At 68.6% G+C, this 57,551-nt stretch carries 47 protein-coding genes (2 of these 47 only partly in view); 26 read left to right on the top strand and 21 right to left on the bottom strand.

Annotated elements, in window-relative coordinates:
• The 3 genes from CUJ89_RS26290 to CUJ89_RS26280 form a co-directional block, all read left to right on the top strand.
• Nucleotides 1–397, top strand: partial view of a LysR family transcriptional regulator gene (locus CUJ89_RS26290; protein WP_114180279.1) — the 3' portion only. It extends 578 nt beyond the left edge of the window; the window shows 397 of its 975 coding nt (coding positions 579–975); its start codon lies off the left edge, out of view; the stop codon is at nt 395–397.
• The gene (locus CUJ89_RS26285) at nt 394–1,131 is read left to right on the top strand and encodes a DUF7003 family protein (RefSeq protein ID WP_114180278.1); all 738 of its coding nucleotides are present in this window, start codon (nt 394–396) and stop codon (nt 1,129–1,131) included. The genes CUJ89_RS26290 and CUJ89_RS26285 overlap by 4 nt, the downstream gene beginning before the upstream one ends.
• A gap of 62 nt (nt 1,132–1,193) precedes the next feature.
• The gene (locus CUJ89_RS26280; protein ID WP_201752334.1) at nt 1,194–1,727 is read left to right on the top strand and encodes an SRPBCC family protein; all 534 of its coding nucleotides are present in this window, start codon (nt 1,194–1,196) and stop codon (nt 1,725–1,727) included.
• Here CUJ89_RS26280 and CUJ89_RS26275 read toward each other — a convergent pair.
• Together CUJ89_RS26275 and CUJ89_RS26270 are read right to left on the bottom strand one after the other, a co-directional pair.
• A complete protein-coding gene (locus CUJ89_RS26275) occupies nt 1,681–2,403 on the bottom strand; it encodes a haloacid dehalogenase type II (protein WP_114180277.1) in 723 nt (240 codons plus the stop codon). The two genes, CUJ89_RS26280 and CUJ89_RS26275, sit on opposite strands and share 47 nt — an antisense overlap.
• Nucleotides 2,404–2,605: 202 nt before the next feature.
• Nucleotides 2,606–3,244: a hydrolase gene (locus CUJ89_RS26270; protein WP_114180276.1), complete on the bottom strand. Its 639-nt coding sequence runs from the start codon at nt 3,242–3,244 to the stop codon at nt 2,606–2,608.
• Between the two features lie 197 nt (nt 3,245–3,441).
• On the opposite strand from CUJ89_RS26270, the gene CUJ89_RS26265 reads away from it, so the two are divergent.
• Nucleotides 3,442–4,335, top strand: a complete 894-nt coding sequence (locus CUJ89_RS26265) for a LysR substrate-binding domain-containing protein (RefSeq protein ID WP_114180275.1) — start codon at nt 3,442–3,444, stop codon at nt 4,333–4,335.
• 35 nt (nt 4,336–4,370) lie between these two features.
• Here the strand turns inward: CUJ89_RS26265 and CUJ89_RS26260 are convergent, their stop codons facing one another.
• A complete protein-coding gene (locus CUJ89_RS26260; RefSeq protein ID WP_114181567.1) occupies nt 4,371–6,224 on the bottom strand; it encodes a sulfatase-like hydrolase/transferase in 1,854 nt (617 codons plus the stop codon).
• 134 nt (nt 6,225–6,358) lie between these two features.
• Here CUJ89_RS26260 and CUJ89_RS26255 point away from each other — a divergent pair, with 134 nt between their 5' ends.
• Nucleotides 6,359–7,375 carry a LysR substrate-binding domain-containing protein gene (locus CUJ89_RS26255; protein WP_114181566.1) on the top strand — a complete coding sequence of 339 codons (1,017 nt, stop codon included), beginning with the start codon at nt 6,359–6,361 and terminating at the stop codon, nt 7,373–7,375.
• Between the two features lie 327 nt (nt 7,376–7,702).
• The gene (locus CUJ89_RS26250; RefSeq protein WP_114180274.1) at nt 7,703–9,952 is read left to right on the top strand and encodes a putative bifunctional diguanylate cyclase/phosphodiesterase; all 2,250 of its coding nucleotides are present in this window, start codon (nt 7,703–7,705) and stop codon (nt 9,950–9,952) included.
• Between the two features lie 15 nt (nt 9,953–9,967).
• Here CUJ89_RS26250 and CUJ89_RS26245 read toward each other — a convergent pair whose 3' ends face one another.
• The 3 genes from CUJ89_RS26245 to CUJ89_RS26235 all read right to left on the bottom strand — a co-directional run bounded on the left by CUJ89_RS26245 (nt 9,968) and on the right by CUJ89_RS26235 (nt 12,648).
• Entirely contained in the window at nt 9,968–11,029 is a 1,062-nt protein-coding gene (locus tag CUJ89_RS26245; RefSeq protein ID WP_114180273.1) for a diguanylate cyclase domain-containing protein, read from the bottom strand.
• A 55-nt stretch (nt 11,030–11,084) separates the two neighbouring features.
• A complete protein-coding gene (locus tag CUJ89_RS26240) occupies nt 11,085–12,089 on the bottom strand; it encodes a chemotaxis response regulator protein-glutamate methylesterase (protein WP_114180272.1) in 1,005 nt (334 codons plus the stop codon).
• 334 nt (nt 12,090–12,423) lie between these two features.
• A complete protein-coding gene (locus CUJ89_RS26235) occupies nt 12,424–12,648 on the bottom strand; it encodes a hypothetical protein (protein WP_114180271.1) in 225 nt (74 codons plus the stop codon).
• 338 nt (nt 12,649–12,986) lie between these two features.
• Here CUJ89_RS26235 and CUJ89_RS26230 point away from each other — a divergent pair, with 338 nt between their 5' ends.
• The 4 genes from CUJ89_RS26230 (at nt 12,987) to CUJ89_RS26215 (ending at nt 16,104) form a co-directional block, all read left to right on the top strand.
• Complete coding sequence (locus tag CUJ89_RS26230) at nt 12,987–13,676, top strand: DUF969 domain-containing protein (RefSeq protein ID WP_114180270.1); 690 nt, start codon at nt 12,987–12,989, stop codon at nt 13,674–13,676.
• Nucleotides 13,673–14,623, top strand: coding sequence for a DUF979 domain-containing protein (locus tag CUJ89_RS26225; protein ID WP_114180269.1), 951 nt, complete (start codon nt 13,673–13,675; stop codon nt 14,621–14,623). The genes CUJ89_RS26230 and CUJ89_RS26225 overlap by 4 nt, the downstream gene beginning before the upstream one ends.
• Nucleotides 14,624–14,642: 19 nt before the next feature.
• Nucleotides 14,643–15,665, top strand: coding sequence for a DUF2891 domain-containing protein (locus tag CUJ89_RS26220; protein ID WP_114181565.1), 1,023 nt, complete (start codon nt 14,643–14,645; stop codon nt 15,663–15,665).
• A 115-nt stretch (nt 15,666–15,780) separates the two neighbouring features.
• The gene (locus tag CUJ89_RS26215) at nt 15,781–16,104 is read left to right on the top strand and encodes a hypothetical protein (protein ID WP_114180268.1); all 324 of its coding nucleotides are present in this window, start codon (nt 15,781–15,783) and stop codon (nt 16,102–16,104) included.
• Nucleotides 16,105–16,127: 23 nt separating this feature from the next.
• Here the strand turns inward: CUJ89_RS26215 and CUJ89_RS26210 are convergent, their stop codons facing one another.
• Nucleotides 16,128–16,952 (bottom strand): IclR family transcriptional regulator, encoded by an 825-nt coding sequence (locus tag CUJ89_RS26210; protein WP_114180267.1) that lies wholly within the window; start codon nt 16,950–16,952, stop codon nt 16,128–16,130.
• A 184-nt stretch (nt 16,953–17,136) separates the two neighbouring features.
• Here CUJ89_RS26210 and CUJ89_RS26205 point away from each other — a divergent pair, with 184 nt between their 5' ends.
• The 7 genes from CUJ89_RS26205 (at nt 17,137) to CUJ89_RS26165 (ending at nt 28,511) form a co-directional block, all read left to right on the top strand.
• The gene (locus CUJ89_RS26205; RefSeq protein ID WP_114180266.1) at nt 17,137–18,792 is read left to right on the top strand and encodes a GMC family oxidoreductase; all 1,656 of its coding nucleotides are present in this window, start codon (nt 17,137–17,139) and stop codon (nt 18,790–18,792) included.
• A 120-nt stretch (nt 18,793–18,912) separates the two neighbouring features.
• Entirely contained in the window at nt 18,913–20,217 is a 1,305-nt protein-coding gene (locus CUJ89_RS26200) for an MFS transporter (RefSeq protein WP_114180265.1), read from the top strand.
• A gap of 367 nt (nt 20,218–20,584) precedes the next feature.
• Nucleotides 20,585–22,000, top strand: coding sequence for an NAD(P)/FAD-dependent oxidoreductase (locus CUJ89_RS26190; protein WP_114180264.1), 1,416 nt, complete (start codon nt 20,585–20,587; stop codon nt 21,998–22,000).
• A 184-nt stretch (nt 22,001–22,184) separates the two neighbouring features.
• Entirely contained in the window at nt 22,185–23,609 is a 1,425-nt protein-coding gene (locus CUJ89_RS26180; RefSeq protein ID WP_114180263.1) for an amino acid permease, read from the top strand.
• 212 nt (nt 23,610–23,821) lie between these two features.
• Entirely contained in the window at nt 23,822–26,758 is a 2,937-nt protein-coding gene (locus tag CUJ89_RS26175; protein ID WP_114180262.1) for a molybdopterin oxidoreductase family protein, read from the top strand.
• 16 nt (nt 26,759–26,774) lie between these two features.
• Entirely contained in the window at nt 26,775–27,527 is a 753-nt protein-coding gene (locus tag CUJ89_RS26170; protein ID WP_114180261.1) for a 4Fe-4S dicluster domain-containing protein, read from the top strand.
• 36 nt (nt 27,528–27,563) lie between these two features.
• Nucleotides 27,564–28,511, top strand: a complete 948-nt coding sequence (locus CUJ89_RS26165; protein ID WP_114180260.1) for a dimethyl sulfoxide reductase anchor subunit family protein — start codon at nt 27,564–27,566, stop codon at nt 28,509–28,511.
• A 26-nt stretch (nt 28,512–28,537) separates the two neighbouring features.
• On the opposite strand, the gene CUJ89_RS26160 is transcribed toward CUJ89_RS26165, so the two are convergent.
• Nucleotides 28,538–29,290 (bottom strand): IclR family transcriptional regulator, encoded by a 753-nt coding sequence (locus tag CUJ89_RS26160; protein ID WP_114180259.1) that lies wholly within the window; start codon nt 29,288–29,290, stop codon nt 28,538–28,540.
• A gap of 183 nt (nt 29,291–29,473) precedes the next feature.
• Between CUJ89_RS26160 and CUJ89_RS26155 the strand changes: the two genes are divergently transcribed.
• Together CUJ89_RS26155 and CUJ89_RS26150 are read left to right on the top strand one after the other, a co-directional pair.
• Nucleotides 29,474–30,463 carry an AAA family ATPase gene (locus CUJ89_RS26155; protein ID WP_114180258.1) on the top strand — a complete coding sequence of 330 codons (990 nt, stop codon included), beginning with the start codon at nt 29,474–29,476 and terminating at the stop codon, nt 30,461–30,463.
• Nucleotides 30,460–32,181 (top strand): cobaltochelatase CobT-related protein, encoded by a 1,722-nt coding sequence (locus CUJ89_RS26150; protein ID WP_114180257.1) that lies wholly within the window; start codon nt 30,460–30,462, stop codon nt 32,179–32,181. The genes CUJ89_RS26155 and CUJ89_RS26150 overlap by 4 nt, the downstream gene beginning before the upstream one ends.
• 58 nt (nt 32,182–32,239) lie before the next feature.
• Here the strand turns inward: CUJ89_RS26150 and CUJ89_RS26145 are convergent, their stop codons facing one another.
• The 5 genes from CUJ89_RS26145 to CUJ89_RS26125 all read right to left on the bottom strand — a co-directional run bounded on the left by CUJ89_RS26145 (nt 32,240) and on the right by CUJ89_RS26125 (nt 38,228).
• Nucleotides 32,240–33,007: a sulfite exporter TauE/SafE family protein gene (locus CUJ89_RS26145; protein WP_114180256.1), complete on the bottom strand. Its 768-nt coding sequence runs from the start codon at nt 33,005–33,007 to the stop codon at nt 32,240–32,242.
• Nucleotides 33,004–34,038, bottom strand: a complete 1,035-nt coding sequence (gene pta / locus CUJ89_RS26140; RefSeq protein WP_114180255.1) for a phosphate acetyltransferase — start codon at nt 34,036–34,038, stop codon at nt 33,004–33,006. The genes CUJ89_RS26145 and pta overlap by 4 nt, the downstream gene beginning before the upstream one ends.
• Nucleotides 34,039–34,155: 117 nt before the next feature.
• Nucleotides 34,156–35,973, bottom strand: coding sequence for a sulfoacetaldehyde acetyltransferase (gene xsc, locus CUJ89_RS26135; protein WP_114180254.1), 1,818 nt, complete (start codon nt 35,971–35,973; stop codon nt 34,156–34,158).
• A gap of 160 nt (nt 35,974–36,133) precedes the next feature.
• Complete coding sequence (locus CUJ89_RS26130) at nt 36,134–36,538, bottom strand: nuclear transport factor 2 family protein (protein ID WP_114180253.1); 405 nt, start codon at nt 36,536–36,538, stop codon at nt 36,134–36,136.
• A gap of 163 nt (nt 36,539–36,701) precedes the next feature.
• Nucleotides 36,702–38,228 (bottom strand): PLP-dependent aminotransferase family protein, encoded by a 1,527-nt coding sequence (locus tag CUJ89_RS26125; protein ID WP_114180252.1) that lies wholly within the window; start codon nt 38,226–38,228, stop codon nt 36,702–36,704.
• A gap of 266 nt (nt 38,229–38,494) precedes the next feature.
• On the opposite strand from CUJ89_RS26125, the gene CUJ89_RS26120 reads away from it, so the two are divergent.
• A complete protein-coding gene (locus CUJ89_RS26120; RefSeq protein WP_114180251.1) occupies nt 38,495–38,845 on the top strand; it encodes a GNAT family N-acetyltransferase in 351 nt (116 codons plus the stop codon).
• Here CUJ89_RS26120 and CUJ89_RS26115 read toward each other — a convergent pair.
• Complete coding sequence (locus CUJ89_RS26115) at nt 38,829–41,069, bottom strand: TonB-dependent receptor (protein WP_114180250.1); 2,241 nt, start codon at nt 41,067–41,069, stop codon at nt 38,829–38,831. The two genes, CUJ89_RS26120 and CUJ89_RS26115, sit on opposite strands and share 17 nt — an antisense overlap.
• Nucleotides 41,070–41,393: 324 nt before the next feature.
• Between CUJ89_RS26115 and CUJ89_RS26110 the strand changes: the two genes are divergently transcribed.
• Entirely contained in the window at nt 41,394–42,458 is a 1,065-nt protein-coding gene (locus CUJ89_RS26110; RefSeq protein ID WP_114180249.1) for an asparaginase, read from the top strand.
• 101 nt (nt 42,459–42,559) lie between these two features.
• Here the strand turns inward: CUJ89_RS26110 and CUJ89_RS26105 are convergent, their stop codons facing one another.
• A complete protein-coding gene (locus CUJ89_RS26105) occupies nt 42,560–43,534 on the bottom strand; it encodes a LysR family transcriptional regulator (protein ID WP_114180248.1) in 975 nt (324 codons plus the stop codon).
• Between the two features lie 140 nt (nt 43,535–43,674).
• Between CUJ89_RS26105 and aspA the strand changes: the two genes are divergently transcribed.
• Together aspA and CUJ89_RS26095 are read left to right on the top strand one after the other, a co-directional pair.
• A complete protein-coding gene (gene aspA, locus CUJ89_RS26100) occupies nt 43,675–45,081 on the top strand; it encodes an aspartate ammonia-lyase (protein WP_114180247.1) in 1,407 nt (468 codons plus the stop codon).
• Between the two features lie 103 nt (nt 45,082–45,184).
• Nucleotides 45,185–46,690, top strand: coding sequence for an amino acid permease (locus tag CUJ89_RS26095; protein ID WP_114180246.1), 1,506 nt, complete (start codon nt 45,185–45,187; stop codon nt 46,688–46,690).
• Nucleotides 46,691–46,742: 52 nt separating this feature from the next.
• Here the strand turns inward: CUJ89_RS26095 and CUJ89_RS26090 are convergent, their stop codons facing one another.
• The 3 genes from CUJ89_RS26090 to CUJ89_RS26080 form a co-directional block, all read right to left on the bottom strand.
• On the bottom strand, nt 46,743–47,426 hold the full coding sequence (locus tag CUJ89_RS26090; protein WP_114180245.1) for an alpha/beta hydrolase: 684 nt from the start codon (nt 47,424–47,426) through the stop codon (nt 46,743–46,745).
• A 171-nt stretch (nt 47,427–47,597) separates the two neighbouring features.
• A complete protein-coding gene (locus CUJ89_RS26085) occupies nt 47,598–49,085 on the bottom strand; it encodes an aldehyde dehydrogenase (RefSeq protein WP_114180244.1) in 1,488 nt (495 codons plus the stop codon).
• 18 nt (nt 49,086–49,103) lie between these two features.
• Complete coding sequence (locus tag CUJ89_RS26080; RefSeq protein WP_114180243.1) at nt 49,104–49,682, bottom strand: thioesterase family protein; 579 nt, start codon at nt 49,680–49,682, stop codon at nt 49,104–49,106.
• A gap of 261 nt (nt 49,683–49,943) precedes the next feature.
• Between CUJ89_RS26080 and CUJ89_RS26075 the strand changes: the two genes are divergently transcribed.
• Nucleotides 49,944–51,074, top strand: a complete 1,131-nt coding sequence (locus tag CUJ89_RS26075) for a porin (RefSeq protein WP_114180242.1) — start codon at nt 49,944–49,946, stop codon at nt 51,072–51,074.
• 67 nt (nt 51,075–51,141) lie between these two features.
• On the opposite strand, the gene CUJ89_RS26070 is transcribed toward CUJ89_RS26075, so the two are convergent.
• From CUJ89_RS26070 to CUJ89_RS26060, 3 genes are read right to left on the bottom strand one after another with little or no spacing between them, the layout of a single operon-like run.
• On the bottom strand, nt 51,142–53,268 hold the full coding sequence (locus CUJ89_RS26070) for an acetate--CoA ligase family protein (protein WP_114180241.1): 2,127 nt from the start codon (nt 53,266–53,268) through the stop codon (nt 51,142–51,144).
• Nucleotides 53,269–53,318: 50 nt separating this feature from the next.
• The gene (locus tag CUJ89_RS26065) at nt 53,319–54,476 is read right to left on the bottom strand and encodes an acyl-CoA dehydrogenase family protein (RefSeq protein WP_114180240.1); all 1,158 of its coding nucleotides are present in this window, start codon (nt 54,474–54,476) and stop codon (nt 53,319–53,321) included.
• Between the two features lie 3 nt (nt 54,477–54,479).
• Nucleotides 54,480–55,268, bottom strand: coding sequence for an enoyl-CoA hydratase/isomerase family protein (locus CUJ89_RS26060; protein WP_114180239.1), 789 nt, complete (start codon nt 55,266–55,268; stop codon nt 54,480–54,482).
• Nucleotides 55,269–55,411: 143 nt separating this feature from the next.
• Here CUJ89_RS26060 and CUJ89_RS26055 point away from each other — a divergent pair, with 143 nt between their 5' ends.
• Complete coding sequence (locus CUJ89_RS26055; protein WP_114180238.1) at nt 55,412–56,578, top strand: ABC transporter ATP-binding protein; 1,167 nt, start codon at nt 55,412–55,414, stop codon at nt 56,576–56,578.
• A gap of 112 nt (nt 56,579–56,690) precedes the next feature.
• Nucleotides 56,691–57,551: the 5' portion of an ABC transporter substrate-binding protein gene (locus tag CUJ89_RS26050; protein ID WP_114180237.1), read on the top strand. Its footprint extends 249 nt past the window's final position; the window shows 861 of its 1,110 coding nt (coding positions 1–861); it begins with the start codon at nt 56,691–56,693; its stop codon lies off the right edge, out of view.

The following is a 57,551-nucleotide window of genomic DNA, read 5'->3' as shown; positions in this document are numbered from 1 at the left end:
CGATCTCGCGCAGCATGCGTTCATCAGCTACGTCGACGATCTCGCGTTCAGCAGCGAGTTGCTGTACCTCGAGCGCGCGGTGCCGGGCGCGACGGCCGGGCTGCGCACGACGAGCGTGATCGCGCAGGTTTTCGCGGCGCTGCAGGGCGGCGGGCTCGCGATCCTGCCGTGCTTCATGGCGGCCACGCAGCCGGCGCTGGTGCCCGTGCTGCCGGACGACGTGGTCGTCACGCGGTGCTTCTGGCTGACGTGCCGCGAGGATCTGCGCAAGCTGCGGCGCGTGACCGCGCTGTGGGATTACCTGCGTGCGGCGGCGGACGCGAATCGGGAATTGCTGATGGGGGAGTCGGGGGTGTTGCGGTTCGTCACGGATGCAAACGGAGCGGGAAAGGCATGAATTTCGACATCGGAAAAATTTTGTCCGTACTGGACGATTGCTGCGGTCAGTACGTATTTCCCATGCTGGACAACGGTTACGTGTACCTGGCGGCAACCCGGTTGTCGCTTTACCGCTCGCTGGAGGATTGGGCACTCGTGATGGAGGTGTTCGGCTATTCGCCGAGAGCAGGCATGCCCGACACGCACATTTACACATTCGGAAGCCGTCTGAACCGGCAAAGGTCGCGGCAGCAGTTCGTCAACGAAGAGGCGTACCGGACGTGGCTGGCAGCCAATGCGCATAACGAATCCGTGTTCGTTTTTCCCGTCGACGAAGGGGACTGGATGGGCGACTACAAGGAGTATGTGGCGGAAGGCCGGCACTCGGTCAGGGTGCGCGGCGAGCGGATGAATGTGCCTCGACTGGACGAGTACGCCGGCCATGGCATCGTTCTGCTTGAGTCGCCCGCCGTGCGCGTGTTCGAATTCTGTCGTTTCCTCGCGGCCATCGCGCGCGACAGCGTGCTGGCCACGGTGGCCGAGCAGCGCGGATGTGTTCCCGTCGAGTGCGCGAAGATCCTGCAGCTTGACGAATGGCGTCACCCGGACGTGGTGAATGGGGAGACCCCCGGTGGCAATGCAACCTTCCGGTCCCTCGCGGACGTACTGGTAACCGGCGATCCTTCGCGATATCGGCCTTCGGCCGAGCCGAATACGCACTGGAAGCATTGGCCGGATGGCGGGGCGCTTTGACTGGCGCGGCGGCGCCGCGCCTGTGCCATCATGTGCGCACCGGCAGCCGCCAGGAGAGTGTCGTGGAAATTCGATCGCAGTGGACGTTCGATTGCCGTCCCGAGCATGTGTGGCCGCATTTCCTCCATGCCCGGATGGACGACACGCGGCCGTTGCTGTTCCGCCTCGGCGTGCCGAAGCCGGTCAGTTGCCGCGTGCTCGAAGGCACGCCGGCGGTCGGCAACACGCGGCAGTGCACGACCGATCGCGGCACCATCGACCAGCGGATTCTCGTGCTCGACGAGAATCGTCGGCTGCGTTACCGGATGGTGTCGTCGACGGTATGGTGCCGCGACTGGGTCGGCCTGCTCGAGGACGAATTCACGCTGACGCCCGTCGAAGGCGGCAAGACGCGCGTCGAGCGGCGGACTGTGTTCAGCGCGCGCGGCATCTTCAAGCCGGTTCGGCAGATCGGCCTGTGGCTGGCGCTGCAGCAGGCCCACCGGTATGCAGCGCGCAACTGGCGGCGCCTCGCAAGTGCGGCAAAGGGGCATGCCGCGCAGCCGGCGCTCACCCCGGGCAACCGAGCCGATCCGCGAGTTCGTTCAGGTCCTTGACGTCGAAGTCCCACGCATCGTCGGCTTGCAGGTCGGTCGTCTGGCCGGGCCCGTGTTCGGTCGGCCGCAGCACGAACGCGGTCGACAGCCCGAGCCGGCGCGCGGCGGCGAGATCGCCGTTGTGGGCCGCGACCAGGCACAGCTCGGCCGGCGCGACGCCGAGAATCTCGACCGTGTCGCTGTACACCTGCGGCGACGGCTTGTACGCGCGAACGACTTCGGCGCCGAGAATCGCGTCCCACGGCAGCCCGGCGCGTTTCGCGACGTCGACTATCAGCCGGATGTTGCCGTTCGACAGCGGCGCGATGATGAAGCGCCGCTTCAGCCGGTGCAGCGCGGCGACGGCGTCGGGCCACGGGTCGAGGCTGTGCCACGCGAGGTTGAGCGCATCGATGTCGGCGTCGGGCACGTCGACGATCCCGTAGCGGTCGAGCGTGCGGACGAGGTTCTCGCGGTGCAGCACGTCGAGCCGCACGTAGCGGCGGCGCCCGCTGCGGATTTCTTCCATCGACGGCGAATATTCGGCGCGCCACGCATCGGCGAACTCGAACGGATCGAGCGCCGGCGCGTGGCGTTCGAGGAACGCGGCGGCGCCGCGTGCGACGCCGCTTCTCCAGTCGACGATCGTGCCGAAGACATCGAAAACGAGCGCCTTGATTTCGGTGGGGTTCGTCATGGGATTCCGTGAAGGTCGTTCGATGAGGACACCAATCTCCGTGCCGCCGGAATGCGCGACGCCGGTTCGAACGACATTGAATCACGGATACGAAAACGCGGCGTGGCCGGCCGCGATATTGTCCGGGTAGCGCCGGAACGGGAAGAGGGGCAAGGGCGCGCCGCCGGACGGCAAATACCGGCGGCCGCGCGCGCCGGGCCGGTCAGCTCTTGTCGTACGAGAACTGGATGCCGGCCGTGCCGCCGGTTTCGATGAACAGGTTGATGAATGCCGGCACGGTGGCGCTGCGCGCCCAGTCGCGCTGCAATTCGCAGAACAGTTGCACGACGCTGATCATCTGGCCGCCGGCCTGCTCGATGCGGCGCAGCGCGGCTTCGTGCGCGGCGACCGACGTGCCGCCGACCGCATCGACGACCACGTACACCTCGTAGCCGGCCTTCAGCGCGTCGAGCGCCGGGAACGTCAGGCACGCTTCGGTCCACAGCGCGGTCATGATCAGCTTCTTGCGGCCGGTCGCCTCGACGGCTTTGCGGAACTCGACGTCTTCCCACGAGTTGATGCTCGTGCGATCGTAGGTCGGATAACCTTCGAGCGCCGCGCGCAGTTGCGGAATCGGCGGCTTGTTCAGGCCGGTCTTCACGTTGACGGTCGAATGGACGATCGGCAGGTTATACGCAACGGCCGCCTTCGACGCGCCGACGATGTTGTTGATCAGCAGTTGGCGATCCATCGACGCGATGGAGTTCACCTGGACCGGCTGGTAATCGATGACGATGAACGCCGCGTTCTGCGGGGTGAGCAGGTGGTCGTTCGCGGGGTCGCGAATCGGTTCGCTTGCCATGGTTGCCTCCAGAGACAGTGCACGAAGTGAAGGGGAGTTCCAGACTCGATGGATCGGTCGAGCGGCCGGCGGAGCCGACCAAAAAATTCCCGGCCGCCGCGACAACATCGATCCACGTCGAGACGGGATGCTATTCGTGCAACAACCGGCGTTCCAGTCCCTTAAAATGCCGTCAGTGTTCTATGAGTGGAACAATCATGGATGACCTGAACGACCTCTACTATTTCGTGAAGGTGGTCGAGCATGGCGGGTTCACGCAGGCCGGGCGCGCGCTGGATGTCCCGAAATCGACGCTGAGCCGGCGCATCGCGGCGCTGGAAGCGAAGTACGATGTGCGGCTGCTGCAGCGCACGACGCGTCATTTCACGGTCACGGAAACGGGGCGCGAATTCTACGAGCGCTGTCTCGCCGTGCTGGTCGAAGCCGACGCCGCGCGCGAGGTGATCGAGCGCCGGCACGCGGAGCCGCGCGGCATCGTCCGCGTGAGCTGCCCGACCGCGCTGCTCGAATATCGCGTGAGCGAACTGGTCGCGCGTTTCATGGCGATTCATCCGCAGGTGCACGTGCATCTCGAGGCAACGAACCGCCGTGTCGACCTGCTGAGCGAAGGGTTCGACCTCGCGCTGCGCGTGCGCTTTCCACCACTGGAGGACAGCGATCTCGTGATGCGCATCCTCGGCGACAGCCCGCAGCGGCTGGTGGCCGCGCCGCAACGGCTGGACGGGCGTGCCGCGCTGTCAGACCCGGCCGAGCTGGCCGGCGCGCCGAGCCTCGACTGGGGGCCGGCGCGGCATCACGTGTGGCAACTGGTCGGGCCGAACGGCGAGCACGCGCAGTTGCGCCATCATCCGCGCTTCATCACCGACGACATGCACGCGCTGCGCGACGCGGCGATACACGGTGTCGGCATCGTGCAACTGCCGTGCATGGTCGTCGAGGACGACCTGCGCAACGGCACGCTGGTCGACGTGCTGCCCGGATGGGTGCCGAAGGGTGGCGTGATGCACGCGGTGTTTCCGTCGCGGCGCGGGCTGCTGCCGCGCGTGCGCCTGCTGATCGACTTTCTGGCCGAACACATCCGGAAGGATTGACGGGCGGCGCGCCGCAGCCGAATGCGTCCAGGCCGTCAGTGCCGCTTGCGGATCTGCACCTGCACCTTCCCGTCGCGGATCGGCATCACGTCGGGGCTGTCGTCGCCGACTTCGCTCGCGATCAGGTCGTTCAGGCGGCCGTTCATCGCGAGCAGCAGTTCGCCGTGCCGCTTGCGGTCGGTCGCGAGATTGCGCATCTCGTCCGGATCGCCCGCGAGGTCGAACAGCTCGACGTCGTTGCGCGCGAACAGATCCTCGAGCGTGGTCGGCCGGTTGAATTCGAGCGGCGAGAAATAGCGCGTGAACCGGTAGCGGCCGTCGAACACGCTGCGAATCGTGCCGCGCAACCGGAAATCCGGCTGCTGCGCGAGCGCGCGGCGCAGCAGCTCGTCCTCGGGCACGCCTTTCTGCCGCAGCGCGGTGAGCTCCTTCAGCATCCATTCGCTGTCGTAGTACAGCAGCATCGCGTAGTTGAACAGCGTCGCGTCGCGTGCCGCGTGCCGCTTCGCGTCGACCGGCTTCGCGAGCCAGCGCGTGAGGTCGTGCCCCTTCAGCGCGCTGCCGCGGATCGACGCGATGCGCGCATCGTCGAGGCCGGTGAGCCCGAGCAGCGTCGGCGCGATGTCGATGTGCGACGTCAGCGCATCGCACTGCATGCCGCCCGGATATGCAGGATGGCGGATCACGAGCGGCACGTGGTTCTGCGGCTGGTACGCGGTCGCGCCCTTGCCGACGAGCTGGTGTGCGCCGACGTGGTCGCCGTGGTCGGCCGTCATCACGACGATCGTGCGTTCGTCGAGGCCGAGCGACTGCAGCGATTGCAGCAGGCGCACGACGTGCGTGTCGCAGTCGCGGATGCAGTTGAAGTAGTTGTCCTGATAGATGCGCACGCGTTCGTCGGTGAACGGGTAGCGCCCGACCAGATTTGCATGCGCGGCGTCGAACATCCCGTGCGCGGGCGGCCGCCCCGGTTCGTCGTACGGCTGCCGCCGCGACGCCGCGAGCGGCACGTCGCGCCACGACGTGCGGTACAGCGCGTCGCCTGGCGGCGGCGCGTTGCCGAGCATCGGGTGGTTCGCGTCCTGCACCGTCGAGCCGTTCGTGTCGGTGTTCACGAACATCGCGTCGTGCGGGTTCACGAGATTCACCGCGAGGAACCACGGCGTGCCTTCCTTCGCGAGGCGCGGCGCATGGTTGCGCATCCAGCTCACCGCGGCCTCGGTCGTGATCCCGTCGTACTGGTAGCCGCCGCGCACCATCCCGATCAGGTCGCCCACGCCGAAATAGTCGTCGAAGCCGTACGAACGGATCGTGCGGTTGTAGTCGGCCACGGGCGCGGTGTACGGGCTTGCGGTTTCGTGCAGCGACGCGCTCAGGTGCCACTTGCCGAGATACGCGGCGTAGTAGCCGGCGTCGCGCAGCATGTGGCCGACGGTGCGCACGTCCGGCGACATGTCCTTCTGCCAGGGCACGCCCGCGTTGTCGAGCACGCCCGTGTGCTGGATGTGCTGCCCCGTGTAGACCGTCGAGCGGGACGGCGAACACACGCACGCGGCGATCTGGTGGTGCATGAACGTGATGCCGTCGCGGCGCAGCGCTTCGCGGCCTGGCACGGGGAACGGCCAGCGGTCGAAGTGGCGCTCCTGGTCGGTCAGGATGAACAGGATGTTGTAGCCGGCGGGCGGTGCGGCCGGCGCGGTCGCCGCGCCGTGGAACGCGGGCGCCGGATCGACAGTCGCGACGCCGGCGGCGGGTGCGGCCGGCGGCGGGTTCGCGGCCAGCGCATCGGCGCCGAAGCCGGCCGACGCGACCGCCGCGCCGGCCAGCTTGAGGAACTGGCGCCGCGCGGTGGGCTCGGCGGCGGCGGGGGTGTCCTGATCGTCTTTCACGTCGGCTGTCTCCTGGTCATGCCGGCTCGTGCCGGGGGTTTTCATGTCGACGACTATGCGGCAGGATCGCGTATCGATCGATGAAAGATCGGGATCGATCGATAACCTGCTGAACATGAATGACGGAGACGCCCGTGACCCTCGACCCACGCGGTCCGACCGGCCGCACGCGGCCGGAATCGCTCGCGCCGCCCGGCGCGCCGGCCCACGAGCAGCGCATCGCGCAGGCGCTGCGCCGGTTGCGCGTGCGCGACATGGAAACGCTCGACACGCTTGGGCGCACGCGCAGCTTCGCGCGCACGGCCGAGGCCGCGTCGATCACGCAGCCCGCGCTGTCGAAATGGCTGCGCGAGCTCGAGGAATCGCTCGGCCTGCCGCTGTTCGAGCGCACGTCGCGGCGTGTCGCGCCGACGCCCTATGGTGATGCGCTGCTCGAATGCATCGGCCGCGTGCTGACCGACATGCGCGGCGTCGCACCCGCGTTCGACGCATTGCGGACGGGCGCCGGCCGCCCGGTGTCGATCGGCCTGCTGCCGAACATGGCGCCGCAACTGATTCCGGGCGCGCTGGCGTGGCTGCGGGAGGCCGGCCGCCCCGTGCAGCTCAACGTGCGCGAGGACACGCTCGACCGGATGCTCGCGCAGGCGCAGCGCCGCGAGCTCGACCTGCTCGTGTGCCGGCTCGATGCGTCGACGCTGCGCGCGGGGCTCGACGTCGCGCCGCTGTACCGCGACGACATGATCGTCGTGTGCGGGCCGCGCCATCCGTTGCTCCGGCGCGCGCGGATCGGGTGGCGCGACGCGGCGGCGTTTCCGTGGATCGCGCCGCCGCTCGGGTCGCCCGCCCGCACGGCGCTGGACGCCGAGTTCGCGAAGGCGGGCCTGCCGCCGCCGTCCGTGCTGATGGAATCGGTGTCGTGGCAGACCAACCGCGCGGTCGCCGAACAGTCGCCCTGCCTGTTCGTGCAGTCGGCCCGCGCGTTCGACCTGGCCATCCGTGCGGGCGAGCGCGTCGGCCGGTTGCCGCTGAAACTGTCGACGATGCCCGACACGGTCGGCGCGCTGTATGCGGCGCCCGCGAGCGTGTCGGTCGCGGCCGCGATCGATGCGCTGAAGGCCGTGACGCGCGCGCATCCTGGCGCGGACGATTGACGCGGGAACGAAGCAGGGCGCTGTCACAATCCGACGAATCGATTTCGAAGGGTGCGCGCCGATGAGACCGATGCCGTCGCGCGGCATGCGAACCTTTCGATAGGCTGACTGCCGCGTGCAAGCGGCGCGGCGACCGCGCGTAAGCCCTGATGCGCGCGGATGCGCGGGGCGTCACGGATTGGTGTTAAATGTATTTCGGCACGCCTTGGCACGGCGCGCAAACGGGGCGCACCGGGCATCGGCGTAAACCCGGAGCGAAAAACGGCACGAAGGATCGATAACGAATCGGGCGCATCAGACCCGATCGGACGGACGGCAGGATTCATCTTGAATACCGAACCGCAAAGTTCTCGTTACAGCCTCGGCCTCGCGGCCGAAGTACTCGCGTCCGAGCAAAGCGTGCTGAGGCTGATCACGCGCAACACACCGCTGCCGGAACTGCTGATCGAGGTCTGCCGGCGCGCCGAGACTTTGCTCGGCGACGGCGCATCGTGCACGATCCTGCTGCTCGATCCGGACGGCGTGCACGTGCGTGTCGGCGCGGCGCCATCGCTGCCCGCGCAGTACAGCGCCGCGATCGACGGCGCGTCGATCGGGCCCGCGGCGGGCTCGTGCGGCACGGCGATGTACGAGCGCCGGATGGTCGCCGTCGAGGACATCGAAACCGATCCGCTGTGGGCCGACTACCGTGCCATCGCGTTGCCGCTGGGCCTGCGCGCGTGCTGGTCGGTGCCGTTCCTCGACGAATCAGGTGCCGTGCTCGGCGCGTTCGCCGTCTATCACCGTACGCCGCGCCGGCCGAGCGACGAGGAAACCGCACTGTTGCGCGATGTCGGCAACAGCGTCGGCCTCGCGGTGCACCAGGACCGGATCGCGCGGCAGCTCGTGCGCAGCGAGGAACATCACCGGCTCGTCGTCAACAGCCTGAACGAAGGGATTCTCGTCGTGTCGCGCGACGGCGTCGTGGTCGCGAGCAACCCGAGCGCGAACCGGATGATGCGCGTCAAGGGCGACCTCGTCGGCCGCCGGCTGTCGACGGTGATCCTGCGCAAGCTGCACGAGGACGGCACGCCGATCGCGCCCGACGACTGGCCGAGCCGGCGCGCGCTCGAGACGGCCACGCCGCTGCTCGACTACACGGTCGGCTTCGGCCTCGCGGACGGCGACATCATCTGGGTGCGCGGCAACGCAGTGCCGATCGTGAAGCCGGGCGAGACGCAGGCCGATTCGGTGCTCGTGTCGTTCAACGATATCGGCCCCGTGCGCGAAGCGCAGCAGCAGTTGCGCTACATGGCGACGCGCGATGCGCTGACGGGCCTCTACAACCGCCGCTGGCTCGGCGACCGCATGCGCGAGCTGTTCGGCGGGCACGATGCGGCGGCCGGGCCCGCGCGTGTCGCGATTCTGTTCATCGATCTCGTCGGTTTCAAGAAGGTCAACGACACGGCCGGCCACGACGCGGGCGACGGGCTGCTGCGCAGCGTCGCGGCACGGCTGGCGGCTTGCGGGGGCGGCCGGCACGCGCTCACGCGCGTCGGCGGCGACGAGTTCGTGATCCTCGTCGAAGACTGCGACGATCCCGATCGTCTCGCGGTGCTCGCGCGCGAGGTGATCGACGCGATCGCGAAGCCGTTCGCGATCGCGAACAACGAGTACTGGCTCGGCGTGTCGATCGGGATCAGCGTCGCGCCGCGCGACGGCGACGATGCCGTGACGCTGATGCGCAACGCCGATTCGGCGATGTACGACGCGAAGCAGCACGGCCGCAACCACTTCACGTTCTTCACCGCGCAGCTCAACCTGCGGCTGCAGCGCCGCTTCGCGATCGAGCAGTCGCTGCGGCGCGCGCTCGCGTCGGACATGCTGCGGCTCGCGTATCAGCCGGTCGTCGATGCGCGCAGCGGCCGCACGGTCGGCGCCGAAGCGCTGCTGCGCTGGACCAGCCCCGAACTCGGGCCCATGTCGCCGGCGGAATTCATTCCGGTCGCGGAAGATACGGGGCAGATCGTCGCGATCGGCCAGTGGGTGCTCGAAACCGCCTGCCGGCAGGCGGCCGAATGGCGCCGTACGATCGCGCCCGACCTGGTGCTGGCCGTCAACCTGTCGCCGCGGCAGTTCCATGAAGGGCTCGTCGAATCGGTCGGCCGCTGTCTCGCGCAAACGCGGCTCGATCCGTCCGCGCTCGAACTCGAGATCACCGAAGGACTGCTGATGAACGACACGGACACCGTGCTGCCGATGCTCGAAGCGCTCGCGGACATGAAGGTGCGGATCTCGGTCGACGATTTCGGCACCGGCTATTCGTCGCTCGCGTACCTGAAGCGCTTTCCGCTGCACAACCTGAAGGTCGACCGTTCGTTCGTGTCGGGCGTGCCCGATCATCACGACTCGGTCGCGATCACGCAGGCCGTCGTCGCGATGGCGCATTCGCTCGGGATGAAGGTCACGGCCGAAGGCGTCGAGACGCAGGCGCAATCGTGGTTCCTGCAGCAGATCGGCTGCGACATGCAGCAGGGCTATCTGTTCAGCCGGCCGCTGGACCCGAGCGACTACGCGCGCCGGTTCGGCGCCGCGTGAGCGCCGCGCGCTCGCTCAATCGCCGCGCGGCGCGCCGAACCCGCCCGCGCCCGGCGGCGTCGCATCGATCTCGACGCGGTTCTTGCCTGCGTGCTTCGCGCGATAGAGCGCGCGGTCGGCCGCCTCGATCAGCATGGTCGTCGGCAGGCCGGGCGCCGGCACGATGGTCGCGCCGCCGATGCTGATCGTCACGGTGTCGCCCGTCGACGAATGCGCGTGCCGCAGCCGCAGCGCCGCGACCGCGAGACGGATCTTCTCGCCGAGCAGCCGCGCGGCGGCCGGCGACGAGGCCGGCATCACGACCGCGAACTCCTCGCCGCCGAAGCGCGCGGCGAGATCGCCCGACTGGCCGAGACAGCGCTCGATGGTCGACGCGATCTGCTTGAGCACGCTGTCGCCCGACACGTGTCCGTACGTGTCGTTGTACAGCTTGAAATTGTCGACGTCGATCATCAGCAGCGACAGCTCGCTGCGCTCGCGCGTGCCGCGCCGCCATTCGGCGGCCAGGTATTCGTCGAGATAGCGCCGGTTCGACAGCCCGGTCAGGCCGTCCGAGTGCGTGAGGCGTCGCAGTTCGAGATTGGCCTCGAGCAACTGCTGCTGCGATTGCCGCAGCGCGCGATAGGCCTCGTCGCGTTGCAGCAGGTTCATGTACGAGCGCGAGTGGTAGCGGATGCGCGCGACGAGCTCGATGCGGTCGGGCAGCTTCACGAGGTAGTCGTTCGCGCCGGCCGCGAACGCGGCGCTCTTGATCACGGGCTCTTCCTGCGTCGACAGCACGATGATCGGCACGTCGCGCGTCGCCGGATTCGCGCGGTACGCCTTCACGAGGCTCAGACCGTCGGTGCCGGGCATCACGAGGTCCTGCAGGATCACGGTCGGCCGCGTCTCGATCGCGGTGGCCATCGCGTCGTCCGAACGCGGGCAGTAGTGGAAGTCGATGCTTTCCTCGTCGACGAGCGCGCGCCGCACGGCTTCCGCGACGATCGTCTGGTCGTCGACCAGCAGCACCATCGCCGGCACGTCGGCGGGCGGCGCGGTCGGGCCGCCCGGCGGGCGAGTGAGGTCGCTAGTCATGATCGATGCGGGTGGTGGCGAGGGCAGGCATGGGTGTTGCACGGGTTCATCGGGCTCAGATCCGGGAGAGCGCCGCCAGCTCGCCCGCGATGCGCCCGAGCGGCAGGATCGCGCGCGCCGCGTCGAGCGTCGCGGCCGCTTTCGGCATGCCGTACACGGCGCTCGTCGCCTCGTCCTGCGCGATCGTATGGTAGCCCTTCATCCGCAGCGCCTTCAGGCCGATCGCGCCGTCGCGTCCCATCCCCGTGAGCAGCACGCCGATCACGCGGCCGGGCCAGTGCTCGGTCAGGCTGTTGAAGAACACGTCGACCGACGGGCGATACGGCGTGGCGGCCGGCTCGCGCGTGTATTCGAGCGTGCCGGCGCGCGTGATGCGCAGGTGATCGTCGGTCGCGGCGAGCAGCGCGACGCCGGGCTGCGGGCGATCGCCTTCGCGCGCGACGCGCACCGCGAGCCGGGTCTGGCCGTCGAGCCATTGCGCCATGCCTTCGGCGAACGCGCGGTCGACGTGCTGCACGATCACGATCGGTGCATTGAAATCGGCCGGCAGGCCGCCGAGGATCGACGCGAGCGCGCCAGGGCCGCCGGCCGATGCGCCGATCGCGACCAGCGGGCCGCCGCCGGCGCGGGTGGCCGTGCCGCCGACGCGCGTGCTGCCGGGCGCGTCGAGCAGGCGGCCGATCTGGTCGATCTTCGCGAGCAGCAGCCGGGTCGTGTCGCCGGCCGCGCCTTCGCCGAGCCGCGGCGTATCGACCGCGTCGAGCGCGCCGGCGCCCATCGCCTCGAACACGCGCCACGCGTTCGCGCCGATGCAGCTCGTCACGATCAGGATCGCGCACGGTCGTTCGGATCGCATGATCCGCCGCGTCGCTTCGATCCCGTCGAATTTCGGCATGACCAGATCCATCAGCACGACGTCGGGCGGCTGCGCGGCGCACAGTTCGACGGCCTGCGCGCCGTCGGTCGCGACCCACAGCACGCGGTGCTCGGGCCGTTGCGCGATCGCGCGGCGCATCGCCTCGACGGCAAGCGGGAGGTCGTTGACGATGCCGATGTTCACAAGCGGAATTCTCCGGTCGGTTCGTAATGTTGGAGGTGGGCCGGGTTCATGGAAGGCGTTGCCTGCTCGGCGCCGCCGTGCGGCATCGGCGGCCGGACGGCACGGCATTCTTTTCGGTTGGCGACGCCCCGAATGCTGTCATGCGGCGCGGGCGGCGGCAATCGAAAAATTTGCGCATCGCGCCGTTTCAGTGCGTTTCCTCTATGGTCGGGGGCGCGGTATCGAACCTGCTGAGGATCTTCACGCGCGCCGACTACGGCCTGCTGCGCGCGGGCCGGTGGTTCGACGCGGGGGTGGGCACGCCCGCCGCCTGGCGGCGCGGCAGGGCGCGCCGTCAATGACTGCGCGCGTACCCCTGGATCAGCGCGCGCATCATCCCTTCGACCGTCGCATCGAGCAGGTCGGTTTCCTGCTCGGCTTCCTCGACAAGCGCCGCATAGGCGGTGGCGAGCGTCACGCGGTCGACTTCATTGCGCTGTTCCATCAGCGTCACCATCCCGTCCTTCGCCAGATGAGCGGAGAACGCGCGGCTGCCGATGGTCTGGAATACGTCAATCATGGCGGCTCTCCCGAACGTTGCCGATGCTTTCCAGTTTAGTCGGCGCACCACGGCTTCGCCACGCGCGGCGACCCGTGTCGGCGCCCGCCCGAATGCGGGGAACCGCGCGTCGAAACAGGCGCGCCCGTGCGGGCCAGCCGGCCATCGATTCCTCCGATGAAACGCCGCCGACACGCGGCCCGTGCACGGTATCCGCGTGTTTCAACGTTTACCCGAGGCGGCAAGTTGTCGACTTTTTATCGATAAAATCTCGTGTTAGATTGCGCGATCCGAGCCCGGTCGAAACCGGGCAGGCGGCACTGCGCCACGGTGCCGCGCGTCCGACACAAGGAGGAGCAATGCTGGTGCTGATTGGGGTGCCGATCGTCGTGATCGGTTTCGCGCTGCGCTTCAATGCGCTGCTCGTGGTCACGATCGCGGGGCTTGCGACGGGGCTGGCGGGCGGGATGAATCTCGTCGACATCGTCAGCGCGTTCGGCAAGGCGTTCACCGAAAACCGCTACATGGGGCTCATCTGGCTGACGCTGCCGGTGATCGCGCTGCTCGAGCGCAACGGGCTCAAGGAGCAGGCGAAGCGGATGATCTCGCGCGTGCACGCGGCGACCACGGGCCGCGTGCTGATGCTGTACTTCGTGCTGCGCCAGGCGACCGCCGCGCTCGGCCTCACGTCGCTCGGCGGCCATGCGCAGATGGTGCGCCCGCTGATCGCGCCGATGGCCGAAGCCGCCGCCGTCAACCGCTACGGCGAGCTGCCCGAGTCGGTGCGCCAGCAGATCCGCGCGCATGCGTCGGGCGTCGACAACGTCGCCGTGTTCTTCGGCGAGGACATCTTCATCGCGATCCAGTCGATCCTGCTGATCAAGGGCTTTCTCGAGCAGAACGGGATCTCCATCGAGCCGCTGCACCTGTCGGTGTGGGCGATCCCGACCGCGATCGCCGCGCTGCTGATCCACTGCGCGCGCCTCGCGCTGCTCGACCGCCGGCTGGCGCGCGGCTTCGGCTTGCTGGAGCGGGAGGCCGCGCGATGATCGGCCTCGAATCGCTGTACACGCTCGCGGGGCTGATGTTCGCCGCGTTCGCGTGCTTCAACCTGACGGACCGCACGAACCCGCGCCGCGTCGTCAATTTCGCGTTCTGGGCGATCTACGCGGTCACGTTCCTGTTCGGCGCGCTGCTGCCGCATTTCGTGACGGGATGCCTCGCGATCGCGCTCGCGGTGATCGCCGGCTCGGGCAAGCTCGGGCGCGGCAAGTCCGACGAGGCCGGCGAAGCGGCGGCCGCGCGGCGCGAGACCCTCGCGCAGCGCTTCGGCAACCGGCTGTTCCTGCCCGCGCTGCTGATCCCGCTCGTCACGCTGATCGGCACGTTCGCGCTGAAGCACGTGCCGTTCGTCGATCCGAAGAGCGTGACGCTGATCTCGCTCGTGCTCGGCACGATCGTCGCGTTCGGGGTCGCGCTCGCGATGCTGCGCGATTCGCCCGTGCATGCGCTGAGGGAGGCGCGCCACACGATGGACGCGGTCGGCTGGGCCGCGATCCTGCCGCAGATGCTCGCGGCGCTCGGCGCGCTGTTCGCGGTCGCGGGTGTCGGCGGCGTGGTGTCGGGGCTCGTGAAGGACTGGGTGCCGATCGATTCGCCGTTCGCGGTCGTCGCGGCCTACACGGTCGGCATGGCGCTGTTCACGATGATCATGGGCAACGGCTTCGCCGCGTTTCCCGTGATGACGGCCGGCATCGGCCTGCCGCTGATCGTCCAGCAGTTCCACGGCAACCCGGCGATCGTCGGCGCGATCGGGATGCTGAGCGGCTTCTGCGGTACGCTGATGACGCCGATGGCCGCGAACTTCAACATCGTGCCGGCGGCGCTGCTCGAACTGAAGGACAAGAATGGCGTGATCAAGGCGCAGTGGCCGACGGCCGTGCTGCTGCTGGCCGTGAACACGCTGCTGATGTACGCGTTCGTATTCCGCTTCTGACTCGATGGACGAGATGCCCATGACCGACCGACTCACGCCCGAACTCGCCTCGAAATTCGCGTCGCTCGCGCTCGCGCACCTGACCCGCGAATATCCGAACAAGCTCACGCATTCGCTCGCCGGCCCGCACGACGTGCAGGGGCCGCGTGCGCTGCACCCGATCTTCTACGGCAGCTACGACTGGCACTCGTGCGTGCACGGCTACTGGCTCGTGCTGCGCGTGCTCGAACGCTATCCGGCGCTGCCGGAGGCCGAACGCATCGTCGCCGTCGTCGACGCGCACTTCACCGACGCGAACGTCGCTGGCGAGCGCGCGTATCTCGCGCTGCCGCACAACAGCGGCTTCGAGCGGCCGTACGGCTGGGCGTGGCTGCTCGCGCTCGCCGCGCAGCTCGAGCGGCTCGCGCTGAAGGGCGTGCTGCCGCAGGCCGCGCGCTGGGCGAAGACGATGGCGCCGCTCACCGACCTGTTCGTATCGCGCTTCGAGACCTTCCTGCCGAAAGCGACCTATCCGCTGCGCGTCGGCACGCACTTCAACACCGCGTTCGCGCTGGCGCTCACGCTCGACTTCGCGCGCGACACGCAGCGCGACGGGCTCGCGGCGCTGATCGTCGATACCGCGCAGCGCTGGCACCTGAACGACGTCGCGTGCCAGGCATGGGAGCCGTCGGGCGACGAATTCCTGTCGCCCGCGCTGATGGAGGCCGAGCTGATGCGGCGCGTGCTCCCGCCGGCCGAATTCGACGGCTGGTTCGCGCGCTTCCTGCCCGATCTCGCGCGCGGCGAGCCGGCGACGCTGTTCGAACCGGCGACCGTCAGCGACCGCAGCGACGGCAAGATCGCGCACCTCGACGGGCTGAACCTGAGCCGCGCGTGGTGCCAGCGTGCGCTGGCCGGCGCGTTGCCGGAAGGCGACGCGCGGCGCGCGAAGCTGCTCGACGCGGCCGACCGGCATCTCGCGAGCGCGCTCGCGCACGTGGCCGGCGACTACATGGGCGAGCACTGGCTCGCGACGTTCGCGCTGCTCGCGCTGCAAGCGTAGCGCGCGAAACCCCGCCGGCGGCAAGGTCATTCCTGCGCGGCTATACTCGCCGCTCGGGCCGTTTCGCGCAGCATGCGTTGCGCGAAACGGCCATCCGCCAGTTCGCCGCCTCGCCATGGACCATCTCATTTCCTACGTCGCCGCGATCCACGGGCTCGCCGGCCCCGTGTCGATCGTGTCGCACGCGACGTCGCACGACCGCTGGACCGACGACGCTGTCGAGGTCATGCGCGACGAAACCGAATACCGTTTCGACAATGGCGCGATCGTGCGCCGCTCGGTCGAGCAGGACCGCGCGCCGTCCGACCTGCTATGCGCCGAATGCTGGATCGACTACGACGTGCTCCGCCATCCCGATGCGCAGCCGATCAGCCCGTCGCGGCTGACGTTCGACAACGCCTGCCGCGAAACCTTCTGGCTGCGCTACCACCTCGCGTGAGCGCATGAGCGCAGGCGGCCGCATCAGCCCGGCGGCGCGCCATCGGCCGCATGCAGCAGCGGCGCCAGCCGGGTGGCCGCGTCGCGCATCTTCGGCACGTTCTCCAGCAGGTCGTTGAGCGTCGCGCGCGCGGTCGGCGCATGCACGGCGAGCGCCGCGAGCACGCGGCCGCTCGCGGCGTCCTTCACCGGCACTGCAACGGCCACCATCCCGCGCACGAATTCCTCGTTGTCGATCCCGACGCCGCGCGCGGCGAGCCGGTCGAGTTCGGCCGCGAGCAACTGCGCATCGGTCAACGTCCGGTAGGTCATCTTCTTCAACGTGAGCCGCGCGAGCAGCGCGTTGCGCTCCAGTGCATTCATCTGCGACAGGAACAGCTTGCCGCTCGCCGTGCAATGCAGCGGCACGCGCATACCGGGCCGCATCTCGAGCCGCAGCGGCTCGGTCGTCTCCACGCGTTCGACGTACAGCACCGTGTCGCCGTCGAGCGCGGTGAGGTTGCAGGTCTCGCCGAGCACGTCGACCAGCGCGCGCAGCACCGACCGGCAGCCGCGCGTGAAGGTGTTGTTCGACAGCGCCGCGAGCGCGAACTGCGCGGCGCGCGGGCCGAGCGCGATGCCGCGGTCGTGGCCGCGCGAGTCGGGCATGTGGATCACGTAGCCGCGCGTTTCGAGCGATTCGATCAGCCGCAGCAGCGTCGCCTTCGGGATGTGCAGGCGCGCGGCGAGCTGCGACAGCGTGTACGGCTGGCCTGCCGCGGCAAGCGCTTCGAGCACCGCGAGTGCGCGCAGCACGCGCGCGTCGTCGGCGGGCGCGCCATCGGGCGGCGCGGGGGCGGGTTCGCGCATGTGTCTCCTCCGTCGGGATCGGCGTGCGTCCCGGGATGATGGGTGCGACAGAAATGAAACGAATTGAACGGTTTTTGTACCACATTCGCGGCGTGGACAATAAATCGGCTTGTACGCGTTCCGTGTGCTCAATAAATTTGGACAAAACATACCGGATTTTTCATCACCGGAACGGAGACACGGAATGACACGCAGCTTCGACTATGTCGTGGTCGGCGCGGGATCGGCCGGTTGCGTCCTCGCCAACCGGCTGTCCGACGGCGGCCGCCATACGGTGTGCCTGCTGGAGGCGGGCCCCGCCGACACCTACATGTGGATCCACGTGCCGATCGGTTATGGCAAGACGATGTTCCACCCCGTGTACAACTGGGGCTTCCATACCGATCCCGATCCGAACATGCACAACCGTCGCCTGTACTGGCCGCGCGGCCGCACGCTCGGCGGCTGCAGCTCGATCAACGGGCTGATCTACGTGCGCGGGCAGCAGCAGGACTACGACCACTGGGCCGCGCTAGGCAATCGCGGCTGGAGCTGGCGCGAGTGCCTGCCATATTTCCGGCGGCTCGAACACAACACGCTGGGCGAAGGGCCGACGCGCGGCACCGGCGGCCCGCTGTGGGCGTCGGCGATCCGGCAGCGCCATGAACTCGTCGATGCATTCGTCGCCGCGTCGAACCGGCTCGGCGTGCGCACGGTCGACGATTTCAACACGGGCGACCAGGAGGGCGTCGGCTACTACCAGCTCACGACGCGCAACGGGCTGCGCTGCTCGACGGCCGTGGCCTACCTGAAGCCGGCGCGCGGGCGGCCGAACCTGCACGTCGAAACCGATGCGCAGGCGCTGAAGGTGCTGTTCGACGGCGCGCAGGCGTCCGGCGTGCGCTACGTTCAGCACGGCAAGGTTCACGAGGTGCGCGCGTTGCGCGAGGTGATCCTCGCGGCCGGCGCGCTGCAGTCGCCGCAACTGCTGCAGGTGTCGGGCGTCGGGCCGGCCGCGCTGCTGGACCGGCACGGGATTCCGGTGGTTGCCGATCGCGCGGGCGTCGGCGAAAACCTGCAGGATCATCTGCAGGTGCGGCTGATCTACGAGGTGACGAAGCCGATCACGACCAACGACGAACTGCGTTCGTGGGTCGGCCGCGCGAAGATGGGGCTGCAATGGGCGCTGTTCCGCGGCGGCCCGCTCGCGATCGGCATCAACCAGGGCGGGATGTTCTGCCGCGCGTTGCCGGACGAATCCGCGACGCCCGACATCCAGTTCCATTTCTCGACGCTGTCGGCCGATTCGGCGGGCGGCAGCGTGCATTCGTTTCCCGGCTGCACCTATTCGATCTGCCAGTTGCGGCCCGAATCGCGCGGCACCGTGCGGATTCGTACCGGCGATGCGCGCGACGCGCCGTCGATCCAGCCGAACTATCTCGACACCGAGCGCGACCGCCGCACGACGGTGGCCGGCGTGCGTTTCGCGCGTCGCGTCGCGGCCGCCGAGCCGATGGCGCCGCTGATGAAGCGCGAGGTGCGGCCCGGCGCGGATGCGCAGACGGACGACGAACTGCTCGAGTTCTGCCGCGAATACGGGCAGACGATCTTCCATCCGTCCGGTACCGCGAAAATGGGCGTCGCGAGCGATCCGCTCGCGGTCGTCGACGCACGGCTGCGCGTGTATGGCACGCGCGGGCTGCGCGTGGTCGACTGCTCGATCATGCCGACCCTCGTATCGGGCAATACCAACGTGCCGATCGTGATGGTCGCCGAGAAGGCGTCCGACATGATTCTCGAGGACGCACGCGAGGCCGATCGCGGCCGCAGCGTCGCGCCGGCCGCCGCCGCAGTCGCATAGGGCGGCGTGCCCGCGCGGCCCGTGCGCCTGCGCCCGGACGGCCGCCGCGCGCTCATCGGATGCCCCCGCCGGTACGGCGTCGGGGCAGGTCGCGGCGCATCCTTACCTGGAGAAGCTCGCATGGCAATCGAATCCCGGGTCGTCCGACGCGTGGCCGCGGCCAGCGTGATCGGCGCGACCGTCGAGTGGTATGACTTTTTCCTGTACGGCGTGGTCGCCGGCATCGTGTTCGACAAGCAGTACTTTCCGACCGGCGACGCGTTCGTGTCGACGATGCTCGCGTATGCGACGTTCGCGGTCGGCTTCGTCACGCGACCGCTCGGCGGCCTGCTGTTCGGCCATCTCGGCGACCGCGTCGGGCGCAAGTCCGCGCTGATCCTGACGATGCTGATCATGGGCGTGTCGACGGCCGGCGTCGCGTTCCTGCCGACCTACGCGCAGATCGGCATGTGGGCGCCGGTGCTGCTGCTGACGCTGCGCGTGCTGCAGGGCATCGGCCTCGGCGGCGAGTGGGGCGGCGCGGTGCTGATGGCATACGAATACGCGCCGCCGCACCGGCGCGGGCTGTATGCGAGCCTGCCGCAGATCGGCCTCGCGATCGGGCTGTGCCTCGCGGCCGGCGTCGTCGCGGCGCTGTCGCGCGCGTTGCCGGACGCCGCGTTCCTCGCATGGGGCTGGCGCGTCGCGTTCGCGGCGTCGCTGCTGCTGGTGGCGGTGGGTTTCTACATCCGCACGCGCGTGGCCGATACGCCCGAGTTCGTCGCGCTCAAGCGCCAGCGGCGCGACACGAAGCTGCCGGTGGTCGAGCTGCTGGGCAACTATCGACGGGCGATCCTGCTGGGGATGGGCGCGCGCTATATCGACGGCGTGTTCTTCAACGTGTTCGCGGTGTTCTCGATCGGCTACATGACGCGCAACCTGTCGATCTCGCGCGGCGACGCGCTGCTCGGCGTGATGAGCGCGGCGGTCGTGATGTGCGTATTCATCCCCGTGTTCGGCGGCCTGTCGGACCGGCTCGGCCGCGCGCGCGTGTACCGGTGGGGCGCGACGCTGTGCGGGCTGTCGGTCCTGCCCGCGTTCTGGCTGCTGCAGGCGCACTCGTCGAACCTGCTCGTGGTATGGCTCGCGCTGGTGATCCCGTTCGGGATTTTCTACGCGATGGCGTACGGGCCGGAGGCCGCGCTGTTCGCCGAGCTGTTCGATGCGAACGTGCGCTATACGGGCATCTCGTTCGTCTACCAGGTGTCGGGCATCTTCGCGAGCGGCCTGACGCCGATCGTCGCGACCGCGCTGCTGCGCGCGAACGGCGGTGCACCCTGGCTCGTCGGGGTTTACGTGATGTTGTCTGCACTCCTGTCGATCGTGTCCGCGCGAGCGATCGAGAAGCGCGGCGGCGTGGCCGGCGTCGCGGTGCGCGCGATGTGACGTCGAGCCGGGCGGGCGGGGCGGTGCGCGGGGTCGTATCGGCGATCGGGTCGCCGGCGGCTGCATGCCCGTGCTGCCGTTCGGTGCGCCGCCTCCCGCCGCCCGGCGGCCCGCGCGCTGGTCCAAGCGAATCCGGCCCACTGGCCCTACCTGCGAAAAAACGGCCTGCCTACACTTTCCCTGACAGATCGCCGCACTGAAGCATCTGCACACGATCGACCCGAAGAGAACGATCAGGAGACAGGCATGACCCACAGGCAATCGGCAGCATTCGCCCGCACGGCGGACATGCGCCCCGCATCAGTCAGTCGAATCGCCTCGCGCGCCCGTTGCGGCTCGGCAGGCAAGCCCGCATCGGAGGGCTGACATGTCGACCCGTTCCATCGAACGCACCGCAAGCGGTTTCGCCGACGGCCGGCCGAACGATACGCGTTACGACCCGACCTACGATCCGCTCGTGTCGCCCGGCCCCGGCTGCGGCAAACAATACGCGCCGACCTACTGGGTCGCGACGGCCGGCAGCCCGCCGCCCGACGACGGCCCGGTCACGCGCGATCTCGATGTCGACGTCGCGATCATCGGCGCCGGCTACACGGGCCTCGCGACCGCGCTGTGCCTCGCGCGGGACCACGGGATCAAGGCCGTCGTGCTCGAGGCCAATCGCACGAGCTGGGGCTGCAGCAGCCGTAACGGCGGGCAGGGGCAGAACGCGTCGGGCCGGCTGTCGCGCTCGCAGTGGATCGAGCGCTGGGGCAAGGACGTCGCGCTGAAGATGCACGACGAGATCCTCGAAGGCTTCGAGCACTTCAAGTCGCTCGTGTCGGAAATCGACTGCGAGCCGCAGCCGGGCGGCCATTTCCTGATCGCGCATCGTCCGCGCATCATGGCGAAGCTCGCGGCCGAGGCGAAGGTGTGGAAGGACGTGTTCGGCTATCCGTCCGAACTGCTCAGCGCGGAGACCTTCCGCCGCGAATTCATCAACGACCACGAGGCGGCCGGCGCGCTGCATGAGCCGGAAGGCATCGGCATCCACGCGCTGAAGCTCGCGTTCGGCTACCTGCGTCTCGCGCGCGAAGCCGGAGCGAAGGTGCATACGAGCAGCCCCGTGCTCGGCTTCGAGACGATCGACGGCGTGCACCACCTGCGCACGCCCGGCGGCGTCGTGCGCGCCCGCGCGGTCGGCATTGCGACCGGCGCGTATACCGCGCAGACGCTGCATCCGTCGCTGCGCAGCAAGGTGATGCCGATCCTGTCGAACTCGATGGTCACCCGGCCGCTGACCGATGCCGAGATCGACGCGTGCAACTTCCGCACGACGCAAGTGCTGACCGATACGCGCACGCTGCGTTTCTACTATCGTTTCCTGCCCGATCGCCGCCTGCAGATCGGCAGCCGCAGCGCGATCACCGGCGACGATGCGCCGAACCCGCGCCACTTCGAGCTGCTGAAGGAAGGGATGGCGCGCAAGTTTCCCGCGCTGCGCGGCGTGCAGATCGATTATTCATGGTGGGGCTGGGTCGACGTGAGCCACGACATGATGCCGCGCGTGTGCCAGCCCGATCCGCGGCAGTCGGTGTACTACGCGCTCGGTTATGGCGGCAACGGCGTGTCGTACTCGCAGCAGGCCGGCCGCCGGCTGGCCGAGCAGATCGCGGGGAAGGGCGCGCACCACACGCTGCCGATCTTCACGTCGCCGCTGCCCGGCCACCCGTTCGCGCCGTTCCGGCGCCTCGGCCAGCGAATGCTCTACGTGTCGTACTTCAGGAACGACGAGAAGCCCTGAGCGCGGCGCACACCGCCCGGCGCGACGCAGCACGCCCGCGCCGGGCAAGCCAATACAAGAAAAGCAATAGAAATCCGTGCGGCCGGGGCTGCAGGCGCCCCTGTACGTGCCGTCGCCGGCGGCGCCCGCGTTCACCCTTCGGTGACGCGCGGGCGGCGTCCGGACAACTGGATATGGAGAAGACATGCAACCCTCGAAGAACCAGAGTGACCTGAAATGTGGGCTCAAGCAGCGCCACATGACGATGATCGCGCTTGGCGGCGTGATCGGTGCCGGGCTGTTCGTCGGCAGCGGCGTGGTGATTCAGCAGACCGGGCCGGCCGCGATCCTGTCGTTCCTGATCACGGGCGGGCTCGTCGTGCTCGTGATGCGGATGCTCGGCGAGATGGCGTGCGCGATGCCGGCCGTCGGCTCGTTCTACGAGTACGCGCGGCTCGCGTTCGGCAACTGGCGCGGGCCCGGCAGGATGGCGGGTTTTCTCACCGGCTGGATGTACTGGTATTTCTGGGTGATCGTCGTCGCGCTCGAAGCGGTCGCGGGCGCGAAGCTCGTGCAGTTCTGGCTGCCCGACACACCCGCGTGGATCATCAGCCTCGCGCTGCTGGTCGTGCTGACGCTCACCAACCTGATTTCGGTCGGCAGCTACGGCGAGTTCGAATTCTGGTTCTCGTCGATCAAGGTCGGCGCGATCATCGTGTTCCTGTTCCTCGGCGGCCTGTACGTGCTCGGCCTGTGGCCCGCGTCGATGCACACGACGGCCGTGCTGCCGACGCTGCTCGGCCACGGCGGCTTCATGCCGCTCGGCATCGGGCCGGTGATGAGCGGGGCGGTCGCGGCCACCGGGTTCTACTTCGGCGCCGAGATCGTCACGATCGCGGCGGCCGAGGCCAAGGAGCCGGCCAAGGCTGTTGCGAAGGCAACCAATTCGGTGATCACGCGCGTGCTGGTGTTCTACGTCGGCTCGGTGGCACTCGTCGTCGCGCTGGTGCCGTGGAATTCGGCGCAGATGGCCACGCCGTACGTGAGCGCGCTGGAAGTGATGGGCCTGCCGGCCGCCGCCAACGTGATGAACGCGATCGTGCTGACCGCCGTGCTGTCCGCGCTCAACTCGGGACTCTATGCAGCATCGCGGATGCTGTTCGCGCTGACTCGCCACGGCGACGCGCCGGCCGCGCTCGCGAAGGTCAACAAGCGCGGCGTGCCGGTGCGCGCGATCCTGCTCGGCACGGTGTTCGGTTATGTGTCGGTCGTGATGTCGTACGTGTCGCCCGACACCGTGTTCGCGTTCCTCGTCAATTCGTACGGCACCGTCGCGCTGTTCGTGTACGTGCTGATCGCGTTCTCGCAACTGCGCCTGCGCAAGCGTCTCGACCCGGTGGCCGCCGGCAAGCTGCGCGTCAAGATGTGGGCGTATCCGTACCTGACCTGGGTCGCGATCATCGGCATGGTCGGCATCCTCGTCGCGATGGCGTTCATCCCGGACCAGCGCAAGCCACTTTGGCTCGGCATCGCGAGCCTCGGCGTGCTGGTCGTCGCGTACGGGCTGACGCGCCGCAGCCGCCGCGAGCATCTCGACGACAGCGAGCTGCTCGCGTATCCGCCGCGGTAATGCGCGGTAACGCATGACGCCGAAGGCCCGGTGCGCGCGCCGGGCCTTCGCGCATGCGACCTGATGGATTGTCCGGCCAACTATCAGGCCGACCGATAGGACCGATCAGAGGATGCGACTTTATGTCGGCCGCCTGCCGGCATAGCATGGATGAACCGATTCACGGGTGCACCCCGGCGGGGCGCGCCATTATCCGCGAACGAGGACAGACGATGGAGCATCGAGCACGCGAGCGCGACGAGCAGGCCGAGATCAAGACGACGACGTGCTACATGTGCGCGTGCCGCTGCGGCATCCGCGTGCACCTGCGCGACGGCGAAGTCCGCTATATCGACGGCAATCCCGAACATCCGCTGAACCAGGGCGTTATCTGCGCGAAAGGTTCGTCGGGAATCATGAAGCAGTATTCGCCCGCGCGGCTCACACAGCCGCTGATGCGCAAGCCGGGCGCCGAGCGCGGCGACGCGCAGTTCGAGCCGGTGTCGTGGGAGGTCGCGTTCGACGTGCTCGAAAAGCGCCTCTCGCACCTGCGCGCGACCGACCCGAAGCGCTTCGCGCTGTTCACGGGCCGCGACCAGATGCAGGCGCTCACGGGCCTGTTCGCGAAACAGTTCGGTACGCCGAACTATGCGGCGCATGGCGGGTTTTGCTCGGCGAACATGGCGGCCGGGATGATCTACACGATCGGCGGCTCGTTCTGGGAATTCGGCGGGCCCGACCTCGACAACGCGAAGCTGTTCTTCATGATCGGCACCGCGGAGGATCACCATTCGAATCCGCTGAAGATCGCGCTCGGCAAGTTCAAGCGTGCGGGCGGCCGCTTCATCGCGATCAATCCGGTGCGCACCGGCTATGCGGCGATCGCCGACGAATGGATTCCGATCCGCCCCGGCACCGACGGCGCACTGTTCATGGCGCTGATGCACGAGCTGATCGCGCGCGACGCGTTCGACCTCGAATTCGTGTCACGCTTCACGAACGCGGCCGAGCTGGTCGACCAGCGCGACGGCGCCGACACGTTCGGGCTGTTCGTACGCGACGCCGATGCGCCGGAGGTCAACGCGCTGTATCCGCAGAACCGCATGTGGTGGGACACGAAGTCGAACCGGGCAGTGCTGCACCACACGGAAGGCGCCGAACCGGCGCTCGACGGTCGTTATGCGCTCGACGACGGCACGCTCGTCGCGCCGTCGTTCACGTTGCTGCGCGAGCAAGTCGCCGATTGCACGCCCGAATGGGCGGCCGACATCACCGGCATCGCGGCCGACACGATCCGCCGCCTTGCCCGCGAGATGGAGACGGTCGCGCGCGAGCAGGCGATCGAGCTGCCGGTGCGCTGGACCGATTCATGGGGCAAGACGCATGCGACGGTGAAGGGCGTGCCGATCGCATTCCATGCGATGCGCGGGCTCGCCGCGCATTCGAACGGCTTCCAGACGATCCGCGCGCTCGCCGTGCTGATGTCGCTGCTCGGCACGATCGACCGGCCGGGCGGCTTCCGGCACAAGGCGCCGTATCCGCGTGCGGTGCCGCCTTCGGCGAAACCGCCTAACGACCCGGCCCAGGTGAAGCCGAACACGCCGCTCGCCACCGGCCCGCTCGGCTGGCCGGCGGGCCCCGAGGACCTGTTCATCCATCCGGACGGCACGCCCGCGCGGCTCGACAAGGCCTTCTCGTGGGAATACCCGCTCGCGGTGCACGGGCTCATGCATTCGGTGATCACCAATGCGTGGCGCGGCGATCCCTATCCGATCGACACGCTGCTGATCTTCATGGCCAACATGGCGTGGAATTCGTCGATGAATACGACGGAAGTGCGCAAGATGCTGGTCGACAAGCGCGACGACGGTGAATACCGGATCCCGTTCCTCGTCGTGTGCGATGCGTTCGCGTCGGAGATGACGGCGTTCGCCGACCTGATCCTGCCCGACACGACCTACCTCGAACGGCACGACGTGATGTCGGTGCTCGACCGGCCGATCTCCGAATTCGACGGGCCGGTCGACTCGGTGCGCGTGCCGGTCGTGCCACCCACCGGCGAATGCAAGCCGTTCCAGGAAGTGCTGATCGAGCTCGCGAGCCGGCTGAAGTTTCCGGCCTTCACGACGGCGGACGGGCAGCGCAAGTATCGCGACTATCCGGATTTCGTGATCAACTTCCAGACCGCGCCGGATTCGGGCACCGGCTTCCTGATCGGCTGGCGCGGCAAGGACGGCGACAAGGCCGTGGTCGGCGAGCCGAACCCCGACCAGTGGAAGCGCTACGCGGAGAACAACTGCGTGTACCACCACCGGCTGCCGGAGCCGCTGCAGTACATGCGCAACTGCAACGGCCCGTACATGCAGTGGGCGGTCGACAACGGGATGCGCAAGTTCGGCATGCCGATCGTGATCCAGCTCTACTCGGACGTGATGCAGAAATTCCGGCTCGCCGCGCAGGGCCGCACGTCGGGCCGCCAGCCGCCCGACCATCTGCGCGAGCGCATCGTGCGCTATTTCGATCCGCTGCCGTTCTGGCATCCGTCGCTCGAAAGCGGGCTGACCGATGCGAACCGCTATCCGCTCGCGGCGATCACGCAGCGGCCGATGGCGATGTACCACTCGTGGGATTCGCAGAACGCATGGCTGCGGCAGATCCACGGCGAGAACTACCTGTTCGTGAATCCCGTGACGGCCGCCGCGCAGCAGATCGACGACGGCGCGTGGATCTACGTCGAATCGCCGTGGGGCAAGGTGCGTTGCCGCGCACGCTACAGCGAGGCCGTCGAACCCGGCACCGTGTGGACGTGGAACGCGATCGGCAAGGCGGCCGGCGCATGGAACCTCGGGCCCGCCGCGGGCGAATCGCAGCGCGGTTTCCTGCTCAATCACGTGATCACCGACGAGCTGCCGGATGCGGCCCGCGCCGGTGCGCGGCTGTCGAACTCCGATCCGGTGACGGGGCAGGCCGGCTGGTACGACGTGCAGGTACGCATCTATCCGGCCGAAGCCGATGCGGCGACGACGCTGCCGCAGTTCGCGCCGATGCCGGCGCTGCCCGGCACGCCGCGTGTGCTGCAGCGCGTGCAGGCGTATTTCGCGGGAACCGGCGCGTTCGCCGCGCGGCTGCGGCGTGCGACGTCGGCAGGCCCGAATTCTGACGACCGCTGATCGAAGGAGCGCAACCATGACCCAGATGGCCCTCGTCATCGACCTGAACGTATGCGTCGGCTGCCATGCCTGCGTGACGAGCTGCAAGGAGTGGAACACGTCGGGCGAAGCCGGCAGCCTCGCCGACCTGCGCCCGTACGACGACGATCCGTCCGGCACGTTCTTCAACCGCGTGCAGACCTACGAAGCCGGCGTGTTCCCGATGACCGACACGATCCATTTCCCGAAGTCGTGCCTGCACTGCGAGGATCCGCCGTGCGTGCCGGTCTGTCCGACCGGCGCGAGCTACAAGCGCAAGTCGGACGGGATCGTGCTGGTGGACTACGACAAATGCATCGGCTGCAAGTACTGCGCATGGGCGTGCCCGTACGGCGCGCGCGAGCTCGACGAAGGCCGCAAGGAGATGACGAAGTGCACGCTGTGCGCGGATCGCATCGACAACGAAGCGCTGCCCGAGCGCGACCGCAAGCCGGCCTGCGTGCTCGCGTGCCCGACCTCGGCGCGGCTGTTCGGCGACGTGCACGACCCCGAATCGGACGTGTCGCGCGCGATCCGCGAACGCGGTGGCTACGCACTGATGCCCGAATGGGACACGCGGCCGTCGAACCATTACCTGCCGCGTGTGAAGACCGAGGCGTCATGCGGATGCGGTTGCGGTAGCGGCGGGGGATGCGGCAGCACGTCGGGCACCGGCGACGCAGACGCGTCCTTCGAGGCGCGCGCGGCACGCGGCGACATCGATCTCGTTTCGCTCGCGACGCAGCGCTGAGCGCCGCGCATTTCATTCAGACCAGACGGAGTTTCCATGCGCCCAGCCTTTTCGGTCGTCTTTCTCACCACCCTGTGCGGCGCCGCACAGGGCCTGCTGCTGACGCTCGTGCTTGTCGAGGCGCTGGCGCGGCTGGCCGGCATCGACGTGGCTGCCGCGTTCTACGTGACCGGCGCCGCGCTGTCGGTCGCGCTCGGCGTGCTCGGCCTGTTCGCGTCGTTCTTCCATCTCGGCCACCCCGAACGCGCGTGGCGCGCGATCGCGATGTGGCGCACGTCGTGGCTGTCACGGGAATGCATCGCGCTGCCGGTGTTTCTCGCGTGCGCGTTCGTGTATGGCGCGGCGCACCTGTTCGGCTGGCCCGGCACGCTGCTGATCGGCGCGGCCGGCGCGCTCGCGAGCGTCGCGCTGTTCGTCTGCACCGCGATGATCTACGCGTGCCTGCGCTTCCTGCAGGAATGGGCCAGCCCGCTGACGCTCGTGAACTTCGTGCTGCTCGGCTGCGCGTCGGGCTGCACGCTCGCGACGGCCTGCGCCGCGTGGCTCGCGCCGGCGCTGGTCGGTCGGCTCGCGGCGGCCGCCTGCGTGCTGACGCTCGCGGGTTGCGCGACGCGGCTTGCGTCGCTCGCGCGCAATGCGCGGCTGCGGCCGAAGTCGACCGTGCAGAGCGCGACGGGGATCCGCAACGCGAAGGTCGAGCAGAAGTCGCGCGGCTTCACGGCCAGCGCGTTCAACACGAAGGAGTTCTTTCACGGGCAGGGCAACGGCACGCTGCGCGCGGTGAAGGCCGGTTTCCTGATCGGCGCGTTCGCGGTGCCGTTCGTGCTGACCGGTGCGGGCGCGCTCGCGCCGACGTCGGTCGCGGCGGCCGTCGCACTCGGCGCGGCGTTCGTGATCCAGTATGCGGGGCTGGTCGCGGAACGCTGGTTCTTCTTCGCGGATGCGCGGCATCCGCAGAACATCTACTACCAGCGCGCGTCATGACGGCGCGTGCGCACCGCGGCGCTGCGCTAGAAGGTCTCCGCGAGCGCGCGGGCCGCTTCCTGCAGGCGCGGCACGCAGTCGAGCAGCCGCGACAGCGGCGCGCGCGACACGGGCGCATGGACGGCGACCGCGGCGATGCATGCGCCGTCGTCGCCGACGATCGGCGCCGCGATGCACACGATGCCGGCGACGAATTCCTCGTTGTCGATCGCGACGCCCTTGTGCGCGGTGCGGTCGAGTTCGGCTTCGAGCAGTTCGGGGTCCGAGATCGTATTCGGCGTATGGCGCGGCAGCGCCATCGCGCGCACCAGCGCGGCGCGCTCGTCGCGCGGCAGCAGCGCGAGCAGCAGCTTGCCGCTGGCGCTGCAGTGCGCGGGCACGCGCGAGCCGGGTTTCAGGTCGAGCCGCAGCGGCCAGTCGGCCTCGACGCGGTCGAGATAAACGACATCCGTGTCGTGCAGCGCGGTCAGGTTGCAGGTTTCGCCGAGGTCGGCGACGAGCCGTTCGAGGATCGCATGGCGCAGCCGGCGCGCGCCCGCGTGCAGCATCACGCCGGTGCCGAGCCGCGCGAGACGCGGGCCGATCGCGTACGCGTTCTTGCGGCCCGGCTCGCGGATCACGAGGCCGCCGGCTTCGAGCGACGCCAGCATCCGGTGCAGCGATGCCTTCGGAATATCGACTTCGCGCGCGAGATCGGCGAGCGACACGGCGTCGCCGGCCTGGACGAGATGTTCGAGCAGCGCGAAGGCGCGCAGCGTGGGCGTATCCGCGGGCAGCATGTCGGGCGTTCTGGAAACTGGACTGCGGCCATTGTACCGAACGGCCCGGCAGGCCGGCCGCGCGGGGCGGCGGGCCCGGCAACCCGGTACGAATTTTCGGCGGCGGAACGAATCGTTCCGTAAACGGGACCGATGCGGGCGGCGTCACGGCCCGGACCACAGCAACGACAGGAGCGCAACGCAATGGATGGGGTGGCGAACAAGCCGGACTGCATGGTGTCGGTCCGCGAACGGTTCGGTTTCGAATCGGACCTGATGGTGCCTGCGTTCAGCACGCGCGACGATCACGTGCCCGATGTCGACGATGCGTACCGCTTCAACCCGGACGTCACGCTGGCGATCCTCGCGGGCTTCGCGCGCAATCGCCGCGTGCTCGTGCAGGGGCTGCACGGCACCGGCAAGTCGACGCATATCGAGCAGGTCGCGGCGCGGCTGAACTGGCCGTGCGTGCGCGTGAACCTCGACGGCCATATCAGCCGGCTCGACCTCGTCGGCAAGGACGCGATCGTCGTGCGCGACGACGTGCAGGTGACCGAATTCCAGGAAGGGATCGTGCCGTGGGCGCTGCAGCGCCCGGTCGCGCTGATCTTCGACGAATACGACGCGGGGCGGCCCGACGTGATGTTCGTGATCCAGCGGATCCTGGAGCGCGACGGCAAGTTCACGCTGCTCGACCAGAACCGCGTGATCCATCCGCATCCGTCGTTCCGGCTGTTCGCGACCGCGAACACGGTCGGGCTCGGCAACCTGAACGGGCTCTATCACGGCACGCAGATGCTCAACCATGCGCAGATGGACCGCTGGAACGTGGTCGCGACGCTCGACTACCTGCCGCGCGACGAGGAGATCGGCATCGTGCGCGCACGCGTGCCGGAACTCGCGGACGAAGCCGGCCGCCCGCTGCTCGAATCGATGGTGAGCCTCGCGGAGCTGACGCGCAACGGCTTCGCGACCGGCGACCTGTCGACGCTGATGTCGCCGCGTACGGTGATCAACTGGGCCGAGAACTGCCAGATTTTCCGCGATCCCGCGCTCGCGTTCCGGCTCACGTTCCTGAACAAGTGCGACGACGCCGAGCGGCCGGTCGTCGCCGAGTATTACCAGCGCTGTTTCGGCGAGGAACTGGCGGTAGCGTCGCGTGCCGGCGGCGGCGAGCCGGGAGCGGGGCGGTGAGCGCCGATCGCGATGCGGCGCGCCGCGCATCGGCGCGCGAAGCGCTGGGCGCGTCGACCGTGCGCGCGCTGACGCGCGATGCGGCGCTGCATTACCGCGCGGGCCGCGTGTGCCGCGACCTGCGGCCGTTGCCAATCCATGCGCCGCACCTGCGCGCGCAGGCCGCCGACGACGATGTCGCATCCTGGCGCGGCGCGGCCGATGGCGCCGCGCTGCGCATCCTGCATTCCGATGCCGATCTGCATCGCGCGCTGTCCGGCGACGATCCGGTCGAACGCGTGCTGTTCGACATGCTCGAGCAACTGCGCTGCGAATCGCTGGCGCCGCCCGCGATGCGCGGCGTCGTGCAGAACCTGCGCCATCGTTTCGAAACCTGGTCGCGCGCGTTTCACCGGTCGGGGCAGGCCGATACGCATGTCGGGATCCTCGTGTACACGGTCGCGCAGATTGCATGGTCGCGGCTGACGGGCTGGCCCGTGCTCGACGAAACCGAAGACCTGATCGAAGCATCGCGTGCGGCGATCGTGCCGGAGATCGGCATGCAGCTTGCCGGGCTGCGCCGTTGCCGAAATGATCAGCGTGACTTTGCCGAACATGCGCTGGCGCTGGCGCGACGCATTGCGGCAATGATTCGCGACGCGCGCGCAGCCGTGGTCGAAACGGAGGCGGACGACGCGCGCGAGCAGGACGACGCGTTGACGAACTTCTCGCTGTGGGCCGATTTCGACGATACGGGCATCGACCTGCCGGCACTCGTGGAGACGGGCGACAGCGTCGTGCTGCACGGCGGCGACGCCATCTATCGCGCTTACACGACGCGCTACGACCGCGAGCTCCGGCCGGCCGCGCAGATCCGCGCGGCGTTGCTGCGCGAGTATCGCGACCGTCTCGACGCGCAAGTTGCCGCGCGGCGGATCAACGTCACGCGGCTCGCGCGCGTGCTGCGCGCGGCGCTCGTCGTGCCGCAGGCCGACGGCTGGTCGTTCGGCGAGGAGCACGGCCGCCTCGACGGCCGCCGGCTCGCGCAGCTGGTCAGCACGCCGGCCGAGCGGCGGCTGTTCCGGCTCGAACGCGTGCGGCCGCACGCCGACTGCGCGCTCGCGTTCCTGATCGACTGCTCGGGCTCGATGAAGGCGTGGATCGACGGCGTCGCGCTGATGGTCGATACGCTGGCCCGCGCGGGTGACGCCGCAGGTCTTGCGACCGAGGTGCTCGGCTTCACGACGCTCGCGTGGAACGGTGGCCGCGCGCGGCAGGACTGGCTCGCGCGCGGCAAGCCGCGCCATCCGGGGCGGCTCAACGAAACCGGCCACCTGGTGTTCAAGGACGCGGACATGCGCTGGCGGCACGCACGCACGGGCATTGCCGCGCTGTTCAAGGCCGACCTGTTTCGCGAAGGCGTCGACGGCGAAGCGGTCGAATGGGCGTGCGCGCGGCTCGCGGCGCGGCCCGAGGCGCGGCGGATCCTCGTCGTGATCTCGGACGGTAGCCCGATGGACGGCGCGACCGCGCTCGCGAACGATCCGTACTACCTCGACAACCATCTGAAGCAGGTAGTCGCGCGCCAGCAGGCGGCCGGCCGCGTCGAAGTGCTCGGGCTCGGCGTCGGGCTCGATCTCGGCCCGTTCTACCGGCACCGGCTCGCGATCGACCTCGCGTCGCCGCCCGACATGAAGCGGCTCGTCGAAATCGCGAGCTGGATCGGCGCGCGACGATGAGCGCGTGACTGCGCGACCGCGTGACCGCGCGAGGCAGGGTGCTGAAGCCGAACGCGGATCAGGCCCGATGCAGCAGCGGCGGCAGCGACGTCGCGATCAGCCCGACGCCGATCGCCATCAGCACGCCGAAAGCGAGCCGGCGCAACGCGACCGGCGACAGCGGCGGCGGGTAGTGCCGGCCGGCGACCGTCGTCAGCATCACGACCGGCGTCGCGAGCGCCGCGAGCATCCAGATATCGCGGTCGAGCTGGCCTTCGCACGCGCTGAACAGCACGCGCGTCGCGGAGGTGGTCGTGAACACGACGATCAGCGCGCAGCGGATCTGCACGAGCGTCAGCGGCTGCCGGTAGAACTGGAAGATCAGCGGCGGGCCCGAAACGCCGAACATGCCGCTCAGCAAGCCGCCGAAGATGCCGCTGATGAAGAAGCTGCGGTTGCCGGAGCGCTGCGCGAGCGGCGCCGGCCGCAGTGCGGCGCACAGGCCGCCGTACAGCACGACCGCGCCGAGTATCAGTTGCAGCAGGTCCGACGCGGAACGGCTCAGGCTTTCGAGCAGCAGCACCCCGGCGACGACCGACGGCAGGATGCCGAGCGTCGCCGCGCCGACCGCGCGCCAGTCGATGTGATGCAGCCGGCCCGGCAGCGCGGTCGCGCCGTTCGCGAGCGACACGACGCTCATCAGCGTGGCGACGGTCGCGAGCGGCGCGAGCCCGAGCCCGCTCGTCGCGCCCATCACGATCATCCCGAGCCCGAAGCCCGTCACGGTCTGGAAATAGCTGCCGGCGCCGATCACCGCGATCAGGATCGCCAGTTTGTCGGCGCTCATGCGTGCGCGGCCTCGCCGGTCGCGGCGCGCTGCGCGGCTGCCTGCGCCTGCACGGTGGTCGCCGCGATCACGTGATACACGTCGTCGGCGCTGCAGCCGCGCGACAGGTCGTTCGCGGGCCGGCGCAGCCCCTGCAGCAACGGGCCGACCGCCTTCGCGCGGCCGATCCGCTCGGCGAGCTTGTAGCCGATGTTGCCGGCTTCGAGGCTCGGGAACACGAGCACGTTCGCGTGGCCGCCCACCTGCGAATGCGCGATCTTGCGCTCGGCGATCTCCGCGACGATCGCCGCGTCGAGCTGCACGTCGCCGTCGATCGCGAGTGCGGGCCGCAGTTCGCGCACGCGCGCGGTCGCCGCCGTCACCTTGTCGACGGCCGCATGGTGCGCGCTGCCGCTCGTCGAGAACGACAGCATCGCGACGCGCGGTGCCTCGCCGAGCAGCGCGTGCGCGCTGTCGGCGGCGGCCATCGCGATTTCGGCAAGCTGGTCGGCGTCCGGATCGACGACGAGCGCGCAGTCCGAGAAGATCAGCCCGCCCTTGATCGTGTGGAACGGCTCGCACAGCATCATCAGGAAGAAGCTCGACACGATCCGGAACGCCGGATCGACGCCGATCAACTGGATCGCCGCGCGCACCACGTCGGCCGTCGCGTGCACGGCGCCCGCGACCGAGCCGTCCGCGTCGCCGAGCCGCACCATCAGGTTCGCGTGGCAGAGCGGGTCGAGCACCGCGTCGCGCGCGGCGTCGGCCGTCATGCCCTTGTTCTTGCGCAGCGCAAGCAGTGCGTCGGCGTACGCGTCGCGTTGCGCGGCGGTGGCCGGATCGACGAGCGTCATGCCGTCGAGATCGATCGCGTCGCGCGTGGCCGCCGCGTGGATCGCCGCGCGGTCGCCGACCAGCACGATGCGCGCGATGCCGTCGCGCGTCGCGCGCGCGGCCGCGTGCAGCACGCGCGGGTCGTCGGCTTCGCACAGCGCGATGCGCATCGGCTGGCGGCGCGCAGATTCGAGAATGCGGTCGAGGGCTTTCATCGGGAGCTCGAAGTAAAAAAGGCCGGATGCGGCGGCCCGCACGGGGCACGGCGTCCGGCCGGGGGCCGGCCGCGCGGGGAGTGCACGGCCGGCAGCGGATGCGTCAGCGACGCGGCGTCACACGTAGTCCTTGTACTTGTCGAGCGTGCGCACCGGCTTCGACAGCGCATCGCGGCGGAACGGATCGCCGAGTTCGCGCGTGCACATGATCTCGATGATCGTCGTCTTGCCTTCGTTCATCTGCATGTCGATCGCGCGCTTGAGCGCGGGGCCGACCTCCTCGAGACGGTCGACCGTGATCCCTTCGGCGCCCATCGCGCGCGCGATTTCCGCGAAGCTTTGATTGTCGAGTTCGCCCGCGACGAAGCGGCGGTTGTAGAAGTCGACCTGGTTCTTCTTCTCCGCGCCCCACTGGCGGTTATGGAACACGACGGCCGTGACCGGGATGCGGTGGCGCACGCAGGTCATCGTTTCCATCAGGCTCATGCCCCACGCGCCGTCGCCCGCATACGACACGGCCGGGCGGTGCGGCGCGGCGACCTTCGCGCCGATGATGGTCGGGAATGCGTAGCCGCAATTGCCCCAGCTCATCGCCGCGAAGAAGCTGCGCGGCTTGTTGAAGCGCAGGTAGCTGTTCGCGACCGAGTTGATGTTGCCGATGTCGGTCGACACCATCACGTCCTCGGGCATCGCCTTTTCGAGTTCGCGCAGCACCTGGCGCGGATGCAGGTAGCGGCCGCCGCTGAAGGGCTTTTCGTGCTTTTGCTCCTCGATCATGTCGAGACTGTACGCGTCGCGCTCGTGCGTCCAGTCGTCGAGTTCCTTTTCCCATGCGGCCTTCTCGGTCGCGATCTGGTCGGCGCGATCGCTGCGCGATCCGTCGCACGCGAGCGTGCGGCCTTCGAGGCGTTGCGTGAGCGCGACCGCCGCGGCCTTCGCGTCGCCGCAGATGCCGACCGAGATCTTCTTCACGAGGCCGAGCATCTTGTGGTCGGCATCGATCTGGATGATCTTCGCGTCCTTCGGCCAGTAGTCCATGCCGTGCTGCGGCAGCGTGCCGAACGGCCCGAGGCGCGAGCCGAGCGCGATCACGACGTCCGCGCGCGACAGCAGTTTCATCGCCGCCTTCGAGCCCTGGTAGCCGAGCGGGCCGCACCACAGCGGGTGGTTCGCCGGGAACGAGTCGTTGTGCAGGTAGCTGTTGACGACCGGTGCGCCGAGCCGTTCGGCGAGCGCCTTGCATTCGTCGATCGCGTCGGCCATCACGACGCCGCCGCCCGAGATGATCACCGGGAACTTCGCCTGCGCGATCAGTTCGGCCGCGTCGTCCAGGCTCTGTTCGCCGCCGGCGCCGCGATCGAGCCGGCGCGGTTGCGGAATCTCGACCTTGACCTTGCCGTAGAAGTAGTCGCGCGGAATGTTGAGCTGCGTCGGGCCCATCTCGGCCTGTGCGCGGTCGAAGCAGCGCGCGGTGAATTCGGCCATCCGCGCGGGGTGCGTGACGTGGCCCTGGTACTTCGTGAATTCCTGGAACATCGGCAGCTGGTTTGCTTCCTGGAAGCCGCCGAGGCCGATGCCCATCGTGCCGGCTTCCGGCGTGACGATCACGACCGGGCTGTGCGCCCAGTACGCGGCCGCGATCGCCGTCACGCAGTTGCTGATGCCGGGGCCGTTCTGGCCGATCACGACGCCGTGACGGCCCGATACGCGTGCATAGCCGTCGGCCATGTGGCCCGCGCCCTGTTCGTGCACGACCGGGATCAGGCGGATGCCGGCCGGCGCGAAGATGTCCATCGCGTCCATGAACGCGGAGCCCATGATGCCGAACATGTCGGTCACGCCATTGGCCGCGAGGGTCTCGACGAAGGCTTCGGACGGCGTCATGTCCTGCGGGCCGCTGGCCGACACACGCTGGGAAGTGGATTGTTCGCTCATGGGTTGTCTCCGATTTTTCAATTAACGGAACGTCTTGTTCCAGATGCTATTTGCTGGTGAAAGCCGGTCAAGCCATTCCGCCTGCTGCTGGGGAATGTGGAATGAAATGAAATGATTCGTTTCAAAACGCGGGCTGCGCCGCGGTGCGCGATGCGCGCGCTCAGGCCGGCTGCTTCGGCCGTTCCTTGCGGAATGCGCGCTTGACGGCGATCAGCCCGTCGCGAAATTCGAACAGGTCGCAGCCCTCGGCCTCGATGCGCCAGCCTTCGGCGTGCGTGGCGGTGAACACCCACTCGGATAGGCCGCGCTCGCCCGTGACGGTGTGGCGGCCGTGCCCCCAGTGCGCGTCGGGAAAGGTCTTGAACACGGCTTCGAACGCGGCACGTACCGCGTCGCGGCCGACGAAGCGCGTGCCGTGGATGTCGGGGCCGCCGGCCGCGTCGAATACGCAGTCGTCGGTCATGAAGCCCATCAGCGCATTGGCGTCGTGCCGGTTGAATGCGTCGGAAAAGGCCGCGAGCGTGGCGGCCGTGACGGTGGCGGGGGCGGTGAGCGTGTCAGCCATAACGTGTCTCCTGTCGAATGGTGGGCGGCCGCGAGGCGCTGGCGCGCATGCGGCACGCGGTATCGACACGTTAGTGAGCGCTGGTTTTTGGCGGTAGCGCCAGTTCGGGAGTTTCGCTTGGGCCAGCGCGGGCGGGGGGCGCTGGCGGACGCACGCTGTCGCGCTAGGCGTCGGGCCGCTGCGCCCGCACACACTGCGCGAGCGCACGCACGCCCGGCTCGATCCGTTCGAGCGGAATCGCGGAAAACCCCATCCGGAAGCAGCGGCGTGCGTCGCCCGTATCGTCCATGAAGAACACGCCGCCCGGCTCGATCAGGATGCCGGCTTCCAGCGCATCGGCCGCGAGACGCGCGGCATCGAGCCACGGCGGGCCCTCGACCCAGCACGACGCGCCGCCCGTCACGGGCACGTAGCGCGCGTCGGGCAGATGCGCATCGAGCGCGGCCATCAGCGCCTGCGAGCGCTCGCTGTACGCGTGCGCGAGCCGGCGCAGCAGCGCGTCGTGATGGCCGAGCGCGAGAAAAGTCGCGAACGCGCGCTGGATGTACGCGACGGGATGGCGCACCATCAGCCGCCGCAGCGCGCGCAGCTCGCGGATCAGCTCGCGCGGCCCGACCACGTAGCCGAGCCGCAGGCCCGGCGCGAACGTCTTCGACAGGCTGCCGACGTAGATCACGCGATCGGCCGTGTCGAGGCTCTTCAGCGCCGGATGCGGCGTGCCGGAGAAGGTGTTCTCGCTCTCGTAGTCGTCCTCGATGATCACGAAATCATGCTGCTGCGCGTAATCGAGCAGCGCGCGGCGGCGCTCGACCGGCATCGTCGCGGTGGTCGGGCACTGGTGGCTCGGCGTCACGTACACGTAGTCGCAGCGCGCGAGCGTATCGCCGAGCGTGTCGGGCGCGATCCCGTGGCCGTCAATGGGCAGCGGCAGCAGCCGCGCGTTGCGGTTCTCGAAGATGTTGCGCGCGTCGGGGTAGCCGGGGTTCTCGAAGCCGACCGTCGTGTGCTTGCCGCACAGCAGGTCCGCGATCAGGTACAGCGCCTGCTGGCAGCCGTTCGTGACGATGATCTCGTCGGGCATCGCGAACACGCCGCGGCGCGGCAGCACGCGCGTGCGGATCTGCTGGATCAGCGATTCGTCGTCGCGCTCGATCAGGTCGGGCGCCCAGTTGCGGATCTCCATCACCGACAGCGCCTTCAGGCAGGATTCGCGCCAGTCGTTGGTCGGAAACAGCGACTGGTCGAACTGCCCGTAGATGAACGGAAATTCGTAGTGCTGCCAGTTCGCGGGCTTCACGATGTTGCGCTGCCTCGACGGCGGATGCGCGATGCGTTGCTGCCACGCGGGGCGCCCCGGCGTGTCGTCGTTGCCGTCCGGCTTCGCAGCGGGCTTGGCGGCCGCGAAGCCGGGCACGCCTTCGAGCATCTTCGGGTTCACGAAGTGCCCGCTGCGTTCGCGCGAGATCAGGTAGCCCTCTTCGACAAGCATCTGGTACGCGAGCACGACGGTGTTGCGCGCGACGCCGAGCTGGTCGGCGAGCTCGCGGCTCGACGGCAGCGCCGCATCGGGCGCGAGCTGGCCGTCGAGGATCGCGGCCACCAGCATCCGCCGGATCTGGTCCTGCAGGCTCGACGCCGACGACCGCCGGAACTGCTGGGCCCATAGGGCGGTCGGGGTACGACTCGGCATGCTTCCTCCTGTGATCGGTACGGGAAACGCGAGGCGGTGCGCGCGGTGGGGGCGCAGGCCCGCGAGGGGCGCGGTTTCGCGAGAATACGCGCGTCGCGCCGCGGATGTGGACTCAATGAAAGGTGTCGACTGGCACTACTGCGTGCCGACGTGGCAAGACGATACTCAACTCGTCGCGCCCGGACGATCCGGATAACTCCCCGGTACATGGGCGCAGGGTGGCGCACGCGCTGCGTTTGCCGGCATCGTCATGCGAAGAGGGCCCCATGCACGTCGTCATGTTCAGGGATCGTTGCGCGCGCGTGATCCGCATCGTGTTCGACGACGCGCATGCCAGCGCGGTGGCGTATCGCGACGACGAGGCGATCGGCGAATTGCGTCTCGACCATGGCGACGGCGCGCGGTCGCCGGCGCTTGCGCGGCTGTATGTCGAGCCCGCGTACCGGCGCAGCGGGATCGCGCATACGCTGCTCGCGTGTGCGTCGCGTGAATTCGGGCGGCCGATCCGCATCGACGCCGACGCGCGCGCGTGGCCCGATTCGCCGGCGTGGGCGACGCTGTGCCGCTGTCTCGAATACGAGGGGCTCGTCGTGACCGGTATTACTGATAGAAGTTGAGCGTGACCATCGCCGACCGGCCCGGCGCCCACGTTGCGTAGATCGGATACGCACTCGCGTAATACTGCTTGTCGAACAGGTTCTGTACGTTCAACTGAACGTCCATCGTCTTGTTCACGCGCCACGTCGCGGCCGCGTCGAAGCGGGCGTAGCCGGGCGTCCATTTCTTCGTCGTCGCCGACACGGATGCATAGGTCTGGCTCATCACCGTCGCGCCCGCGCCGAGCGTCAGCTTCGGCATCACGTCGTAGCTCGTCCACAGCGTGAAGTTGTGCTTCGGCACCATCACCATCGGCAGGCCCGATGCGCCGGGGCTGCCGGGGCCCGCGTCGGTCGTGATCGCGTTCAGGTACGAGTAGCCGCCGAACACGTGCCACTTCGGCGTCAGGTTGCCCGCGAAGCCGAATTCGGCGCCGCGCACGCGCTGCTTGCCCGCGTTGACCGTGTGACCAAGGCCGTCGCTGACGCGCGCATTGGTCTTTTCGGTCTGGAACAGCGCCGACGTCAGCGACAGCTGGTCCTGCAGCACGTCCCACTTCGCGCCGATCTCGATGTTGCGCGAGCGCTCGGGCGCGAGATCCTGGTTCGTCGCGGTGATCTGGTCGGTGCCGCCGCCGAGGCCCGCGTTCGAACCCGGCGGGTTCGACGACGTGCCGTACGACGCGTACAGGCTCACGTTGCTCACCGGCTTGAACACAAGGCCGAACTGATAGCTGAACAGGTTCGACGTGTTCGACAGGTCGGCGACGCCGGCCTGCTTGCCGGTCGTGTCGTAGCGGTCGAAACGCAGCCCCGTGTTGAACTGCCAGCGCTCGGACAGCTTGACGGTGTCGAAGAGGTACGCGGACACGGTGTCGGTGCGCGTGTTCGTCGTCGGGCCGGGGAAGCCCTTGTCGCCGTTCAGCACGATGTTGCCGGTCCACGGCATGTTCGGGTTCCAGCCGCCCGCGAGCGGCGTGCAGTTGCCGGCCACCGAGCACGGGCCGCCCGAGCGGATGTTGTTGCCGGCCGAATCCGACACGAGATAACCCTCGTAACGCGCCTGTTCATGGCTGAACTCGACGCCGGCCGTCATCGTGTGCTTCATGCCGAACAGGCTCGCGCTGCCGGTAACTTCGGTCTGGTTCGAGAAACCGTTGAGCGCGTACTTGCCGCTCTTCGCCTGCAGGCCCAGCATGTTCGGATTCGACGCGAGGATCTGCGGATTCGTCGCCACGTAATCGAGCGTCGAGCGGCCGAACATCGTCGTGTTCTTCAGCTTCCAGTCGTCGTTGAGGCGATGCTCGACCCGCACTTCGCCGGTGTCGGTCTGCCCGTAGCGGTAGTCGCGCGTGTTCAGTCCGAAGAACCGCCCGCGATCGGTCGGCACCGGCGTGCCGCCCGACGCGCGGAACGGCACGCTGAAGTCCGGCATGTCGTACGAGTTCATGTGGTAGTAGCTGACCGTGACCGTGGTCGGCGTGTTCAGCCCGAACACGATCGACGGCGCGACGCCCCAGCGCTTGTTGTACACGTCGTTGCGGCCGGCCTGATTCGCGTCGTGACCCATCACGTTCAGGCGCACGGCCGTCGTGTCGTTGATCTTGCGGTTCGCGTCGACCGTCGCGCGCTTGTAGCCGTCGGTGCCGAAGCCGATGCTGCTGTTGATGAAGTTGTCGTTCTTCGGCGTCTTCGTGACGATGTCGATGCTGCCGCCCACCGAGCCGCGGCCCGCGTAGACCGAATCGGGGCCCTTGATCACGCTGATCTGCTCGACGGCGAACGTCTCGCGGTTCTGCAGCCCCGAGTCGCGCATCCCGTCGACGAAGATCGAGTTGCGCGACTCGAAGCCGCGGATCACCGGACGGTCGGCCGACGGGTTCGCGGCCGCGTCGCCGCCGAGGAACGTGATGCCCGGCACCGAGCGCAGCGCGTCCGCGAACGACGTGACGTTCTTTTCCTTGATCAGTTGCTCGGGGATCACCGTGACCGAACGTGGCGTATCGAGCAGCGGTGCGGTGAACTTGTACGACGGCGAGCGCTTCACCTGCATGTCCGACAGCGCGGACGACTGGACCGCGATCGTCGGCAGCGTCGCCGGCATATCGACGGACGGGGCCGGCTGGTTGGCGGCAGGGGCGGGAGCGGGAGCGGTTTCGGCGGAGGCGAGCAGCGGCGTCAGGAACACGGAGCAGGTCAGCGCCGACACGAGAGCGCGTGGCCTCGTCTTGAACTGGGCAGGCATATCGGGAAGCAACGGAAGGTTCGGTGATCGGGTGCATTTTCTCGATGCGGGCGGCACAGGTCCGGAACATCGGAAAACGTCAATGTAAATGCGTATGATTCGCGTTCGTGATCGCAATTGTACGGATTGGTACTAAATATGTAAACGCTTGAATGGTTTTTGTACTCATTCAGTCAGGCTTTCGTGGGCGGCGCGGCTGCCTTTGCGCCGCATGCAACACCGCTTTCCATGGCCCGACCGTTCGCGGCGGCGGCGACTCGCTACACTGCCGTACCGGTTGGACGGGCCCCGGCAACCAGGCCCCGAGCAAGGAGACAACACACGATGGACACCCAACGCGCAGCGGTCGTCACGTACCGCGGCAACGCGATCGAGAACACGCACGTCGCCCATGTGGCGGTGGTCGATGCACGCGGCAGGTTGCTGGCCCGGTTCGGCGATCCGTTCCGGATGACGCTCGCGCGGTCGGCGGCCAAGCCGGCCCAGGCGCTGGCGGTGATCGAGACGGGCGCGCCCGAGCGCTTCGGCTTCGACGACGCGGACATTGCGCTGATGTGCGCGTCGCACAGCAGCGAGGAGCGGCATATCGAACGCACGCGGGCGATGCTGTCCAAGGTGGCCGCGCACGAATCGGACTTGCGTTGCGGCGGCCACCCGCCGTTGTCCGATGCCGTGTACCGATCCTGGATCAAGCGCGACTACACGCCGACCGGGGTGTGCAGCAACTGTTCGGGCAAGCATGTCGGGATGCTGGCCGGTGCGCAGTCGATCGGCGCCGCGATGGCCGATTACCATCTGCCCGACCATCCGATGCAGGTGCGCGTGAAGCATGTCGTGGCCGACGCGTGCGGGTTGCGCGACGACGAGGTCGACTGGGCGATCGACGGGTGCAACCTGCCGACGCCGGCCTTTTCGCTGGATCGCCTGGCGCGTCTTTACGCGTCGCTGGCCGACGGCGCGGACACGGTGGAAGCGGGCGGCGGCGCAATTACCGATCGCGTCCGCGCGCTGGCGCGCATTCATCGTGCGATGACGGCGCATCCCGAACTGGTGGCCGGCGACGGGCGCTATTGCACGGTGCTGATGAACGCGTTCGACGGGCAAGTCGTCGGCAAGCTCGGCGCCGATGCGTGCTACGGGCTCGGCGTGCGGGCGTCGGAACGCACGCGGCAGCTCGGCGCCGACGGCGCGCTCGGCATCTCGGTGAAGATCGAGGACGGCAATCTCGACGTGCTCTACATGCTCGTCAGCGAAATCCTCGAACGGCTGCAGATCGGCACGGCCGCGCAGCGCGCGCCACTGGCCGGCTTCCACCGGCCGCGGATGCTGAACACGCAGGGCGTCGAGATCGGGCACGCAACGTTCCCGTTCGAATTGCAGCCGGCCTGAACGCCGTTACCGCGCCGATGCCGCCGGCCTGCGATCCGGGCCGCGTGTGCCGTCGCCCATCGGCGTGCTGATCGACGCGAACACGAACGCGAACGCGGGCGCTATGCGCACGCTCCGCGAATCTTGGTCAGCTCCAGCTCCGACAGCTCGCCGATATGCGCGAGGTGTTCCGCGAGAAAGTCCTTCAGCACGCGCAGCTTCGCCGAGCTGCGCCGGTTCGCCAGATACGCGATGTAGATGAATTCGCCGGTCAGCCGGTTCTGCAGCCGATAGCGCGGCAGCACGGCTTCGAGCCGGCCGCTCGCGAGCAGGTCGCGCACCAGCCAGATCTCGAACTCCGCGATGCCGAGCCCCGCGCAGGTCGCTTCGAGCAGCAGCTCCGAATGGTCGGTGACGAGATTGCCGGCCGGCAGCACGCTGTGCTGCGCGTCGCCGTTCACGAGATCCCAGCGCGGATCGCCTTCGGGGTGGACGTAGCGCAGGCAGTTGTGATGCTTCAGGTCGTCGGGCGTCGACGGGCGCCCGCAGCGATCGAGATAGCCGGGCGTCGCGCACAGGATGCTGTCGTTGCGCGACAGCCGGTGGACGACCAGGTTGTCCAGGTAGTTCTCGCCCTCGTGAATGTCGAGATCGAAGCCGCCGGCCACGAGGTCGTTGTGGTTGTCGGTGAGCCGCACGTCGAGCTGGATCGTCGGGTAGCGCGCGAGAAACGGCGCGACCAGCGGCGCGAGATGGCGACGGCCGAACGCGACCGGCGCGGTGAGCTTCAGCGGGCCGCTCGGCCGCGCATTCAGCTCGGCGACGACGCGCAGCGTGTCGTCGAGATCGGCGATCAGCGTGACGGCACGCTCCAGATAGATGTGGCCGGCCTCGGTCAGCGTCACGCTGTGCGTCGAACGGTGCAGCAGCGCGACGCCGAGCGTTTCCTCGATCGCCGTCACCTTGCGCGCGACGGTCGACGTCGACACGTGCATCTCCTTCGCGACCGCCGAAAAACTCCCCGTTTCGACCACTCTCACGAACGCGCGCATCGCGCCCAGGTGATCGACGCCGGTTTCTCTTGCGACTTTTTTCATTCGTTTCTCGCTGTTGCGCCCCACGCAAAACCGCTTTCGATAATACAGAAGCGAGCTTGTTTTTGCAAAGGCATAGAATGCGAACCCGTCGCGTCGGGAAGCGGCGAACGACGAGCGCAAGAGACATTCAGGAGGGCACGATGGCAGAAAACGGGTTCCGCGTCGAAGCGGATCTTTTAGGTAAACGAAGCATTCCGGATCACGCGTACTACGGCGTTCATACGCTGCGCGCGAAAGAGAATTTCGACATCTCGGGCCGCACCATTGCGTCGCTGCCGTATTTCGTGATGGCGCTCGCGGCCGTGAAGGAAGCCGCGGCCGACGCCAACTGCGAGCTCGGGCTGCTGCCACAGCCGTACCGCGATGCGATCGCCGCCGCGTGCGTCGAGATCCGCGAGGGGCGCCTGCACGACCAGTTCGTCGTCGACGTCATCCAGGGCGGGGCCGGCACGTCGACCAACATGAACGCGAACGAGGTGATCTGCAACCGCGCGCTCGAAATCATGGGGCACGCGCGCGGGCAGTACGACTATCTGCACCCGAACGAGCACGTGAATCTCGCGCAGAGCACGAACGACGTCTATCCGACCGCGATCCGGGTCGCGACGTGCTTTGCGGTCGAGCACCTGCTCGAAGCGATGGCGCGCCTGCGCGATGCGTTCGCGGAGAAGGCCGACGCGTTCGCGGGCCTGCTGAAGCTCGGCCGCACGCAGTTGCAGGACGCCGTACCGATGACGCTCGGCCAGGAATTCTCGACCTACGCGGTGATGCTGACGGAAGACATCGCGCGCCTGCAGGAAGCCGGCTGGCTGATTCGCGAGATCAATCTCGGCGCGACCGCGATCGGCACGGGGATCACCGCGCATCCGCAGTACGCGGAGAAAGCGCTGGCGGCGCTGCGGCGCATCACCGGGCTCGACCTGAGCACCGCGCCGAACCTGATCGAGGCGACGCAGGATTGCGGCGCGTTCGTGCAGGTCTCGGGCGTGCTCAAGCGGATCGCCGTCAAGCTGTCGAAGATCTGCAACGACCTGCGGCTGCTGTCGAGCGGCCCGCGCGCGGGGTTCGGCGAGATCAACCTGCCGCCCGTGCAGGCCGGCTCGTCGATCATGCCGGGCAAGGTGAATCCGGTGATCCCGGAAGTCGTCAACCAGGTCGCGTTCGAGGTGTTCGGCAACGACCTGACCGTGACCTTCGCCGCCGAGGCCGGACAGCTCCAGCTCAACGCGTTCGAACCGGTGATCGCCAGCGCGCTGTTCCGCAGCTTCAGCCACCTGACGGCCGCGTGCACGACGCTCGCGGAGCGATGCGTGAGCGGGATCACCGCGAATCCCGAGCGGCTGCGCGAAACGATGGAGCGCTCGGTCGCGCTCGCGACCGCGCTGAACCCGTACATCGGCTACAAGAACGCGACGGTCGTGGCGGCCGAAGCGCACGCGAGCGGCAAGTCGATCCGCGAGGTCGTGCTGGATCGCCAGCTGATGACCGACGCGCAACTGGACGAGGCGCTGCAGCCCGAAGCGCTGATCCGGCCGCGCGTGTTTTGACATCGGCCGCGCGGCGCCGGCGCCTGCCGCCGGCGGCCCGCGCACGGCCGTTCCAGAAGCGCCCCCGTGCGGGGCGCGCTACATCAAGAAGCGGAGACAAACGATGAAACACAGCAGCGAGCGGCCGGCCGATACGGCCGGCGGCGCGGATTCCCGTCATGCCGACCCCGACGCGATGTTCGCGTCGCACGAAGCCGGCTACGAGAAGCAGTTGAAGCCGCGGCACGTGCAGATGATCGCAATGGGCGGCGCGATCGGCACCGGCCTCTTTCTCGGCGCGGGCGGGCGCCTGCAGAGCGCGGGGCCGGCGCTCGCGCTCGTGTATCTCGTCTGCGGCGTGTTCGCGTTCCTGATCATGCGCGCGCTCGGCGAGCTCGTGATGCACCGGCCGACCAGCGGCAGCTTCGTGTCGTACGCGCGGGAGTTCATGGGCGAGCGCGCATCGTTCGTCGCGGGCTGGATGTACTACCTGAACTGGGCGACGACCGGCATCGTCGACATCACCGCGGTCGCGATCTACATGAAGTACTGGGCCGTGTTCACGGACGTGCCGCAATGGGTGTTCGCGCTCGGCGCACTCGGGATCGTGTCGGTGATGAACATGATCGGCGTGAAGGTGTTCGGCGAGATGGAGTTCTGGTTCTCGCTCGTCAAGGTGGGGACGCTCGCGGTATTCCTCGCGGTGGGCGCCGTGTTCCTCGCGAGCGGCCATCCGGTCGCCGGCCAGATGCCGGGGCTCCACCTGGTCGCGGATCACGGCGGATTCTTTCCGCACGGCATCCTGCCGGCCGTGCTGATCGTGCAGGGCGTCGTGTTCGCGTATGCGAGCATCGAGCTCGTCGGCGTCGCGGCGGGCGAGACCGCCGATGCACGCAAGGTGCTGCCGAAGGCCATCAACGGCGTGATGTGGCGCATCGCACTGTTCTACGTCGGCTCGGTCGTGCTGTTGACGATGCTGCTGCCGTGGACCGCGTACAGCGCGCACGAAAGCCCGTTCGTGACGTTCTTCGGCAAGCTCGGCGTGCCGTACGTCGGCACCGTGATGAACGTCGTGGTGCTGACCGCCGCATTGTCGAGCCTGAACTCCGGCCTCTATTCGACGGGGCGCGTGCTGCGCTCGCTCGCGATGGGCGGGTCGGCGCCGCGCTTCATGTCGCGGATGAACGCGCGCGGCGTGCCGTACGGCGGGATCCTGATCACGGTCGCGATCAATGCGATCGGCGTGCCGCTGAACTACATCGTGCCGGCCCAGGCGTTCGAGATCGTGCTGAACATGGCGTCGCTCGGGATCATCACGACGTGGGGCTTCATCGTGATGAGCCAGATCATGTTCCGCCGCGCGGTCGATCGCGGCGAACTGAAGGCCGTGTCGTTCCGGATGCCCGGCGCGCCGTTCACGTCGTGGCTCACGCTGGCCTTCCTCGTCGGCGTGCTGGTGCTGATGGCATTCGACTACCCGGGCGGCACGTGGACCGTCGCGACGATTCCGCTCGTCGTGCTCGCGCTGACGATCGGCTGGAAGCTCGCGAAGCGCGGCGCCGCGCGTGAGCGGGCGGTGGCCGCGACCGCGCCCGCGCGCGCCGTCGCCGATCCGGCGAGCAACGCGTGACGCCACGCGCCGGGGGCGCCGGTCCGTTCGCGGGCCGGCTTCCCCGGTGCGGTCAGTTCAACCCGGCGCGTTCGCCGACCCACCGGCCGAAATCGCCGGCCATCTCCGCGGTCAGTTCGTGGCCGGCCGCGTACAGCCGCGTATCGTGCGCGACGCCGAGCGCCGTGAGCTTCGCGTCGGCGGTGTCGGCCCACGCGACGGGCAGCTTGTCGTCGAAGCGGCCGTGCACGATCAGCGCATGGAGCGGGCGAAGCGCATCGCGCGGCGCGATCAGCGGATCGATTTCCGGCAGGATGCGCCCGCACAGCACGGCGAACGCGGTTACGTCGTCCGGCGACGTGAGGCCGACGCTCGCGCTCATGATGCCGCCCTGGCTGAAGCCGGCGATCACGGCCGGCAACGCGGAGCCCGCACCGTCCTGCGCGCGCAATGCGCGCAGCAGTGCGATCAGCTGCACGCGGCTGGCGTCCGCGCGGGCCGCATCGATTTCCGGGCCGTTCGGGCCGAAGCGCACCGGAAACCATGCATGCTGGTTGGGTCCGAAGGTCAGCGGGCCGCGCAGGAACGCGATCTCGATGCGCGGATCGATCGCATCGGCAAGGTTCAGCAGGTTGGTTTCGTTGCCGCCGACACCATGCAGCAGCAACAGGCGGGCGGCGGGGCGGCCGGTGGCCGGGCGCAGCCGGTACTGGAGGCCCGAATCGGGATCGGTGGTCAGCGGCAGGACGTCGGTCATCGCGTGGGTCCGGAAAGGGGAACGATGCGACAGTCTAGAACGTGCGGACGGGGAGGTGAATCGCCGCGGCGCGATTGATTATTTCCTGACTGGAATGAATCGCCGCGGGTGTCGTTGTTCGGACGAATCATGTGCACGGCGAAGCGGGCGGCCGGCGCCGCCCGTTTCGCGTCACCGCAGCCGGATGATCGTCGACTTCAGCTCCGTGTATTTCTCCAGCGCGTGCAGCGAGTTGTCGCGCCCGTTGCCCGATTCCTTGAAGCCGCCGAACGGGAAGTTCATGTCGTCGGTTTCCTCGTAGCCGTTCACCCACACAGTGCCCGCGCGCAACCGGCGCGCGGTTTCATGTGCGGTCGTCAGGTTTGCCGTCCACACCGACGCCGCGAGCCCGTAGCGCGTGTCGTTCGCGAGCGCGACGGCCGTGTCGAGGTCGTCGAACGTCGTCACCGCGAGCACCGGCCCGAAGATCTCCTCGCGCACGATCCGCGCATCGGCGCGCGGGCAGTCGAACACCGTCGGCTCGACATACTGTCCGCCGCTCGCCGTGCGCGCGCGCTTGCCGCCCGTCAGCAAGGTCGCCTCGTCGCGGCCGGTATCGACGTAGCCGAGCACGCGCTCGACCTGCGCGGCGTCGATCAGGCTGCCCATCCGCGTGTCGGGCGACAGCGGATCGCCAGGCGCATACTCGGGCGCGATCGCCAGCACGCGCGCGACGAACGCGTCGCGGATCGTGCGATGCACGAGCAGCCGGGAGCCGGCCGTGCACATCTGCCCGGTGTTGTAGAACACCGCGTGTGCGACGGTGCGCGCCGCGCGGTCGAGGTCGGGGCAATCGGGCAGCACGATCTGCGGCGACTTGCCGCCGAGTTCGAGCCACACGCGCTTCAGGTTCGAATCGGCCGCGCAGCGCGCGACCTGGTGGCCGACCGCGGTCGAGCCCGTGAACGCGATGCAGTCCACATCCGGATGCCGCGCCAGCGCCTCGCCCGCGTCGCCGAAGCCGGGCAGCACGTTGAGCACGCCGGCCGGCAGCCCGGCCTGTGCCGCCAGCGCGGCGAGCCGCAGCGCGCTCAGCGGCGATTTCTCCGACGGTTTCAGCACGACGCTGTTGCCGGCCGCCAGCGCGGGTGCGCATTTCCACATCGCGATCATCGCGGGGAAATTCCACGGCACGACCGCCGCGACGACGCCGATCGGCTCGCGCGTGACGAGGCCGACGAGATGCGCGTCAGTCGGCACGACTTCGCCGCCGGTCTTGTCGATCGCCTCCGCGAACCATTCGAGACAGTACGCGGTGGACGGGATGTCGATCGCGGTCGTGTCGCCGATCGGCTTGCCGGTGTCGAGCGTCTCGAGCAGCGCGAGACCGTCCGCGTGCTCGCGGATCAGCGCGGCCCAGCGCAGCAGCACGCGCTTGCGCTCGCGCGGCGTCGCGTCTCGCCAGGCACCGCCGTCGAATGCGCGCCGCGCGGCCGAGACCGCGTGGTCGGCGTCGGCCTGCCTGCAATGCGCGACCTGCGCGAGCACGCGACTGTCGATCGGGCTCGTGCACGTGAAGGTCGCGCCGTCGTGCGCATCGCGGAACGCGCCGTCGACGAAGGCGCGGGATTCGATCTCGAGGTGGCCGGCGCGCGTGCGCCAGGCGTCGTTCGTCTGCATGGAGGGCTCCATCGTGGTTCAGCGTGAAGCAGGGGCGGGGCGGCGAATCGCGATCGCGCGGCCGGCATGAGGCTCGCGCGGCGCGCGTGCATGTTCGGTGTGAATCGCGTCGAGATGGCGGCGCATCGTGTCGGGAAACGGCGCCGAGCGCTTCGCGTGCATGTCGACGTGGGTCAGCAACTGTTCGGCGGTCGCGAGCGGCGTGCCGGTCGTCGCGTGATGCATCGAATGGAACACGTGCAGGCGCCGGTCGTCGACGTCGAGCAGCCGCAGCGTGAGCCGCAGCGGTTCGCCGAGCATCGCTTCGCGCAGGTGGCGGATGTGCGTCTCCGCCGAATAGATCGAGCAGCCGGCTTCGCGATAGTCGTCGTCGATGCCGAAGTAGCGGAAGAACGCATCGCTGCTGTCGCCGAACACGAACAGGTAGCACGATTCGCTCATGTGGCCGTTGTAGTCGACCCATTCGGGCTGCACGATGCAGCGGTGCAGTTCGAGCGGCGTCGCGATCGGTGCGGCCGGATCGTACGGGCGCGCCTTCTGTCCTTCGTAGGCCGAGCGCAGGCGCGGCTCGGCGGCGGGGCTGAGGTGGGTCGTCATCCTGTGCACTCCGGAGGTTCGGAACGGAGCCCGCATGTCGTCCGCGGGGCTGCCGGTCGATGTTATGACGGGTTGAACGTTTTTTCAATAAAGAAATTTCCGATGCGTGTAAACACCGTGCAGATCGACGCATCAATCGATTGAACATTCATTCAACGAAACCTATACTCGCCAGCGCCGCGGTGCCGAAAAAAAGCAGGCGGGCGGCGTTCCTCGAACAACGAAAATCGATCCGCCTCGCGGAAACTGGAGACACCGGAAATGAAGAAACGCTTCCTGCTGGCCGGCATGATGTCGGTGATGGTTCAGGGCCATGCGCATGCGCAAAGCAGCGTATCGCTGTACGGGATCATCGACGGCGGCATCACCTACGTGAACAACGCGGGCGGCGCGCATGCGTACCTGTTCGACGACGGCGTGTCGTACGGCAACCGTGTCGGCCTGATGGGCACCGAGGATCTCGGCGGCGGCAACAAGGCCGTGTTCAAGCTCGAGAACGGCTTCCGGCTCGGCACCGGCAAGCTGAACCAGGGCGGCGCGATGTTCGGCCGCCAGGCCTACGTGGGGCTCGGCAACGACTGGGGCACGCTGACCTTTGGCAACCAGTACGACTTCGCGTACGACTTCACGGCGGCGTTCAACGTCAGCGCGTTCGGCAGCGGTTATGGCGTGCACCTCGGCGATTTCGACCGCCAGAGCGGCGACCGGCTGCAGAACGCGGTGAAGTTCGTCAGCAACAGCTTCCACGGGCTCGTGGTCGGCGGCATGTATTCGTTCAGCAACGACGCGGGCAGCTTCCACGACGGCAGCGCGTGGAGTGTCGGTGCGACCTATACGCACGGCGATTTCTCGACGGGCGGCAACTATACGCGGCTCAATTCGCCGCGCGGGCTCGCGGCGCTCGATCCGTACGCGCAGATGGGCGTGACGTCGATGCTCGGGCAGACGGTCGCGACCGTCGATCCGGCGACGGGCGCGGTCACCGACCTGCACGACGCGACGCCGTTTGCGATCAATTCGCAATCGATCTTCGGGATCGGCGCATCGTACGTGCTCGGCAAGCTGACGCTTAGCGCGGACTTCAGCAACACGACGTTCAAGGGCTACGGGCAATCGTCGACGATGCGCGTGTACGAGGCGGGCGGCCTGTACCAGATGACCGCGCCGCTGTCGCTCGTCGCGGGCTACCAGTACACGACGTTCGAAGGCCATCACTGGCACGAGGCCGCGCTCGGCGCGCACTATGCGCTGTCGAAGCGCACCGACGTGTATGCGGCCGTCGACTGGATGCGCGCATCGCAGGGCGTCGACGCGGTGATCGGCTACAGCTTCACGCCGTCGACGAGTCGCACGCAGGCCGCCGCGCGCATCGGCATGCGGCATAACTTCTGATTCTTGCTCGTTCCCGGGCCGGGCACGGCCGGCCTGCTCACACGATCCATGAGCAGGCCGGCATGCTTCACGCGTCGAGCCTGACCAGCGCGTCGACGGCCACCGCGCCGTGTTCCATCGCCAGCAGCGGATTGACGTCGAGCTCGACGAGCGTATCCGCGTGCGCTTGCGCGAAACGCGCGATCGCCATCACGTTCGCGACAACGGCATCGAGATCGGCCTTCGGCCGCCCGCGATAGCCGGTCAGCAGCGGCCCGAGCTTGAGCCCGAGCAGCGCGTCGCGCACGTCGTTTTCGCGCACGGGCAGCAGCAGCGTCGCGGTGTCGCGGATCAGCTCGACCAGCACGCCGCCGGCGCCGAGCACGAGCGCGAGACCGAAGTTCGGCTCGCGCTTCACGCCGACGATGAGTTCGAGCAGCGGTGCGTCGGCCATCTTCTCGACGAGGATGCGCTCGACGCGGATGTCGGGCGCATAACGCGCGACTTGCGCGGTCATCCGCTCGACCGCGTCGGCGACGGCCTCGGGCGACGCGAGCTTCAGCGCGACCGCGCCGGCCTCGGTCTTGTGCGGCAGCCGATCGCTGACGATCTTCACGCAAACCGGAAAGCCGAGCCGCTGCGCGGCAGCCGGCGCATCGGCGGGCGCGACGCATTCGGCTGGCGGCACGTCGAGCCCGTGCGCGGCCAGCATCCGCTTGCTCGCCCATTCGTCGTGCAGCTTCGCGGCGCCGCCGCCATTGCCGGCCCGCAACACGGGCAGCGCGTTCAGCGCATCGGCGTCGAGTATGCGGCGGCGCGTGTCGCCGTAGGCCATGGCCGCGCCGATCGCGTCGATCCCGTCGGCGAGCCCCTGCAGCGGCGCAATGCCGGCCGCGGCCATGCGCGTAGCGTGATCGGGCGGTGTCAGCTCCGGGAACACCGAGATCACCGCGCCGACCACGCCGTGCTGGCGCGCGGACGCCGCGAACGCGCCGGCCGCGATATCGCACAGCGGCCGTTCGCCGGTCGCTTCCTGCGGATAGTCGAGAATCATCGCGGCCGCGCCGGGGCGGTCGGCCAGCAGTGCGTCGCAGCACGCGCGCATCCTGCCGGGATCGCCCCACGGCGTCGTCGTAAAGTCGAGCGGGTTCGCGATCGTCGCGTACGCGGGCAGGACGTTGCCGAGCGCATCGCGGCCCGTGGCGCCGACCGGCGGGAACGCAATGCCGCGCGCGTCGCCGAGATCGGCGACGAGCCCCGCATCGCCGCCGGACGTTGCGAGCGCGGCAAGCGTGCGGCGCTCGGGCACGCCGGCGATCGCGAGCAGCTTCAGCGTCTCGACGAGGCCGACCGGGTCTTTCGCGCGAATCACGCCGAGCCGCCGGAACAGCGCGTCGTACAGCGCGTCCGAGCCCGCGAGCGAACTCGTGTGGCTCATCGCGAGCTGCGCGCCGAGCGTCGACGTGCCGCTCTTCAGCGCGACGATCGGCACGCCGCGCGCGAGCGCGCGTGCGGCGGCCTCGCTGAACGCGCAGACGTCCTTCAGCCCTTCGAGATGCACGCCGATCGCGCGGATGCGCGGATTGTCGACGAACGCGTCGACGAGGCGCGCGATGTCGACCGATGCCTGGTTGCCGACGCTCGCCAGGTATGCGAACGGCACCGAGCGCGCGCTCATGGACAGGTTGTACGCGAGGTTGCCGCTCTGCGTGATCACGGCGACACCGGATTCGACGCGCGGCGCGCCGTGCGCGACCGGCCACAGCGCGCTGCCGTTCAGTCCGTTGATCAGCCCGTAGCAGTTCGGCCCGAGCACGGCCATGTCGCCGGCCGCGTCGATCAGCGCCTGCTGCAGCGCGGTGCCGTCGGCGCCGGTCTCGGAGAAGCCCGACGCATAGACGATCGCGCCGCCGGCGCCGCGTTCGGCGAGCGCACGCACGACGTCGATCGCCTGCCGCGCGGGCACCGCGACGAACACGGCATCGGGCGCGGCGGGCAGGTCGGCGACGCTCGCGTGGCAGCGCACGCCGTCGATCTCGGCATGGTTCGGGTTGACGAGCCGGATGTCGCCGGCATAGCCATAGTCGCGACAGCGCTGCACGGCGCCGGCGATGCCGCGTCCGCCGACGAACGCGATGCTGGCCGGATCGAGCAGCCGGTGCAGATTGGCCGCGGCGGCGGCGCGGCGATCCCTGACTGCGGGAGAGGAGGTCATGAAAGGTCCTTTCGGAAGTCGCGCCGGGTACGCCGGCGCGACGGTTCGCGTCAGCTGTAGCGTCGGAGGATTTCCTTCGACAGGATGTGCCGCTGGATCTCGGACGTGCCTTCCCAGATGCGCTCGATGCGTGCATCGCGCCAGAAGCGCTCGATCGGCAGTTCGTCCATCAGCCCCATGCCGCCGTAGATCTGCACCGCATGATCGGTCACGCGGCCGAGCGTTTCGGTCGCCAGCAGCTTCGCGAGCGCGGCGTCGCCGTCGGTCATCGTGCCCAGGTCGAGCTTCTGCGCGGTATAGAGCGTGACGAGTTCCGCCGCGCGGATCTCGGTCTGCATGTCGGCGAGCTTGAACGACGTGCCCTGGAATTCGCCGATGCGCTTGCCGAACTGCTGGCGCGTCGCCGCCCATTCGGCGGCCATCTCGAACGCGCGCTGCGCGCGGCCGATGTTGTTGGCCGCGACCATCACGCGGCCGGCGGTCAGCCAGTCGTTCGCGAGGTCGAAGCCGCGATGTTCGTCGCCGAGGATCTGCGCGGCGCTGACGCGGCAGTCGGTCAGGAAGATCTCCGACTGGTGATAGCCGCGCAGGCTCGTGCAGTGCGGGCCGCGCCGCACGGTCATGCCCGGCGTGTCCTTGTCGATCAGGAAGCAGGTCACGCGCTTGCGCTTCTGGCCGCGCACTTCCTCCTCGCCGGTGACGGCGAACAGGATCACGAAATCGGCCGTATCCGCGTGGCTGATGAAGTGCTTGCTGCCGTTGATCACGTAGTCGTCGCCGTCGCGCACCGCGCGCGTGCGGATGCCCATCGCGTCGGAACCGGCGCCCGGCTCGGTCAGCGCGAAGCAGTCCACGCGCTCGCCGCGCACGGCCGGCTTCAGATAGCGCTCGATCTGGTCGCCCTTGCACGCCATCAGGATCTTGCTCGGCCGCGCGACGAACACGTGCAGCGCCCAGCTCGTGCGGCCGAGCTCGCGCTCGACGAGCGCCTGCGTCACGTAGTCGAGGCCCGGGCCGCCGGCGCTTTCGGGCATGTTGAACGCGTAGAAGCCGAGCTCGAGCGCCTTGCGGCGGATCGAATCGGCAAGTTCGGGCGGCACGTCGTCCGCGCGGTCGACCGCGAATTCATGGGGCTGCAGTTCCTTTTCGACGAACTGACGCAGCGACGACACCAGCATTTCCTGTTCTTGGGTCAGCGAAAAATCCATGAATCATCTCCCGACAAAAAGAGGGGCGCGACCTTCGACCGACGCGCGAAGCGCTTCCCGGCCGTCCTCGCTGTGACCGCAAGCGACGCAGGCCGCCAGCTCGCCGTGCAGCTGCTCGGCAAGCGTGTGCGTGAGCGACTGCGCGAGCAGCGCCTTGGTGTGGCCGAACGCAACACTCGGCCCTTGTGCGAGACGCGCGGCGAATGCGGCGACGTGCTGCGCGAACGCGTCGGCGTCGACGACTTCGGACACGAGCCCGGCTGCGAGCGCGTCCTGCGCGTGCCAGCGTTCGTTCAGGAAGATGAAGCGGCGCACGACGTCGGGCCGTGCGAGACGCGGCAGGAACCAGCTTCCGCCCATGTCGGGGCTGTAGCCCATTCCCGTATAGCCGCAACGCAGCGTCGCGGCCGTGCTTGCGATGCGGAAGTCGCAGGCAAAGCCGATGTCGGCGCCCGCGCCGACCGTCGAGCCGTTCAGCGCCGCGACGGTGGGGCGCGGAAATGCCGCCAGCGCTTCGACGAACCGGTGCGCGCGCTCGCTCCACCCGTAGGTGTCGAGTTCGCCGTTGCGCTCGGCCTCGGCCCACTCGTCGACGTCCGCGCCCGCGCAGAACGCGCTGCCGGTGCCGGTCAGCACGAGGCAGCGCACGGCCGGATCGTTCGCGAGCGCATCGAGCGTGTCGCGCAGGAAGTCGAGATGCGGCCGCGCGAGCGAGTTGCGTTTCGCGGGCCGGTTCAGGCGAAGGGTCACGACGCCGCCGTGCCGTTCGATTCGGATGTCCTCAACGTTCATGTGCTCACTGTCTCCTTACTGTTTGTGTCGGTGGTGTATCGGAGCCGGCAGGGTCGCCGCTACTTGCGGACCGTATTTCGGCATAGTATAAGTTCTGTTAAATGAACGTTCAACCCAATTGTGAGTCGACCAGGAGACACACGATGAGCGTGGTGATGGAGACGTCGGCAGGTGTGGAGGAAGGAAGGCCCGGCACGCACGCGCATCGCGCGGAAGCGGCGGGGCGCATGGCAAGCGGCGCGGGGTTGCAGATCGAACGCGTGTCGAAGCGCTATGGCAGCGTGCAGGCGCTCGGGGAAACCACGATCGACATCCCGCGCGGCGAATTCCTGACGATCCTCGGGCCGTCGGGTTCCGGCAAGACGACGCTGCTGACGATCGTCGCGGGCTTCGAGCACCCGACCACCGGCGACCTGCGCGTCGGCGGCCGCAGCATCGTCGCGTTGCCGCCCGAGAAGCGCAACTTCGGGATGGTGTTCCAGGGCTATGCGCTGTTTCCGCACATGACGGTCGAGCAGAACGTCGCGTATCCGCTGATGGTGCGCAAGCAGAAGGGGCCCGACGCGGTGAAGCGCGTGAAGGCCGCGCTCGATCTCGTGCGGCTCGGCCATCTCGCGGACCGGTTGCCGCGCCAGCTGTCCGGCGGCCAGCAGCAGCGCGTGGCGATCGCGCGCGCGCTGGTGTTCGATCCCGATCTGGTGCTGCTCGACGAGCCGCTCGGCGCGCTCGACCGCAAGCTGCGCGGCGAGGTGCAGGTCGAACTGAAGGCGCTGCACGAGCGGCTCGGCGCGACCTTCCTGTTCGTCACGCACGATCAGGAGGAGGCGCTGTCGATGTCGGACCGGATCGCGATCATGCGCGACGGCCATCTCGAACAGATCGGCACGCCGGACGGGCTGTACGAGCAGCCGGCCAACCGCTTCGTCGCCGACTTCCTCGGCAAGAGCAACTTCATCGAAGGCGTCGCGCTCGGCGGCGACGCGGACACGACGCACTACCGTGTGGGCGATGCGCGCTTCGTCGCGCCCGCGTGCGGCGCGCGGCCGGATGACGCGCTGCTGTTCGCGCTGCGGCCGGAGAAGGTTGCCGTATCGGCGACGTCCTGCGGTGGCGCGCACAACGAAGTGGTCGGGCGGATTCGTCACTGGAGCTATTTCGGCTCGTCGTACCGCTTCGACATCGAGACCGTGGCGCTCGGCCGCGTGACCGCCGACGTGCCCGCCTGGCGCGGACTCGCGTCGCCGCGCGCCGGCATGGACGTGTTCGTGCAGTGGGAGCGCGACGCGACTTGCCGGATCGCGGCGGACTGACACGCCGAACGATGCACCGGCGACGTGGCGAGCGCCGTCGTCGCCGGCCGATTCACCGGTGCCCGGAAACGACGAGACGCGTGCGGGCGCTGCCCAGCCTGGAGGAGACACCATGACGAACCGATATCTGCAAGACCTGCTCGACCAAGCGCGCGATCTTCAACCGGCGACATCGCAGCGCCGCCGCGATTTCCTGCGGCTGTGCGCGGCCGCCGGCATCGCGCCGACGCTGCTGTCGATGGGCGCGAAGGACACGCTGGCCGCGAACCCGAAGGAGATCGTGCTCAGCGCATGGGGCGGCGAAGCGCGCTCCGCGTTCCGCTCCGCCTATATGGACCCGTTCACGAAGGCAAGCGGGATCAGGATGGGCTACGACTCGTCGCCGGAGGACGGCAAGATCAAGGCGATGGTCGAGAACAGGAACGTGATCTGGGACGTGATGGATCTCGACGGCTTCGCGGCGATCAAGCTCGGCAAGCAGGGGTTCCTGCGGCCGATCGACTATTCGGTCGTGGGCCGCAATACGCTGCCGGGGCTCGCATCGGATTTCGGCGTGCCGTCGTACCTGCTGAGCTACGTACTTGTGTACGACGCGCGCAAATACGGCGCGAATCCGCCGAAGAACTGGGCCGATTTCTGGAACGTCGGCAAGTTTCCGGGCAAGCGCGGACTGTGGAAGTGGATGGGCGGCGCGCTCGAAGCCGCGCTGATGGCCGATGGCGTCGACAAGGACAAGGTCTATCCGATCGACGTGCCGCGCGCGATGAAGAAGCTCAAGGAGTTGAAGTCGAACGTGCTGCTGTGGGATTCGGGCGCGGACAGCCTGCAACTGCTGCGCAACGGCGAAGTCAGCATGGCGTGCATCTGGCATACGCGTGCGAACGTGCTGCAGCGCGAAAGCAACGGACGGTTCCGCTATACGTGGGAGCAGGGGCTCGCGTCCTGCGACGTGTGGGGCGTGCCGAAGAACAAT

The sequence above is a fragment of the Burkholderia pyrrocinia genome, assembly GCF_003330765.1.
Lineage (GTDB): Bacteria > Pseudomonadota > Gammaproteobacteria > Burkholderiales > Burkholderiaceae > Burkholderia > Burkholderia pyrrocinia_B.
This window is presented reverse-complemented; position numbering and strand designations above follow the sequence as displayed.

Excerpts from the sequence above, each read along its gene's own strand:
- xsc (WP_114180254.1), bottom strand. The coding sequence starts at position 35,973 with ATGAGCGAACAATCCACTTCCCAGCGTGTGTCGGCCAGCGGCCCGCAG.
- CUJ89_RS26230 (WP_114180270.1), top strand. The coding sequence starts at position 12,987 with ATGCTGGTGCTGATTGGGGTGCCGATCGTCGTGATCGGTTTCGCGCTG.
- CUJ89_RS26285 (WP_114180278.1), top strand. The coding sequence starts at position 394 with ATGAATTTCGACATCGGAAAAATTTTGTCCGTACTGGACGATTGCTGC.
- CUJ89_RS26060 (WP_114180239.1), bottom strand. The coding sequence starts at position 55,268 with ATGAACGTTGAGGACATCCGAATCGAACGGCACGGCGGCGTCGTGACC.
- CUJ89_RS26120 (WP_114180251.1), top strand. The coding sequence starts at position 38,495 with ATGCACGTCGTCATGTTCAGGGATCGTTGCGCGCGCGTGATCCGCATC.
- CUJ89_RS26080 (WP_114180243.1), bottom strand. The coding sequence starts at position 49,682 with ATGACGACCCACCTCAGCCCCGCCGCCGAGCCGCGCCTGCGCTCGGCC.
- CUJ89_RS26205 (WP_114180266.1), top strand. The coding sequence starts at position 17,137 with ATGACACGCAGCTTCGACTATGTCGTGGTCGGCGCGGGATCGGCCGGT.
- aspA (WP_114180247.1), top strand. The coding sequence starts at position 43,675 with ATGGCAGAAAACGGGTTCCGCGTCGAAGCGGATCTTTTAGGTAAACGA.
- CUJ89_RS26225 (WP_114180269.1), top strand. The coding sequence starts at position 13,673 with ATGATCGGCCTCGAATCGCTGTACACGCTCGCGGGGCTGATGTTCGCC.
- CUJ89_RS26065 (WP_114180240.1), bottom strand. The coding sequence starts at position 54,476 with ATGGATTTTTCGCTGACCCAAGAACAGGAAATGCTGGTGTCGTCGCTG.
- CUJ89_RS26110 (WP_114180249.1), top strand. The coding sequence starts at position 41,394 with ATGGACACCCAACGCGCAGCGGTCGTCACGTACCGCGGCAACGCGATC.
- CUJ89_RS26090 (WP_114180245.1), bottom strand. The coding sequence starts at position 47,426 with ATGACCGACGTCCTGCCGCTGACCACCGATCCCGATTCGGGCCTCCAG.
- CUJ89_RS26130 (WP_114180253.1), bottom strand. The coding sequence starts at position 36,538 with ATGGCTGACACGCTCACCGCCCCCGCCACCGTCACGGCCGCCACGCTC.
- CUJ89_RS26210 (WP_114180267.1), bottom strand. The coding sequence starts at position 16,952 with ATGCGCGAACCCGCCCCCGCGCCGCCCGATGGCGCGCCCGCCGACGAC.
- pta (WP_114180255.1), bottom strand. The coding sequence starts at position 34,038 with ATGAAAGCCCTCGACCGCATTCTCGAATCTGCGCGCCGCCAGCCGATG.
- CUJ89_RS26055 (WP_114180238.1), top strand. The coding sequence starts at position 55,412 with ATGAGCGTGGTGATGGAGACGTCGGCAGGTGTGGAGGAAGGAAGGCCC.
- CUJ89_RS26145 (WP_114180256.1), bottom strand. The coding sequence starts at position 33,007 with ATGAGCGCCGACAAACTGGCGATCCTGATCGCGGTGATCGGCGCCGGC.
- CUJ89_RS26095 (WP_114180246.1), top strand. The coding sequence starts at position 45,185 with ATGAAACACAGCAGCGAGCGGCCGGCCGATACGGCCGGCGGCGCGGAT.
- CUJ89_RS26265 (WP_114180275.1), top strand. The coding sequence starts at position 3,442 with ATGGATGACCTGAACGACCTCTACTATTTCGTGAAGGTGGTCGAGCAT.
- CUJ89_RS26160 (WP_114180259.1), bottom strand. The coding sequence starts at position 29,290 with ATGCTGCCCGCGGATACGCCCACGCTGCGCGCCTTCGCGCTGCTCGAA.
- CUJ89_RS26155 (WP_114180258.1), top strand. The coding sequence starts at position 29,474 with ATGGATGGGGTGGCGAACAAGCCGGACTGCATGGTGTCGGTCCGCGAA.
- CUJ89_RS26085 (WP_114180244.1), bottom strand. The coding sequence starts at position 49,085 with ATGCAGACGAACGACGCCTGGCGCACGCGCGCCGGCCACCTCGAGATC.
- CUJ89_RS26125 (WP_114180252.1), bottom strand. The coding sequence starts at position 38,228 with ATGCCGAGTCGTACCCCGACCGCCCTATGGGCCCAGCAGTTCCGGCGG.
- CUJ89_RS26235 (WP_114180271.1), bottom strand. The coding sequence starts at position 12,648 with ATGATTGACGTATTCCAGACCATCGGCAGCCGCGCGTTCTCCGCTCAT.
- CUJ89_RS26115 (WP_114180250.1), bottom strand. The coding sequence starts at position 41,069 with ATGCCTGCCCAGTTCAAGACGAGGCCACGCGCTCTCGTGTCGGCGCTG.
- CUJ89_RS26220 (WP_114181565.1), top strand. The coding sequence starts at position 14,643 with ATGACCGACCGACTCACGCCCGAACTCGCCTCGAAATTCGCGTCGCTC.
- CUJ89_RS26175 (WP_114180262.1), top strand. The coding sequence starts at position 23,822 with ATGGAGCATCGAGCACGCGAGCGCGACGAGCAGGCCGAGATCAAGACG.
- CUJ89_RS26105 (WP_114180248.1), bottom strand. The coding sequence starts at position 43,534 with ATGAAAAAAGTCGCAAGAGAAACCGGCGTCGATCACCTGGGCGCGATG.
- CUJ89_RS26200 (WP_114180265.1), top strand. The coding sequence starts at position 18,913 with ATGGCAATCGAATCCCGGGTCGTCCGACGCGTGGCCGCGGCCAGCGTG.
- CUJ89_RS26170 (WP_114180261.1), top strand. The coding sequence starts at position 26,775 with ATGACCCAGATGGCCCTCGTCATCGACCTGAACGTATGCGTCGGCTGC.
- CUJ89_RS26070 (WP_114180241.1), bottom strand. The coding sequence starts at position 53,268 with ATGACCTCCTCTCCCGCAGTCAGGGATCGCCGCGCCGCCGCCGCGGCC.
- CUJ89_RS26075 (WP_114180242.1), top strand. The coding sequence starts at position 49,944 with ATGAAGAAACGCTTCCTGCTGGCCGGCATGATGTCGGTGATGGTTCAG.
- CUJ89_RS26215 (WP_114180268.1), top strand. The coding sequence starts at position 15,781 with ATGGACCATCTCATTTCCTACGTCGCCGCGATCCACGGGCTCGCCGGC.
- CUJ89_RS26275 (WP_114180277.1), bottom strand. The coding sequence starts at position 2,403 with ATGACGAACCCCACCGAAATCAAGGCGCTCGTTTTCGATGTCTTCGGC.
- CUJ89_RS26180 (WP_114180263.1), top strand. The coding sequence starts at position 22,185 with ATGCAACCCTCGAAGAACCAGAGTGACCTGAAATGTGGGCTCAAGCAG.
- CUJ89_RS26190 (WP_114180264.1), top strand. The coding sequence starts at position 20,585 with ATGTCGACCCGTTCCATCGAACGCACCGCAAGCGGTTTCGCCGACGGC.
- CUJ89_RS26245 (WP_114180273.1), bottom strand. The coding sequence starts at position 11,029 with ATGACTAGCGACCTCACTCGCCCGCCGGGCGGCCCGACCGCGCCGCCC.
- CUJ89_RS26165 (WP_114180260.1), top strand. The coding sequence starts at position 27,564 with ATGCGCCCAGCCTTTTCGGTCGTCTTTCTCACCACCCTGTGCGGCGCC.
- CUJ89_RS26270 (WP_114180276.1), bottom strand. The coding sequence starts at position 3,244 with ATGGCAAGCGAACCGATTCGCGACCCCGCGAACGACCACCTGCTCACC.